Genomic DNA, 56,205 nt, shown 5'->3' with positions numbered 1-56,205 from the left:
TGCACGCGTGGGTGCGCGTGGATGGAGAACCCTCCGCCGACCGAGCGGTCTCAGACGACTCGCCGAGTTCACCCGGAGCACGATGAACCCGATCCTGGGAGGAATCTGCGGTTACTTGATCTGCGTCATGGTGACCCTGCCGGACCGTTCGTAGCGTCATGAGTACCAGCCCAACTCCGGGCGGAACCGTCATCGAAAGGGATGATGATCATGACGACGAACGCTTCTTCCACACGCACCGTCCTGCGGGCCGAGGGCTTCTCCTGCCCCTCGTGCGTGGCCAAGATCGAGAAGCAGGTGGGGCGCTTGGACGGCGTGTCGGCGGTGAAGGTGCACTTCGCCTCGGCTCGCATTGAGGTCGACCACGATCCGGCGCTGGCGAGCGTCGAGGACTTGGTGGCTGCGGTGGCCAAGGCCGGCTACGTGGCACGACCGGCCACCTTCTAGCCCAGCCCTGATCCCGAAGTCGGCGCCTACGGATACCCCTGGGCGCCGACACCCATCGATCCGAAGTGAACCGCCACCCAAGAACGCGAAGGAAACCACCATGAGAACACTGACCGCACTCCTGCACCGCCGCTGGGCGATCCCCGGCGTCTCGGGACTGCTAATCGTCGTCTCTATCCTGGCCCAGCGGCTGTTCGACCAGCAGCTCCTCGTGAATGCGCTGATGGTGGCTGCGGCAGCCGTTGCAGGCACCCCCATCGTCATCAAGGCCACCCGCGCCCTGCTCACTCGCGCGATCGGGATCGACCTGCTGGTCAGCGTAGCCGCGATCGGAGCGATCATCATCGGCGAGTACTGGGAGGCTGCGGCCGTCACCTTCCTGTTCGCCGTCGGCCACGCACTAGAAGCGGCCACGCTGAACAAGACACGTTCAGCATTGGCCGAGCTGGTGGCCGTTGCTCCCGATGCGGCGGTCGTGCTGCGGGACGGCCATCAGGTCGAAGTCCCTGCCAATGAGGTCGCGATGGGCGAGATCGTGCTGGTCAAGAACGGCGCCAAGGTCCCCGTCGACGGCGAGGTCGTGGCCGGCACCGGGAGCATCGACGAGGCCTCGATCACCGGCGAATCGATCCCGGTGGAGAAGTCCGAGGCCGATCACGTCTTCGCCGGCACCGTCTCCCGTAGCGGCTTCTTGCAGGTGCTTGCCACCGGCGTCGGTGCCGACACCACCCTGGCCAGGATCATCCACCGGGTCGAGGAGGCCCAGGACGCCAAGGCCCGCACCGCCCAATTCATGGACCGCTTCTCAGCCTGGTACACCCCCGCCATCATGGTCGGCGCACTCGCCGTCGGCCTGATCACCTCCGACGTCGTGCTGGCGCTGACCCTGCTGGTCATCGGTTGCCCCGGCGCCCTGGTGATCTCCATCCCGGTCTCGATCGTCGCCGGGATCGGCCGCGCCGCCCGGGACGGCATCCTCATCAAGGGCGGGGAGTTCCTGGAGACCTCAGCCAAGATCGACACCGTCGCGGTCGATAAGACCGGGACCCTTACCGAAGGCCGACCCCAGCTCACCGACGTCATCGTGCTCAATCCAGCCCTCGACCGCACCGGCGTCCTGCGATGGGCCGCGCTCGCCGAGGCCGGCTCCGAACACCCCCTCGCCCGCCCGATCCTGGACGCCGCGGCCGACGCCGGCGTCGCCCCGGTCGGGCTCGCCGACCACACCGAGCCCGTGCCCGGCAAGGGCATCGCCGCCACCGCCGGCCAGCACCGGGTCCTGATCGGCAACGCCGCGCTGCTGGAGCACTACGACCTTCCTGACACCCTCCAAGCAACCCGCGTCGCCGAAGAACTCGCCGCCGCCGGGCAGACACCGATGATCGTCGCCATCGACGACACCGTCGCAGGCGTCATTGCCGTCGCCGACGCTCTGCGGACCGATGCCGCAGCGATGGTCGACCGCCTGCACCACTCTGGCGTGCGCACCGTCGTCATGCTCACCGGCGACGCCCCCGAGGTCGCCCACGCCGTGGCCACCGCGACCGGCATCGACGAGGTCCACGCCGGTCTGCTGCCCGAGGACAAACTCGACGCCGTCGCCGCTCTGCAACGCCGCGGACACACCGTGGCTATGGTCGGCGACGGCGTCAACGATGCCCCCGCCCTGGCCACCGCCAACATCGGTGTAGCCATGGGCGCCGCCGGATCAGCCGTCGCCGTCGAGACCGCCGACATCGCCCTCATGGGCGACGACCTGCTCAAACTCCCCGAAGCGATATCGCTGGCCAAACGCACCGTCAACAACATGCGCCAGAACATCACCATCGCCATGATCACCGTCACCCTGTTGCTCGTCGGCGTCCTCTTCGGCGGCGTCACAATGGCTATCGGCATGCTCGTCCACGAAGCATCCGTCCTCATCGTCATCATCAACGCCATGCGCCTCCTACGCCGACGGGCCCGACAGCCAGCGCCGAGGTTCGCTACTTCCTGCGTTGCTACACGCCGAGCAACATCCTGCTCGATCTGATCCGCACGAGGAAGGGACTGAAGTGGGGCGTCCCCGCGATGCTCCTTGCCGGTCCCTACCTGGCCATCGCCCTCTGGTGCACCACCCTCATCGAGAACGGCGGCCCGGGATGGCTCCACCTTGTAGTCCTGCTCTGCATCTGGAACGCTCTCAAGATGCTGGGCACCGGCCCTGCGAGCGTCGTTCTCCTCACGAAGGCTCGCGCCCGTGAGCACCGCGCGCAGCGGCAGGAACCGTCCGATGTGCCACTGCGCGAGCTCACTCGGAGCTCTCGCTGAGTCCAGCGTCAGGCAGCCAGTGCCGGACCTGCGCGCTACAGCGTGCGTGTCGGACCAAGCGAAGGTGGGCGGACCTCCATGTCGAGTCGCTCTCGTGGCACCTGGCCTGGTTCAACCAGACTCGCGAGGTCCGATGTATCCGCCACCAGGGTTGCGATGCCATCGCGCAGCAAACGATGCGGCCCAACGCTCGCGGCACTCGTGACCGGGCCAGGGACGGCTCCGACACGTCGGCCGAGTTCGGCGGCTCGCTGGGCAACCACCAGTGAACCTGACCGACCGCCAGTGGGCACGCCTGGACGCCCTGTTCGACGACGACGCCCATGCTGAGGTCGAGGTCACCTGGACCGCCTACCAGCGCATCATCACCGCCTACCGTCACCCCGACCGCGCGACCGCGGAGCGCGACTTCACGGCACTCATCGAGTCGCTTCGCACCGGCGTGCCGGCCGCGCTGGTCGAGCTTCGCAGGCTCGGCCGGACCCTGAGCCATCGCGCCGCCGACGTCCTGGCGTACTTCGACCGGCCAGCGACCTCAAACGGGCCCACAGAGGCCATCAACGGCCGACTCGAGTACCTCCGCGGATCCGCCCTGGGGTTCCGAAACCTCACCCACTACATCGCGAGATCGCTACTCGAGACCGGAGGCTTCAGGCCACTCCTACAGCCCTAAATGCGAAGAGCCCTTATTCGCACCTGCTTACGGTCGACTCCGAGCGTGCGGGCGATCGCGCGCATCGAGATGCCACCGCTGTGCAGCTTCATTGCCTCTGCGGCTTCCTCGATTGTGAGGCCGTGCTGACGTCGCACGACGTTGGTTCGGGTGAGGTGCTTCGAAACGGTTGCGCGATGCACACCATACTTTTTAGCCAGGTATCCGACACTGAGACCAGCGAGGTAGTCGTCGATCAAGCGGTCTACTTCAGCGGGGGTGAGAATGGTTTGAGGTTTCCCAATCCTCCTGACACAGGGCCCTCGCACGTCTTGAATCGGGGCGCTACCGACCCGCTGAGACACCCGGTATGTCCCTCTTTTCCAGCGGGAAATCAACGATTCTAGCTTCGGGGTGGGGTTTGAGAACTGTCTACGCAGGCACCCCAGTCGAAGGCCCCCGGCGTCACTCACGCCGGGGGCCTTTCGCTTGCCGTGCGGACTATCCTTGCCAGGGTGCCGCATCGCGGCGAGACGCCACCGAGCCGCGACGCGGCGAATCCGAGGAGGTCACGTGTTCGCAGCCCTGACCGGAATGGGCCTGTCCGCGGCCGCCGGCCTCAATGCGTTCATCCCGTTGGTGATGGTGGGGCTCTTCGCTCGCTTCACCGACTTCATCGTGCTTCCCGAGCACCTGGACTGGCTCCAGTCGTGGCCCGCGATCATCATCGGGTTGGTGCTGCTCGCGGCGGAGCTCGTGCTCGACAAGATCCCTGGCGTCGACCACATCAACGACCTCATCCAGTCGCTCATCCGGCCCCTCGTGGGCGGCGTCATCTTCGCGGCGACCGCGGCCGCGCAGGTGATCGACCAGAGCAACTTCTGGCAGGACAACCCCCTGATCGCGGGAATCGTGGGCGCGGTCATTGCCGCCGGCGTCCACACGGCGAAGTCGGCGTCCCGGCCCGCGGTCAACGCCGCGACGGCTGGCACCGGCGCCCCCGTGGCCTCGTTCGCCGAGGACGCGACCGCGGTGGGGCTCAGCCTCATCGCGATCTTCGTGCCGATCCTGGTGATCGTGGTGCTCGTGGCGATGGGAGCGGTCTTCTACAGGATCGTCACTACCGGCCGCCGACGCCGCAGGCGTCGCGCGCAGCTCGAGGCGGAGGAGCGTGCCGAGCGGGAGGAACGCGCCGCCGCCGGCATCAAGACGCCATGGTGGCGGGGCCGCTGGCGGTAGCGTCGCCGGGGGGACTCGTCAGGCCGCGGTCTCCTCGCCGAAATCGGCAAGGAAGTCCGCCACGAAGGCGTTCGCCGGTGCCCCCTTGACCTCGTCGGGAGTGCCGAGCTGCTCGAGCACGCCCCCGGTCGACAGCACCGCGATGCGGTCCGCAAGGAGCATCGCCTCGCGCATGTCGTGGGTCACCATCACCACGGTGGTGCCGAGGTCGCGCTGGAGCGCCTGGAACTCTCGCTGAAGGCGCCGCCTGCCCTGGGGATCGACCGCACCAAAGGGCTCGTCCATGAGCAACACCGGGGGCCGCGTGGCGAGGGCGCGCGCCACGCCCACGCGCTGGCGCTCGCCTCCCGACAGCTCATGGGGGTAGCGATCGGCATACGTGTCGCCATGGAGCCCGACCAGCTCGAGGAGTTCCGCGACGCGAGCGCGCGTGCGCGCCTTGTCCCACTTGAGCAGCCGGGGCACCGTCGCGACGTTCTGCGCGACCGTCCGGTGCGGGAACAGTCCCACGTGCTGAATGACGTAGCCGATCCCTCGACGCAGCTCGACCGGGTCCTGCCCCATGACATCCACGCCGCCCACGGAGATCACTCCGCCGGACGGCTCGACCAGCCGATTGATCATGCGCAGCGTGGTCGACTTGCCGCAGCCGGACGGCCCCACGAGCGCGAGCACCTCGCCGCCGCGGATCTCGAGGTCGAGGCGATCGACCGCGACGGTGCCGTCGGGATAGGTCTTGCGCACGCCGTCGAGCCGGATCTCGGTGGTGTCCATCGAGCCACCGTAGCGCGCCTGTCACCCTGTACGGTCAAGGGGTGGACAATCCCTGGCTGTCGCTCGACTACCTGCGACGCAGCGGCGGCGAGGTCTGGGAGCACCTCGTGATCCACGCCTCGCTCACGCTGCAGGCCGTCGCGATCGCCGCACTCATCGCACTGCCCCTCGCGGTGCTCGCGCGGCGGATCCCGCGACTGGCGGCGCCCATCCTCGGCGTCACGGGAGTGCTCTACACGATCCCCTCGCTCGCGCTGTTCGGCCTGCTCGCTCCGTTCACCGGGATCGGCCGCACCACCGTCCTGATCGGTCTGGTCGCGTACGCCTTGCTCGTGCTCGTGCGGAACATCATCGTGGGTCTCGAGGGCGTCGACCCCGACGTCGTCGATGCCGCGCGGGGGCTCGGATACACGCGCGGCCGGCTGCTGCTCACCGTGGAGCTGCCCAACGCGCTGCCCAGCATCGTCGCCGGGCTGCGCCTCGCGACCGTCACCACAGTCGCGCTCGTCACGGTGGGCGTGGTGGTTGGCTACGGCGGGCTGGGCCAGCTCATGTTCCGTGGCATGCAGTCCGACTATCACGCGCAGATCGCGACCGCCACGCTGCTGTGCCTCGCCCTCGCGCTCGTGCTCGACCTCGCGATCCTGCTCGCGGCCAGGCTCGCGATGCCCTGGACGCGCTCGCGACGCGCCGGCGCCCGGCGTGCCCGCTCGCGTGCGCGGTCGCGGTCTCGCGACGAGGTGACCGCATGAGCACGCTCGGCGACGCCTGGGACTACCTCACCACAGCCACCAGCTGGGTCGGGGCGAACGGAATGTTCGGGGAGAACTTCGACGGCTCGCTGCGCTTCCAGCGAGACTCCATCCTCGCGCTGATTCTCGAGCACCTTCAGATGTCAGCCGCCGCCGTGGGGATCGCGGCCGCGCTCGCGCTGCCGCTCGGGCTGTGGCTCGGTCACCTCCGCAAGGGTGGCGGCGCGACCACGGTGATCGCGAACGTGTCGCGCGCGATGCCCACTCTCGCGCTCCTCACGCTCTTCGCGGCCTCGTCGATCGGGTTCGGCAACCGCGCCGTCATCATCGCGGCGGCGATCTTCGCGTTCCCTCCCATCCTCACCAACACGTACACCGGCATGGCCGGGGTCGACGCCGACGTCCGCGAGGCCGCGTTCGGCCAGGGCATGACCAAGCTCCAGGTCGCGCTGCGGGTCGAGCTGCCGCTCGCGGTGCCGCTCATCGCGGCCGGGCTGCGGACCTCGGTCACGCAGACCGTCGCGACGGTCCCCCTCGCCGCGCTCGTGGGCGGCGGCGGTCTCGGCGTCATCATCGTCACCGCGCTCGCGACGCAGCGGTATGGCCAGGCGCTCGCGGGTGCGCTGATCGTCGCGACGCTCGCGCTGTCCGTCGACTGGCTGCTCGGACGCCTCCAGCGGCGCGTGACGCCCGCGCCGCTGCGCGACCGGGCACGCGTCGCCGCCTAGTCCCGCCGGGGCATCGTCCCCACCCATCCGCCCGCGACACCTCCGCCCGCGCGCGCGGCGCGAATGGTGAATACCCTGGAAGGCGCGGCCGACGGGAACAACCGACGCGCGCGAGAGGTTGCGACCTGTGTCCGTCCCCCACTCGAGGAGAGAACATGCGTACCAGAACCGGACTCCTTGCGGCCGTCGCCGCGAGCGCACTGATCTTGGCCGGCTGTAGTTCGGGCACCTCGGAGGGCGAGGCCACGGTCGAGCCCACCGTGGGCGCCACCGGCGGCACGACCGCACAGGAGTGCCAGCCGGTCCCCGGCGACGCCCTCGTGGTGCTGTCGGACGACAAGATGCTGCAGAACTCCGACAACATGATTCCCGCGATCAACGCCGACGCCGCGACCCCCGCGCTCATCGCGGCCCTCGACGCGGTGTCCGCGGTGCTCACCACGGACGACCTGATCCAGCTCAACAAGGCCGTCGACATCGACCGTCAGACCTCGCAGGAGGCGGCGACCCAGTTCGTGGCCGACCGCGGCATCGAGGCGCCCGAGCAGGGCGAGGGATCGATCGTGATCGGTGCGGCGAACTTCTCCGAGAACATCACGGTCGCGGAGATCTACTCCGCGGTGCTGGCCTCGGCCGGCTTCGACACCGAGGTCCGCACGATCGGCAACCGCGAGACCTACCTGCCCGCCCTGCAGAACGGCGAGGTCCACGTGGTGCCCGAGTACGCGGCCACCGTGACGGAGTTCCTCAACCGCGCGCAGAACGGCGCGGAGGCCGATGCCGTGGCGTCGGGCGACATCAACGAGACGGTCGCGGCGCTCGCGCCGTTGGCGGCGGAGGCCAGCCTGGTGTTCGGCGCGCCGTCCGCGGCCCAGGACCAGAACGCGTTCGCGGTGACGCAGGCCTTCGCCGACGAGTACGGCGTGACCTCGCTGACCGAGCTCGCCGACACCTGCGGCACCATCTCGCTGGGCGGCCCCCCGGAGTGCCCCGAGCGCCCGTTCTGCCAGATCGGACTCGAGGAGGAGTACGGCCTCGAGGTCGCGCAGTTCGACTCGCTCGACGCGGGCGGCCCGCTCACCAAGACCGCGATCCAGCAGGGACAGGTCATGGTCGGACTCGTGTTCTCGTCGGACGGCTCGCTGGCGTAGCGCTGACGTCTGACGATGACTCTCTGGCCCGTCCCCTTCGCGGGGGCGGGCCAGAGTCGTGTCGGGAAAGGCCCGCGCATCGTTCGCCGCCCGCCTCCCCGTGCGCTCCCCGCCCACCGCTTCTAGATTGAGTCTCGACCGCCCTCAAGAGGAGACCCCCATGTCCGTGCCAGCCGCCCCCGCCGGGTACACGCGCTACCTCATGAAGAGCAAGCTGGGCATGGGACGCGACTTCCGCGTGCTCGACCCCGCCACCGAACAGGACCTGTTCCTCGTCGACGGCAAGGTGGGCGCGCGACCCAAGGCCCAGATCCTCGACGCCGCGGGCGCGGTGCTCTTCGAGGTCACGGGCAAGCTGCTCGGGATCCCCAAGCGCATGGACGTCACGACTCCCGACGGGACCCAGGTGGCGCATCTGCACTCCCCCGCGCTGAAGTTCGTGCGCGACCGCTACACGATCGATGTCGCCGAGGGCGTCGAGCCTGGCCTCGCGTTCTCTCTCGTCTGGGCGATCGACCGCTGGGTCGAACGGGACTAGCGGTCGGGCTCGGCCCGATCCGCCGCCGGCGCCAGCGCCAGCGGGCGATTCTCGTAGAAGGTCTGGAGCACCACCGTGGTGCGGGTGGTCGCGCGGACCGCCCGCCGGATGTCGCGGATGAGCTCCTCGAGGTCGGGAGGCGTCGCGACGCGCACGAACAGCATGTAGCTGGCATCGCCCGCGATCGAGTGGCATGCCTCGACGGCGGGCAGGTGCTCGAGGAGCTGAGGGACGTCGTCGGCCTGGTCCGAGTCCAGCGGCGTGATCTCGATGAACGCGGACAGCGGACGCCCCACGGCCTCGGGGCTGACCAGCGCCCGGTAGCCCGTGATGACCCCCGTGGACTCCAGGCGCCGCAGCCGCGCCTGCACCGCGGACGTCGACAGCCCCACGTGCACGGCGAGCTGGGCGAGGGTCGCGCGCGCGTCGCGCGAGACCTCCGCGACGAGGCGGGAATCGACCGGATCCTGCATGACACGGACGGTACCCCATCGCACGGGTGCGAGGCGCACCGCCGAGGCCGCGCGAACCGGCAGAATCCTTGACCGCGAGGCGTTCCAATGGAAGGCTTCCCGTCATAGGCGCTCCACACAGGAACAATCCCCGTCAAAGCCGAAAGGGGCCGCCCATGTCAGTCCCCCACACCGCCGCGCCCGCCGCCACGCCCGCAGTCGCGCCCGCCAGCGCTCACGACGTCCAGACGGTCGAGACGAGCCCCGCGTGGCATCGGCTGAAGGCCGCCGCCACCGCGCTGCAGCCGCTCCAGGTCAAGGACGGCTCGATCCCCGACCCCGAGGATCACCCGCGCGCCCGCGACCTGGTCTCGAGCATCGTCGCGTCGATCCGCGAGCTCGCGCCGCTGTTCCCCCACGACGCCGCCTACCTGGGCGCGCTGCCGGGAGACTTCGCGCGCTGGGTCGACGGCGGCTTCGCGGTGCCCGACTTCCTCGACTCGCTGGTCGAGTTCCAGCCCCAGCGGCATCGGGTCGACGGCGTGCGCCACCTCGTCGTGTTTCCCATGTACACGCAGAACGGCTCGCCCGATCGCCACGTCGAGGCGCTGATCGTCGAGGCGATCTGGCCCGACTTCGTGGCGGCCCTCGAGGCGGGCGACTACGGCAACGCGCTGTTCGTGTCGCTGCGCCTCATCGATTTCACCCCCGGCTACGACACCAACTCTGCGGTCCTGTTCCCCGAGACCGTCGCGATGCGCGAGATCCCTCCGTTCACGTGGGGGGCGATCTTCCAGGACCGCGAGGCCGCGCGCTACCGCCGCGTGGTCGCGGCCGCCGCCGACATCACGCGGCTCGCGCTGCCGGAGGATGCCGCGGAGTTGATCGCGGACCAGGACGTCGCGGAGCGCACGTTCGTGATGTGGGACATCATCCACGACCGCACCCACATGCGCGGCGACCTGCCCTTCGACCCGTTCATGATCAAGCAGCGCATGCCGTTCTTCCTCTACACGCTCGAGGAGCTGCGTTGCGACCTCACCGCGTTCCGCGAGTCGGTCGGGATCCAGCGCGCCCTCGACGCCCGCGTCGCGGCCGGCGAGGACCTCACGGCGATCGAGCGGGACACCCGGAGGCATGCGCGGCTGGTGCAGTACGCAGTGCTCTTCGACCGCATCTTCCGCTTCCCGATCACGGGCTCACGGGTCCGCAATTACGACGGCCTGGGCGGTCAGCTGCTGTTCGCGTGGCTGCACAAGAAGCATGTGCTCGAATGGCGAGACGTCGAGTTGAGCATCGACTGGGCGCGCCTCGCCGACGCCGTGATCGAGCTGAGCGACATGATCAACGAGCTGTACTGGGAGTCGATCGACCGCCCCAAGACTGCCCATTGGCTCGCGGCGTACGCGCTGGTCTCCGGCATCGTCACCCCCCACCCGGCATCCGTGTGGGCCCAGGGGCTGCCGCGCGACGTGCTCGCCGGCCCGCCCAAGGGCTACACGGACCTGGTGATGGACGACGAGTTCCCGCTCTCGATGTTCTACGAGGCGCTCGACAAGAAGATGCGGGACGTCATCGAGTCGACCGCGGGCATCCGGGCGAGGACGTCCTGACGATGCCCGCGGTGGCCGGGCGGAGCGTGCTCATCGCCGGCGCGACCAGCGCGGTGGGCCTTGCCGCCGCCCGGGCGTTGACCGATGCCGGCGCGCGAGTCGTGGCGGTCGGGCGGAGCGCGGAGCGGCTCGAGCCCCTAGCCGGGCTCGGGGCGCGGACCGAGGTGGCCGACCTCGCCGACGAGGCCCAGGTCGCGCGCCTCGCCGAGCGCCTGCGCGGCGACGGAATCGCCCTGGACGGCGTGCTGTGTCTCGTGGGCGGGTGGCGCGGCGGCGGCGGCCTGGCCGGCCAGACCGAGGCGGACTACCGAGTGCTCGAGGCCTCTTTCACGGCACTGCGCCACGTGTCGCGCGCCTTCGAGGAGGACCTGGTCCGCTCTCCCGCGGGCAGGCTCGCGATCATCTCCTCGACCGCGGTGGCACGACCGCTCGCGGGCGGCGCGAACTACGCGGCGATCAAGGCGGCCAGCGAGGCGTGGGCCCGCGCGATCGCCCAAGGCTTCGCCAAGCACGCGCGCGAGGCGCGCGAGCCGGAGCGCGCGGAGGCCGTCATCTTCCGGGTCGCGAGCCTGGCAGGCCTCGAGGAGGCCGTCGCGGAGGCGTTCGTGGGGCTATGGGAGGCCGATGCGCCCGTCAACGGTGAGATCGTCGAGGTCTCCGGGCGGGAGTGAGCGGCGCGGCCCGGAGATGCACGAAGGCCCGGTTCTCGACACTGTCGTGAACCGGGCCTTCGCCGTCCGTACGCCCCCAGGGACTCGAACCCTGAACCCGCTGATTAAGAGTCAGCTGCTCTGCCAGTTGAGCTAGAGGCGCATCTCGCGCGTCGCGGCGCGAGAGACAACATTAGCAGGACCCGCGGCCCGAAGTGAAATCGGCCCCAGCCGGAATCCGAAGGCGCGGCGCCGGCGTTACCGTCTGCACTATGAGCGACACTCGACTGAGCGTGGGCGACACCGCCCCTGACTTCACCGCCCCCACCGACACCGGCACCCTCAGCCTCGCGGACCTGCGCGGCTCGAAAGTGATCCTGTACTTCTACCCCGCGGCGATGACGCCGGGATGCACCACTCAGGCGTGCGACTTCCGCGACTCGCTGGACGCGCTCCAGGCCGCCGGCTACACCGTCGTGGGCGTATCCAAGGACTCCCCCGCAAAGCTCGCGCAGTTCCGCGAGCAGGAGGGCCTCACCTTCACGCTGGTCTCCGACGAGGACCGGGCGATCCAGGAGGCGTACGGCGCGTGGGGCCTCAAGAAGCTGTACGGCAAGGAAGTAGAGGGCTCGATCCGCTCGACGGTCGTGATCGACGAGTCAGGCAAGGTCGCCCTCGCGCAGTACAACGTCAAGGCCACCGGCCACGTCGCGAAGCTGCGCAGGGACCTCGGGATCGACTGACCTCCCGCCCCAGCCCGGCCGCACCCGCGCACCCGCCCAGCCCGACCGCACCCGCGCCCGCGCCCTATGGGACGCTCACGGTCGCTTTTCGCGAGTGCGCGCCTCCCATGGGACACCCATGGTCGCGACGCCGCCTATCCTTGTCTCGCGCGCGAGTGGCGGAATTGGCAGACGCGCTGGATTTAGGTTCCAGTGTCTTCGGGCGTGGGGGTTCAAGTCCCCCCTCGCGCACGTCCTCGGCCCCGCATCGGCCTTCCGCCGATGCGGGGCCTCTCGCGTCCCTGCGCCGGCCCAAAGCAGCCCCACGCAAGCACCACCCCAGACGCGACACAGGCCCGGCCCCCGCGACTGCGGGAACCGGGCCTGCCGACACCATGAGGCGTCGCGCGCGACGCCTCGGTCGTCGAACTTAGTGCTCGGCGGACTCGTGCTCCGCGATCTTCGCGCGGACCTCGTCCATGTCGAGGCCCTCGACGGCCTCGACCAGCTGCTGCAGTGCCGGGCCGGGCAGGGCGCCCGCCTGGTTGAAGACCATGATGCCGTCGCGGAAGGCCATCAGCGTCGGGATCGCGGTGACGCCGAACTTGACGCTCAACTCCTGGTGAGCCTCGGTGTCGACCTTGGCGTGAACGATCTCGGGCTTGGTCTCCGACGACTTCTCGAAGATGGGCGCGAAGCGCTTGCACGGGCGGCACCAGTCCGCCCAGAAGTCGACGAGGACGATTCCGTCCTTGGTGACGGTCTCGTCGAACGTCTCGGTGGTCAGATCGATCGTTGCCATTGCTTCCTCTCTTGCGGCGTATACCCCCAGGGGTATCCTACCACTGCCCTCTCGGCGGCTTCATTCTTGGTATCCAGGTTGGCACGCTCCGGCGCGGATGGACAGCCATTCGCGGCGAGGCGGTAGAAAAGAGTCATGACCGACATGGCCGAGCTTCCCGACGAACCCACCGGTTGGCTGTCCGATCGCGAGCTGCAGCATGTGCGCTCCGAACTCCCGCTGGTGTACGTCAACGTCCTCCCCGTCCGGATTAATTCCATGGGCGAGATCACCGAGGTCGGCCTGCTCCTGCGCGCCTTCGACGGCGTCATCTCGCGTGCGGTGGTCGCCGGCCGCGTGCTCTATCACGAGCGCATTCGCGACGCGATCGTGCGCAACCTCGAGAAGGACCTCGGGATCGGCGCGCTGCCGCAGGTGCCGCTGTCCCCGCTGCCCGTCGCCGTCGCCGAGTACTTCCCCACGCGCGGCGTCACGCCGTTCCACGACTCGCGCCAGCACGCCGTCGCGCTCGTCTACGTCGTACCCGTCGGTGGCCACTGCGAGCCCCAGCAGGATGCCCTCGACCTCACGTGGCTGTCCCCCGAGGAGGCCGCGAGCGACGACGTCGCGAGCGAGATGGCGGGCGGCCAGCACGTGCTGTTGCGCCAGGCGCTCGCACACTGCGGTGCTCTCAGCTAACGCCGTCGCGGACCACTGCGGCGAGCTCTCTCCACCACTCGAGACGGGTCGCACGCCCGTCGTAGGACGCGCGGCCCTGGTTGCGCCCGCTGGGGCTCGGCAGCACGAACACTCGCGCGCCGCCGAGCAGCCAGTCCTGGACGCCCAGTCCCGGGCGCGGCCGTCCCGCCCAGCGGGAGGCCGCCGCGCCGGCCTCCTTCGAGGTGAAGGCGACCCACGCGGGACGATGCTCCTCCACCTTGGCGACGAGCCCGGGGACGTCGTACGGCAACCCCCGGTCGTGGCTCTGCGCCAAGGTCTTGACAAGGTCAGTCAGACCGATCCCCCACTCGCCCACCCGCGCATCGTCCTCATGCGACAGGCGCTCGGTCACCAGCCCCGCCTCCCACAGCAACGACCAGAACCGGTTGCCCGGTCCCGCGTAGTAGTGACCGCGCGCCGCGGACACGAGTCCCGGCGCGGTGCCGCACAACACCACGCGCAGCCCCGGACGGAGGATGTCCGGGAGGACCTCGGGAGCGTCGGCGCCGCGAGCCACGCTATCCCCGCAGGACCGCCGCGATGTGCGGCGCGAGCGCGCGGAAGGCGCGCCCACGGTGGGAGATCTCGTTCTTGCGTGCCGGGTCGAGCTCCGCGGTGGTCACGGACTCGCCCTCCGGGATGAAGATTGGGTCGTAGCCGAACCCCCCACCGCCCGCGGGGGCGAGCGCGAGCGTGCCCCGCAGCACTCCCTCGCACACCTCCTCGCGTCCATCCGGCGTCACCAGCACCGCCGCACAGACGAATTGCGCGCCGCGGTGCTCGAGAGGGATGTCGGCCATCTGCGCGAGCAGCAGCTCGACGTTCTCGCGGTCCGCACCGTGGCGCCCCGACCACAGCGCGGAGAAGATCCCCGGCGCGCCGCCCATGACGTCGACCGCGATGCCGGAGTCGTCGGCGATCGCGGGCAGTCCCGAAGATGCGGCGAGGGCGCGCGCCTTGATGAGCGCGTTCTGCGCGAACGTCACGCCGTCCTCGACCGGCGACGGCGCCCCTAGTTCGCCCGCCGACGCGAGGTCACCGTCGACGAGCCCCGGCACCAGCGGCGCGAGGATCGCGGCGATCTCGCCCACCTTGTGGGCGTTGTGGGTCGCGATCGCGAGACGCGGCGCGCGTGCGCCGCTCGCTGCCATGGCAGCCCCGCTCACAGCGACAGCGCGGCGGCCTGCAGGCGGGCCAGCTCGGCGTTACCCGCGGTCGCCAGCTCGAGCAGCGCGGCGAGCTCCGTCGGGGAGAACGGTGCGCCCTCGGCGGTGCCCTGCACCTCGACAAAGCCGCCCGCGCCCGTCATCACCACGTTCATGTCCGTCTCCGCTCGCACGTCCTCGACGTACGGAAGGTCGAGCATCGGGGTGCCGTCGATGATGCCCACCGACACCGCGGACACCGAGCCCGTGAGCGGCGCGGCGGCGGCCTTGAGCACGCCGGCGCCCTTGGCCCACGTCACCGCGTCCGCGAGCGCCACATACGCGCCGGTCACGGCCGCTGTGCGCGTGCCGCCGTCCGCGTCGAGCACGTCGCAATCCAGGACGATCGTGTTCTCGCCCAGCGCCTTGACGTCGATGATCGCGCGCAGCGAGCGACCAATCAGCCGGCTGATCTCGTGCGTGCGCCCGCCGATCTTGCCGCGCACGGACTCGCGGTCGTTGCGGGTGTTGGTCGCGCGCGGCAGCATCGCGTACTCGGCCGTGACCCAGCCCTCGCCCGAGCCCTTCTTCCACCGCGGCACGCCCTCGGTGAACGAGGCCGAGCACAGCACCCGCGTGCCGCCGAACGTCACGAGGCACGAGCCCTCGGCATTGCGCTGGAAGCCGCGCTCGAAGGAGATGGGACGCAACTGGTCGAAGGCGCGGCCGTCCGCGCGGGTGATCGTCATGCGGACGAGCCTAACCGCCCCCGCCGACCACGCCCCGCGCGGGGCGGCCGCGACCGGCGAGAACACGTGGCTCTAGAACACGTGGGTGTCGCCCGGGGTCGCCAACACGACGGGCGCCCCGTACGCGACGGCCGCCAACTCGAGAGTCCCTCCCGGGTCGACCCACGACGCGACGTGCGTGACGATCAGCTCGCCCGCGCCCGCGTCCCTCGCGAGCGTGCCGGCCTGGGTGCCGTTCATGTGGATGCCCTCGGGATTGACGCGCGAGTGCGCCCAGCCGGCCTCCGCGAGCAGCACGTCGCAGCCGTCGGCGAGCGCGGCGACCTGATCGCATCGGTCCGTGTCACCGGTGAACACGAGGCTCGCGTCGCCGTCGACGGCGGAGGGCCCGGTGATGCGCACCGCGACCGCGGGGACCGGGTGCCAGGCGGTCGCAAACTCGAGCAGCAGCGGGCCGACCGTGACGGCGTCGCCGCCCGCGACCGCGGTGAAGGCGAAGGGCTCGAGGTCGTGATCGTCGTCGGCCCCCGCGATCTGGACGATGCGCCGGTCGAGCCCCGCGGGGCCGTACAGCGGGAGCGGGGCGAGGCCCTCGTCCTTGGTCGGCCCGTAGCGGCGCAGCACCGACAGCGCCGCGAGATCGGCGCAGTGGTCGGGGTGGCCGTGTGACACCACCACCGCGTCCACGCGCGCGGGGTCGCAGTACCGCTGCAGCGGTCCGATCGCCCCCGAGCCCAGGTCGAGCACCACGCGCCACGTGCCGCCCTCGCTCTCGGCCTCGAGCAGGTAGCACGAGGCGGCCGAGTCGGGGCTCGCGGTCGATCCGGCCGACCCCACCACGGTGAGCTTCACGAGGCCGCCCCCGCGGCGTTCGACGCGGCCGGCGCGGGCAAGGCCTCGACGCGCGTGACCACCGGGCCGAGGAATCGCTGAGCGAGCGCCTCGAAGCGATCGCGCGGCCCTGTCGCGGAGAAACGATGCGACGGCGGCGTCGCGCCCGAGTTTTCGAGGCCGTTCGCGGCGAGCACGCGGTACACGTCGCGAGCGGTCTCCGACGCCGAGTCCACCAGCGTGACGTCCGGGCCCATGACGTAGCCGATCGCCCCCGCGAGCAGCGGATAGTGGGTGCAGCCCAGGATGAGCGTGTCGACCCCGGCCTCCTGCACCGGGGCGAGGTACTCGCGCGCCACCTCGAGCACGCGCGGGCCCGCCGTCTCCCCGGCCTCGACCAGCTCGACAAAGCGCGGACACGCGCGCGACGTGACGGCGATGTCCGGCGCGGCGGCGAGCGCGTCCTCGTAGGCGCCCGAGGTGACGGTCGCGACCGTGCCGATCACGCCGACTCGCCGCGTCTTCGACAGGGCCGCCGCGCGTCGCGCGGCCGGCAGGATCACCTCGACCACGGGGATCCCACGCTCGGCGGAGAACCGCTCGCGCGCGTCCCTCAACACCGCGGCGGACGCCGTGTTGCACGCGATCACCAGCATCTTCACGCCGTCCGCGACCAGCGCGTCCATGATGTCGAGCGCATGCCTGCGGACCTCGGCGATCGGCAGCGGACCGTAGGGGCCGTGGGCCGTGTCGCCCACGTAGTGCACCGACTCGTGCGGCATCGTGTCCATGATGGCGCGCGCGACCGTGAGGCCGCCCACGCCCGAGTCGAACACGCCAATGGGCGCGTCGTTCATTCGGTGCCTCCTAGTGTGAGCGACACGAGCGACTCCTGGAGCCACGTCAGCGCGTCGTAGAGCATCCCCAGCCACAGCCGTTCCGCGTCCTCGAACTCCGACGGGTCGCCGCGCCTGGCCACCATCGCCGCGCGCGCGATCTCCTCGTGCAGCGCCTCGGCGTCCTCGTCGGTCTCGAGGCCCAGCCGCGACGCGACCACGAGCCGCACGTCGGTGAGCGCCGCGGCGACCGTCATGACCTCGTCGGCCGGAATGACCCACTCCGCACCCTCCGCACTGAGGTCCTCCCACAGCCCGCGCAGGCGCGCGAGCTTGGTCGCCCGCAGGTCCTCCTGAGTGAGCCTGCGGAACTCGTCCGCGACCTCACGATCAGTCGGTGCGGCGTTGGGCAGGAGACGCAGCAGCGCGGGGTCGTCCGGCTCGACGGGCGTCTCGCTCAGTCCGTCGAGAAAGCGCAGCGCCTCGGCCAGGTCCTCACGGTGCGGCACCCGCGCGTGCTCCTCGACACCAAACCGCTCGCCGCCCAGCAGCAGCCCGACATCCGCGACGATTCTCGCGATGACCAGCCGCTCGTCCTCGTCGAGGCCCGCGACCGCGACGCCATCCCGCGCGACAAAGCCCCTCACTCGCCACCCCGCTCGAGCGTCGCCCACAGCCCGTAGCCGTGCATTGCCTGCACGTCGACCTCCATCTGCTCGCGGGATCCCGCGCTCAGCACCGACCTCCCGCGCTCGTGGACCTCGCGCATGCGCGCCTCTGCCTCGTGGCGAGGGAGCCGGAAGTACTCCTCGAACACGCGCGTGACGTAGCTCATGAGGTTGACAGGGTCGTTCCACACCACCGTGACCCACGGGTCGCGCACGCGCGTCCCCGTGCCGACCTTGGCGTCGAGACTCTCCTGGGTACCCACGGCTTTAGCGTACGGCCGCGCACCTCGCGCGGCGCGCTACTCGTCGCCGTCGTCCGAGCCGAACACGCCGTCGAGGATCTCCTTGCACGCGGGGCACACCGGGAAGCGGTTGGGGTCGCGTCCGGGGACCCACACCTTGCCGCACAACGCGATCACGGGCTCGCCCGACAGCGCGGACTCGAGGATCTTGTCCTTCTTGACGTAGTGCGCGAAGCGCTCGGCATCGCCCGGCTCGACCAGCTCGCGCGTGTCGACGCGTTCGATCGTGGACGTGCCGCCCTGCGGCTGGGTCATCGGCTCGAGGGTCTCGCTCATGAGGGACATCGTACGCGCGGACGATGCGATGGCCGGGTTACGCCACCGCGCCCAGCAGGCGGCCGGCGCGGCGGTCGTAGAGCGCGCCCGCGGCGCGCAGCGCGCCCACGTAGGCGCCGACCCCCGCGCCGATGCCCGCGACACACGCGAGCCACCCCCACCTGGGGTCGACGGTGAGCGACAGCACGAAGGGCACGAGCACGAGCGGCAAGAGGGCGAGCGCCACGGCCGACGACGCGAGTTGTGCAAGCAGCCCCGCTCCCACGGAGCCGATCTCGGTGCCGAATGGGCTTTGCCCTGGGGCGGGAGCGCGGTACGGCATGATCACGGCGGCCAGGGCCGCGACGCCGAGACTCACGCCCAGCACGCCCACGCACGCGCCGAGCAGCCCGGGCGCGTCGGCCCAGCGCCCCGTCCACGCGAGCGTGGCCAGCGCGGCGGCGATCACCAGCGGGAAGGCCCACGCGGCGGCCGCCGAGAATCGGCCCACCATCACCGCACGCCCGAGGCGCCCGGACACCACGTCGAGCCAGAGTGCGCTCGAGTCGAACGCGACGTCGTTGTGACGGCCCCACCCGGTGGTCGCGGCCAGGATGAGCGGCACGGCGTAGGACCAGCGCCCGTCGAGGTCAAACACGGGCACCACGAGGATCACGAATGCGGCGGGCAACAGCAACACCCCGGCGAGCGATGACAGGTAGCGCGGATCCGTCAGCCATGCGCGGCGTAGCCGCGCGTGGACGGCCGCGGCGGGCCCATCCGACGGCATCGCGAGCCGCACACGGGGGTCGAGCACGGCATCGTCCCTCCTGCGGCCCCCTCCCCCGCGTCCCGAGGGGCGCACGAGCGCATGGGCGACGTTCGCGTGCCACGCTCCGATCAGCACCGCGACCCAGCCGGCCTGCATCGCGAGACGCCAGGCGGCACCCGTCCAGTCGCCGTGCGCCGCGGCGACGGGCGCGGCGGCGCCCGCACCCAGGGGCGTCACCGCGAGCTGATCGAGCAGCACCTCGACGTCCGTCTCGAGCACGGTGCTCAGCCCGTCAGAGAACAGCTGCACCGCGACCAGCGCTCCGGCGGCGAGCCCCAGCAGGACCACGACCGAGGTCGCGACCTTGGCCCGCCGCGACGCGAGCACTCGGGCGCCCCACATCGCCGCGACGCGCGCGCCGACGATCATCGACGCCAGGGTGAGGGCGAGCCCCACCAGGGCGACCGCGAGCACCCCGGCTCCCTCGCCTCGCCACGACAGTCCCAGGACCGTGAAGGCGAGCACGAAGAACACGACGGGCAACGTGAGCACCGCGGCGGCAAGCAACCCCGGCATGAGCCGGCGCGCCTCGACGCCGAACGAGCGGAAGCGCACGGGATCGAGCGTGTCGTCGAGGCCGGCCACGATCAGCGGGACCACGATCCACCCGAGGGTGGCGAGCAGCGCGATCGCGATCATCGCGTCGCCGCGCACGCCCGGGTCCTGTCGCGACAGCGCGATCTGCGACCAGCCGAGCGAGGGAAGGATCATCAGCATCCACAGGACGCCGAAGCCGGTGGCGAGCGCGCGCCACCACTCGTGTCGCAGCAGGTGCCCCGCGGTGCGGAAGCGAATCCCTAGGACTGTCGCAACCACGCGAGGTCCCGGTGTTCGCGCACGTCACCCACGAGTTCGACGAAGCGCTGCTCGAGATCCGCGCCACCGCGGACGTCGTCCAGCGTGCCCGCCGCGAGCACGCGACCGCCCCCCACCACCGCGACGCGGTCACACAGCCGCTCGACCAGGGCCATCACATGAGACGACATCACGACCGTGCCGCCCGACTCCACGAACGAGCCCAGGATGCGGCGGATCGCACCCGCCGACACGGGATCGACGGCCTCGAAGGGCTCGTCGAGCACGAGCACGCTGGGCGCGTGCACGAGAGCGCACGCGAGCCCCACCTTCTTCGTCATGCCAGCCGAGTAGTCCTTGACGAGCGTCTGGCTGTCGGCCGCGAGGTCGAGTGCTGCCAGCAGATCGTCCCTGCGCGCGCGGGCGGTCGCGCGGTCAAGGCCGCGCAGGCGTGCGGCATACGAGATGAGCTCCGCCCCCGTGAGCCGATCGAACGTGTGCAGTCCATCCGGCAGCACGCCCAGCAGCGGCTTCGCGCGAGCCGGCTCGCGCCACAGGTCGACGCCGAGCACCGCGACGGTCCCCGCATCGGGCTCAAGCAGGCCCGTCGCCATCGACAGCGTCGTGGTCTTGCCCGCGCCGTTGGGGCCCACCACTCCGTAGAAGGAGCCGGCGGGGATGTCGAGATCGATCCCATCCACCGCGAGCGTCGCGCCGAACCTCTTGGTCAGCCCGCGCATCGCAAGCGCGGGAGCGGAGGGGGTACTCACGCGCCTCAGCGTACTGGGACCGTGCGACACACCCTTCCCCATCCAACCTACGGTCGCGTAGGGTAGGGGGTATCCGCACCACGGGCGCTCGCGCTCATCACCGGCTGGGAAGTCACCACACCACGCCAGGAGAGGCATGTCCGCACCGCAAACGCCCGCATCGTTCCCGCTCAACCGCATGACGTCCACGTTCGCCTCGTTGCAGGCGACCGTGAAGGAGATGGGCCTCATGCGCCGCTCCTATGTCTTCTACGGCGTGTACGGGCTCGTGCTTGCGCTGGCGTTCGGCGGCGTCGTCACCGGATTCGTCCTGCTCGGCGACTCGTGGTTCCAGCTGCTCATCGCCGCGGCGCTCGGCATCGTGCTCACGCAGGTCGCCTTCCTCGCTCACGAGGCGTCGCACCGCACGGTGCTCGCGTCCGGTCCGGCCAATGATCGCCTGGGCCGCTTCCTCAGCACCCTCGTGGTCGGCATCAGCCACCAGTGGTGGATGCACAAGCACACGCGTCACCACGGCAACCCGAACAAGATCGGCAAGGACCCCGACATCGAGAAGGACACCATCTCCTTCATCGAGGAGGATGCCGTCAAGGCGCGCGGTCCCATCCGCTGGATCACGCAGCGCCAGGGCTGGCTCTTCTTCCCGCTGCTGACGATGGAGGGCCTCAACCTCCACTACCGCTCCGTGGCGTCGCTCCTCACGACCGGCACCCGCCTCGACAAATGGCGCGAGCTGCCCGCCATCGCGCTGCACTTCGGGCTGTACCTGGTCCCGCTGTTCTGGTTCCTCCCGCTGGGCATGGCGTTTGCGTTCCTCGGGATCCAGATGGCCGTCTTTGGCGTCTACATGGGTGCGTCGTTCGCGCCCAACCACAAGGGCATGATGATCGTGTCCGCCGACACCAAGATGGACTTCCTGTCGAAGCAGGTGCTCACGAGCCGCAACATCCGCGGCGGCTGGGCGATGTCGATCCTCATGGGCGGCCTCAACTTCCAGATCGAGCACCACCTCTTCCCGTCGATGGCGCGCCCTCACCTGGGCCGCGCCCGCGAGATCGTGCGCGAGCACTGCGCGACGCTCGGCGTGCCGTACACCGAGACCTCCCTGGTCGAGAGCTACGCGATCGTGATCGCGTACCTCAACCGCGTGGGCCTCGCGGCGCGCGACCCGTTCGACTGCCCCGAGCGCGTCGCGATGGGCCGTTAGGGACGATGCCTGGCCTCCCCGGGCGCCCCGGCCCGGATTCGATCGCGGCGGGCACCCGCATGGGACCCGTCGAGCTGCGGGTCGAGGATCTTGACCTCATGCTCGCGTACTACCGCGACGTGCTCGCGCTCGAGCAGATCACGGTCGACGGCGACCGCCACGTGCTGGGCCGCGGCGGCGTCGCAACCGTCACGCTCACCCCCTCGCGCGGGCTGCCCCGCTTCGACCGGCGCGGCGCGGGGCTGTTCCACACCGCCGTGGTGTTCGACACGCGCGAGGGCCTCGCGGCGGGCGTCGCGCGTGTGGCGCAGGCGGCGCCGGGCTCGTTCACGGGCGCCGCCGATCACCTGGTGAGCGAGGCGTTCTACTTCGACGATCCGGAGGGCAACGGCGTCGAGCTCTACGTCGACCGCCCTCGCGAGTCGTGGCGCCGCGACGGAGCGGGCCGGCCCCTCATGGGTACCGAGCACATCGACGTCAACGGCTTCCTGCGCACCCACCTGTCCGAGTCGGAGTTCGCGGCGCCCGCAAGCGCCGCCACGGTGGGCCACGTCCACCTGCAGGTGGGAGACATCCCCACGGCGAAGGACTTCTACGTGGGCACGCTCGGCTTCGACGAGGTGCTCGACATGGGCTCCGCGTTGTTCGTCTCGGCGGGCGGCTATCACCACCACGTGGGACTCAACACGTGGAACTCGCGCGGCGCGGGGCCGCGCGCCGCGTCCCTTGGCCTGGGCACCATGGACATCGTGCTGCCCTCCGCCGAGGACCTGGGGGCGGTGCGCGAGCGCCTCACGCACCGCGGCCTGACCATCGAGGACGACGGTCGCACGCTCACGGTGCGCGATCCATGGGGCTCACAGATCCGGCTCACCGTCGAGGCCTGACGCCATCCGCGGCCTACGCGGTCGCGACGAGCGCGACGGTGTACGCGGCCCAGGCCGTCACGAGCACCGCACCCTCGATGCGATTGATGCGGCCGTGCCCGCGCGGGCGATAGCCCATCGCCACGAGCGCGACCGTGAAGATCACCAGGATCGGCAGGTCGCGCGCGAGGGCGACCGGCTCGACCACGGTGGGGGCGATGAGGCCCGCGAGCCCCACGACGGCAAGCGTGTTGAAGATGTTGGAGCCGATCACATTGCCGAGCACCAGTTCTGTGGCGCCGCGCCTGGCCGCCGCGATAGCCGCGGCCAGCTCGGGTGCCGAGGTCCCGACGGCCACCACGGTCAGGCCGATCACGAGGTCCGACCAGCCCAGGCGCTGAGCGATGCCCACGGCTCCCCACACGAGGACGCGTGAGGCGACCACCAGCAGGACGATGCCGCCGAGCGTCCACGCCCACGCCCTGGCGCGGCTCATCGCCTCGATGCGTTCGCGCTCCTCCACCTCGATCGCGAGCTCGTCCGGCTCGGCCTCGCGCTGGCGGCGTCGCGCGTCCCAGATCGACCACGCGATCTGCGCGCCGAGCGCGGCCACGAGGATCAGCGCGTCGACGCGCGAGATCTCCCCGTCAAGCATGAGCACCGCGAGCAGCACGGTGAGGCCCAGCAGCAACGGCATTTCGCGCACGAGCACGCCACGATGCACCGCGATGGGCACCAGGATCGCCGTGGCGCCCAGGATGAGGCCGATGTTCGCGATGTTCGACCCGATCGCGTTGCCGAGAGCGATCCCTGGATCGCCTCCCGCCGCGGCGAACGCGGACACCACGAGCTCGGGCGCGGACGTCCCGAAGCCGACGATGAGCATGCCCACCAGCAGCGGCGACACGCCCATGTGAGTCGCGACCGCGGACGCACCGCCCACAAACCGGTCGGCGCTCCACCACAGCGCGAGGAGTCCGACCAGCGTGGCGAGGATCGCGAGCGTCATGGACAGAGCGTAACGATGCGGGCGGGCGTGCGAACGGCCGCCCACCCGAACCGGGTGCGGCGGCCGCTCGTGAACCACAGGGATGAGTGGAGATGCCGGGAATCGAACCCGGGTCCGCATGTCCAAACCGAAGTCTTCTCCGGGCGCAGCCTGAGGAGTATTTCTCGGCCCCCGGCACGCATCAGGCGAGCACGTCGGATAGGCCCAGTCATCTAAGAGTCCCGCAGCCCCCGATGACGAGGAGCTGAAGCAAGTTCCCTAGTCGACGCCAGGATCCGGGTCGGGAACACCCCCGGGCTGACGGACTTCATGGCGCTCGCTTAGGCAGCGAGGGCGAAGTCGGTGCGCTTGGAATCGGCACCTATTGGTTTGCAGGGGTCGTTAACGAGATAACCCTGCGTTCTCGGCCCGCTTCCCTTCGGAAGTAAACACACGTCGAAACCGATCATCCCCTGTGTAGTTGTAGGACCATTCTACCGGCACGACCGACACCGCCCAAGCCCCCACTGCCCTACCCCCGTGCGGCGCTACAACTCGAGCCGCACCGCGGTCTCGAGCGCGACCTCGATCGAGGCCATCCACCCATCCTTGAGTGCCGCGTTCTTCTCCGAGTACAGGCTCGCGCCGTCGACCAGGTTCGACGAGCACGCGCAGATCATCCCCGCACGCAGCCCGCGCAGACGCGCGACCACATACATCGCGGAGCTCTCCATCTCGACGTTGAGGATGCCCAACCGCGACAGCTCCGCGATCCACTCGGGCCCCTCGGCGTAGAACGCGTCGTCCGTGGCGTTGATGCCGGCGAAGACGCGCCGCGCGGTGCCCGCGGTGAGTTCGCGCGCCACCTGCGTGAGAGACGATGCCACGGCGAGGTCGGGCACGGCGGGATACCCGGGATGGACATAGGCGGCCGTAGTGCCGTCGTTGCGTAGTGAGCCCTCGGACACGAGCAGGTCACCCGGCTCGATGCCCGGCTGCAGCGCGGCGGACGACCCCACACGGATGAACGAGGTCACGCCCACGCGCGCGAGCTCCTCGACGGCGATCGCGGTCGAGGGGCAGCCCATGCCGGTCGAGGTCGCGGTGATGAGGCGCCCCTTGTAGTAGCCGGTCATGGTGCGGTGTTCGCGCCGGTGCGCGACCTCCGTGACGTCCGTGAGGAACTCGGCAATCATGGGCACGCGGAACGGGTCGCCGGGCAGGAGCGCAACCGTCCCCACCTCACCCGGCGCGAGGCCCACGTGATACTGGCGGGCGTTCAGACCCGCGGCGGACTTGTCGACAATGGTGGGCTCAGACACGAGCGACCCTCCGGCGCAGGACCCGAGCGGCGGGGCCCGCCGCTAGCGAAGGGCCTGCGTGGCGCCGAGGCTAGCAAGCGCAGGTTTCGCCCGTGTTGCCTGGCTCCACTCCGGGCAGCCCCATCACGATCCGCCAGATCCAGGTGGCGGCCTCGCGAGCCGAGGGGCGCGGATCGAGGGCGAGCCACTCGCCGATCACTCCCAGCACCAGCCCGGTGATGCCCGCGGCGACGGCGTCGACCGGGACCTCGCGCGGGATGACGTCGCCCGCCTCCGGGGCGAGCCCGCGGATCGCCTCGCGCGTCTTGAGTCGCAGCCGCGCGAGCACCGCCCCGTAGCCGGGCTCCGTGAAGACGCGCACGTAGAGCTCGGCATGGGTGTCGATGTGGTCGAGGAACAGCACGAGCGCCTCGGGGGGGTCGGGCGAGTCGAGCTCGATGCGCTCGAGCTGCGCGCCCGCCTCCTCCGCGATGAGATCGAGGGCGTCGGCGAGCAGCGTCTCCTTGTCGGAGTAGTGCTGGTAGAACGTGCTGCGGTTGACGCCTGCGCGCGCCGCGATGTCACTCACCGAGACCTCGTCCACGCCGCGCTCGCGCGCGAGAGCGAAGAGCGCCTCCTGGAGGCGGCGTCGGGTCTTGACGATGCGGGCGTCCACACGGAGATTGTGGCACCTTTGGGGACACGTTCACCACCCGATAACCAACAGTTGTTGCACAACTCCCGCGCGTCACTTACGCTGATCCGAGGCCAGGAGCCCCGCCGCGACACTCGCACCGGGAGCCCGGCCGTCCCCGGCATCGTCGCCACCGCCCCCTTCCCTCACCGCAGAAAGGTGCCCCCGTGGCCAACCTCCTGTACCGCATCGGCCGCTCCGCGGCGATGCGGCCGCTCGTCGTGATCCTCGCGTGGATCCTCGCGCTCGCCGTCGCGGGCGGATCGTTCGTCGCATTCGGCGGCACGCTCACCGACAGCTTCTCGATCCCCGGCCTCGAGACCGAGCGGGTCACGGACCAGCTCTCCGAGGAGATTCCCGGGCTCGACGGCGGCTCCGCGCGCGCCGTCTTCCACACCGAGGACGGCACCGAGCTCACCACAGAGCAGCGCGAAGGCATCTCGGAGGCGCTCGCCGCGGCCGAGGACGTGAGCGCGGTCTCCGGCGTGGTCGACCCCTTCATCACGCAGGCGCAGCTCGCCGAGCAGCGCGCTCAGCTCGACGCCGCCCCCCAGCAGATCGCCGATGCGCGCGCCGAGATCGAGGCCGGCCAGGCTCAGCTCGACGCGGGTCAGGAGCAGCTCGACGCCGCCCGCGCGGAGCTCGAGGCGGGCCAGGCTCAGCTCGACGCCGCGATCGCGCAGGCCCGCGAGGCGGGCATGTACGAGGCCGCGCAGGCCGAGTTCGACGCGCAGCAGGCCCAGCTCGACGCTGGCCTCGCTCAGCTCGAGGAGCAGCAGTCCGAGATCTCGACGCAGCAGGAGCAGATCGACGCTGGCCTCGCGGAACTCACCGCGCAGGAGGCGCAGCTCGCGCTCGGGACGCAGCTGGCCGACGCCGCCGCCGGCATCCGCTCCGTCTCGGAGGACGGCACCACCGCGCTGGGCCTCATCCAGTTCGACACGCCCGTCTACGGCGTGGTGCAGACGGACAAGGAGGCCGTCATCGAGGCGATCTCCACCGCGGTCCCCGAGGGCGTCTCCGTCGACTTCTCGGCCGACCTCGCGTCCGACGTCTCCGGCATCCTGGGCGTGGGTGAGGTCGTGGGCGTCGCGCTCGCGTTCGTCGTACTGATGGTCATGATGCGGGCGATCTGGCCCGCGGTGCAGCCCATCCTCACCTCCGTCCTTGGCGTGGGCGTGGGCGTCGCGACCGCCCTGGCGTTCTCCGGCACGGTCGAGATGTCCTCCGTCACGCCGGTGCTGGGCGTGATGCTCGCGCTCGCGGTCGGCATCGACTACTCGCTTTTCATCGTCAACCGTCATCGCCAGCAGGTGAAGCGTGGCATGGACGTCCACGAGTCCGTGGGTCTCGCCAACGGCACCTCCGGCAACGCGGTCGTGTTCGCCGGCACCACGGTGATGGTCGCGCTGCTCGCCCTCAACGTCACGGGCGTGCCGTTCCTCGGGATCATGGGCACCGTCGCGGCCTTCTGCGTCGCGGTCGCGGTGCTCACCGCGGTGACCCTCACCCCCGCCCTGCTGGGCCTCATGGGGACCCGCGTGCTCGGGGCCAAGGCCCGCGCGAGCATCGGCGCTCCCGAGCACGCCGAGGCTCCCGTCGCCGCGATGCGCACCGGCCGCGCCGTGCTCGCGTTCCTCGCGGCGTCCGCCGCGCTGCTGGTCATCGCGCTCCCCGCGATGTCGATGCGACTGGGCCTTCCGGACGGCACCCAGGAGCCGCAGGACTCGACGCAGTACATCGCGTACACGACCATCGGCTCCGCATTCGGCGAGGGCGTCAACGGCACGCTGCTCGTGACCGCCGCGCTCCCCGAGGTGGTCACCGAGGATGGCGTGATCGCGACCCAGGCTGCCATCGCCACCGCGCTCATGGAGCACGAGGACGTCACGGCGGTCGCGCCAGCGGGCGTGTCCGACGATCGCGACTTCTTCGCCTTCCAGGTCATCCCGGCCGAGGGCCCGTCGAGCGAGTCCACCGCGGCACTCGTGCACGACCTCCGCGCGCTATCGCCGCTCGACGCCTCGGGCACGGCCGCGCGGGACGATGCGTCGCTGTCCGAGGTGGAGATCGGCGTCGCGGGAGAGGCCAGCGGCAACATCGACGTGTCCGAGAAGCTCGACTCTGTCCTGCCGCTCTACCTCGCGATCGTCGTGGGGCTGTCGATCATCATCCTGGTGATCGTGTTCCGCTCGCTGATCGTGCCGCTCATCGCCACGCTCGGGTTCGTCCTGTCGCTGTTCGCGGCGTTCGGCGCCGTGACCGCGGTGTTCCAGTGGGGATGGCTGAGCGACCTGTTCGGCGTCCACGACCCGGGGCCGATCCTGAGCTTCCTGCCCATCCTGCTGACCGGCATCCTGTTCGGCCTCGCGATGGACTACCAGCTCTTCCTCACCACCGGCATGCGCGAGGCCTACGTGCACGGCATGAACGCGCGCGAGTCCGTAGTCGCGGGCCTGCGCCACGGCCGGGCGGTGGTCACCGCCGCCGCGATCATCATGATCTCGGTGTTCGGCGGCTTCGTGTTCTCGCACATCGCGATGATCCGGCCGATGGGCTTCGGGCTCGCGATGGGCGTGCTGTTCGACGCCTTCGTGGTCCGCATGGTGATCGTGCCGTCGCTCATGCACCTCGTGGGCGACAAGGCGTGGTGGCTTCCGGGCTGGCTCGACCGGATCCTGCCGAACGTGGACGTCGAGGGCGCGGCGCTCGAGCGCGCCCACCCCGTGCCGCACGCGAGCGCGTAGGTCACCGCGCGACGATGCCCGCCCTCCCCGCGTGGGACGGCGGGCATCGTTGCTTGCGGGCTACGGTCGTGCCATGACGGTCCTCGATGTCGCCCAGCGACTGCTTCCGCGCCGCCACCGCACCGTATTGATCGCCGTCCACCGGGGCGGCGAGACGCTGCACCGGACCGTGGGCGCCGCCGAGGGCTCGGACGGCGAGATCGGCTCGGTGTCCAAGGGGATGACGGGACTGCTCCTGCACGACTCGATCGCACGCGGCGAGGTGACCACCGAGTCCACCCTGGGTGACACGCTCGGGCTGACCGGCGCGCTGGCTCCGGTGACGTTGGGCGCTCTCGCCACGCACCACGGGGGCGTGCCTCCGCAGCCCGCGATGGGCCCCGAGCGACCGCTCTTGCGCCGCACGTGGCGGATGTGGGCGCGCGGCGAGAACCCGTACGGAGACACGCTCGCGCAGCTCATCGAGCAGGCGGAGTCAACCGCTCTCGGGCGACCCGGCTTCGTGTACTCGAATCTGGGTTTCGAGCTGCTGGGCGCGGCGCTCGCGCGCGCGGCAGGCACCACCTTCGCGGCGCTCCTGCGGGACCGGCTCACCGTGCCGCTGGGCATGACCGACACGTATGCGCCCGCGACTCGCGACGAGTTGCGCCCCGCGGCGCTGACCGGGACCAGCAGGAGGGGCCGGCCTCACGCCGCGTGGACCGGCGAGGCGATCGCACCGGCGGGCGGGGTCCGCACCACCGCGGCCGACCTCGGGGCGTTCGTGGGCGCGCTCGCGGAGGGCAGCGCGCCGGGGATCGGCGCCCTCGACCCTGTCGCGGAGGCGGGTCGCGGCGCACGCATCGGCGCCGCGTGGATCACGCTCGAGGCGCGCGGACGCGTCGTGACGTGGCACAACGGCCGCACGGGCGGATTCGCGTCGTTCGTGGGGGTGGACCGCGAGGCGCGTGCGGCGGTGGGCGTCGTGAGCGCCACCGCGGCGGGCTTCGACGCGGCGGGCCTCAGGATGCTCGACGCGGTCGCGCGCGCGTAGCGGCGCGGGTCAGGGGACCGGCCTCACCAGCCGCCGCCGCCCCCTCCGCCGCCACCACCACCGGAGAAGCCGCCGCCGGAGAAGCCCGACCCGCCAGAACTGGACGGGGTGGGGGCGCTCATCGCGGCATCGGCCATGCTGGTGAACTCGCTCATGCGGTGGCCGAAGCCGCCCGCGTGCAGCCAGAACGCACCGTAGGCCGCTCCGTGATACCAGGTGGGCTCGGCGAGCTGCACGCCCTGCGCGGCGAGTGCCTCGAACTTCCTGGTCCACTGCTCCGTGACGCCAAACGCGATCGCGTAGGGCAGGTAGCGCCCGAAGATGTCCTGGCCCTCCTCGAAGCGCAGCTGCTCTCCCTCCGCGGTGCGCAGGTACAGCTCGAAGCCGCGCGTCTCGGCCAGCACACGCGTGCCCTCGGGGGTGCGTGCCGGCGCGATCTTGGTGGTGACGAGCATCGCGAGGCCCAGGATGATGACCGGGATGCCCAGCAGCGCCCACGAGCTCACGTTGGCGAGGCCGATCGTCGCGAGCACGCCGCCGATCAGGATGCCGATGCCCACGCCGGCCCACGCCTGACGCGCGTGCGAGGGGTTGCGGTTGAACCAGCCGAGCTCGGTCACCTCCGCATAGAGCTCGGACTGGACCTTCGCCATGTCGGCGTGGAACGTGGTCTTGAGGTCCGTGAGCGTCACGCGGTCGCGGCCGTCGAAGACAGCGTCGAAGAGCGTGCGCGCGTAGGGGCGGAGGTTGTCATCCGCCTCGCGCGTCTTCACGAACGCGTAGTCCTTCTCCCCCACCTCCTCGATCACCAGGTAGCCGCGCACCGCGAGATCGACCATCGTCGCGGTGACGTCGCGCGTGTCCGCGACCTCGTCGATCAGCGTGCCCAGCTGTCCTGGCCGCAGGTTCGCCGGCGGAGCGAACGCGACCGCGACGGGCTCGTTGCGGTTGCGGCGCGTGACCTGCGCCTCGGCGCCGAAGGCGGGCGCCACGCCGGGCGTCAGCCCCGCATACGCCTGGTCCGTCCCCGTCGCGAGCAGTCGGCGCACGATCAACCACCCGCCGCCCAGCAGGATGAGCAGCGCGGCTCCCACCGTCCACGGCGTGAGGCGGAAGGCGCGCGCGAAGTCGTTGCTCTCGACCAGCACGGGCGTGGTCTCGTGGGTGCCGGAGGGGAAGAGCACCGCGACCGTGAGCGGCTCGCCGGGGGCGAGCGCGTCCTGGGTGAAGGTCGCCGATGCCCCGGTCGAGTCCGCCGCGCCGCACGCGGCGTCTCCGCCCGCCTCTCCCGCCCAGCACTGCACCGCGGTGACGTCGGCGGCGCCCGTCACGGTGACCGCGATGTCGCTGATCGGCGTCTCCCAGCCGTCGCCGATGACGTTCCAGTAGAACTCGTCGCCCGCGACGCCCGTCTCGGTCTCGTCGGCCGTGGTCGCGTTCATCACGGCGTCGATCGTGTACTCGAGGACGTAGGTCTGCACTCCGGAGACATCGTCCACGTCCTCGTCACCCACGCGCACCGCCAGCCAGTCCGACCCCTCCTCGAGGTAGACCTCAGCGGGCGCGCCCGAGGGAGAGGAGGCCGTGACGTCGGTGATGTCGTACACGCGCGCATACGTGTCGTCGTAGCCCTGGCGGATCGGGAGGGTCCAGAACGGCCCGTGGCCCGGCTCATCGCCGAAGTTGAAGTCGATCTCCACGCGCACGCGAGCGGACCCGTCCTCGGAGAGCACGTAGGTCGCGTCCCACCTGTCGACGCTGCGGCCGCCGTCGGTCGCGGCCTGCGCGGCGGTGGGGAAAACGGCTGCGACCAGGGCGATCGCGAGGGCGGCGAAGGTGCGCGTCATGCCCCCCATCATGCCGAAGCCGCGGCGCACGCGGTGACACACGCGCGGTGGTCACCCCACACCGGGGTGCGGCGCATCGTCCCCGCGCGCATCCTCAGGTGTTGAGGCGGCGCTGGACGCCCAGCGAGCGCTCCGACTCGCGCTTGTCCTGCTTCTCGCGCAGGGCCTGGCGCTTGTCGTGCATCTTCTTACCGCGGCCGAGGCCAATCTCGAGCTTCGCGCGGCCGTCGAGGAAGTACAGGCGCAGCGGGACGATCGTGAAGCCCTTCTCGCGCGTGCGCTGCTGGAGGTCCTCGATCTCATGGCCGTGCAGCAGGAGCTTGCGCTTGCGACGCGGGGCGTGATTGGTCCACGTGCCCTGCGAGTACTCCGGGATGTGGATGTTCTCCGCCCAGGCCTCGCCGCCGTCGATGTACACGTAGCCGTCGCCGATCACGGCGCGCCCCTGGCGCAGCGACTTCACCTCGGTGCCGGTGAGCACGATTCCCGCCTCGAAGACATCGTCGATGAAGAAGTCGTGGCGCGCGGCGCGGTTGGTCGCAACCACCTTGATGCCGTCACCCATGACTCACCTCCTCGATGTCCTCGCCCGGGCGGGCGACGCACCAGTCTACCGGGACGATGCCCTGGTTCAGGAGCCGATGACCGACATGGGGTCGACGGTCTCGCCGTTGACGTAGACCTCGAAGTGCAGGTGGCATGCCGTCGACGTGCCGGTGGTGCCGGAGTAGCCCACAAGCTGGCCGCGCGTGACGTACTGGCCCGAGCCGACCGCGGCCCGGGTCAGGTGGTTGTAGCTCGACATGAGCGACTTGCCGCCCACGATGCCGTGGTCGATCATCACCTGGTTGCCGAAGCCGCCCTGATACGACGCCCACTGGACCTGACCCTCGCGGGCGGCGTAGATGGGCGTTCCGCAATAGGCGCGGAAGTCGGTGCCGGCGTGAAGTCGCCAGTAGTTCAGCACGGGGTGGTAGCGCATCCCGTAGCTCGAGGTGATGTACGGCACCTCGGTCGGATAGCCGAGCGTGCCCTTCGACGGACCCGCGCCGCTCGATCCGCCGCTCGATCCGCCGCCTGCGGCCGCCTCTTCCTGACGGCGCTTCTCTTCCTCGGCAAGCTTCTTCGCCACGAGGCTCTTGAGCTTGTCGCGCGTCGCCTGCTGCTTCGCCGCGATCTCGTTCTGCTTGGCCAGCTCCTCGGCCTTGCGCTCCTCGAGCTGCGCCTTGATCGCCCGCTGCTCCTCGACGATCGCGTCGAGCGCGGCCTTCTTCTCCGCCGCGGCCTCCTGGAGCACCTTGGTCTCCGCGACCAGGCGGTCGGCCTCGACCTTGAGCTCCGCGATGTACTCGCGCACGGCCTCCTGGCGGGCACCGCGGTTGCGGTTGACGGCGGCGATCTCCTCCATGTCAGCCAGGGAGTTGGACTGCACGCGCGACGCGTTGTGGTCCGCGGCAAACTCGTCGACAAACTCCTGCGAGGTGGTCGCGCCAAACACCAGGCTCAGCGCCTCGTCGTCGCCCACGCCCTGATACTGGGCCCGCGCGAGCGCCGCGACGATCTGCTGGAGGTCGGCGATGCGGTCCTCGTCCGCCGCGATCTGGTCGGAGATCGCCTGGTCCTGAGCCTCGGCGGCCGCGAGCTTGTCGGCGACGAGCTGCTGCTGCACGAGTGCCTCGTCGACCTTCTCGTTCGCCGCGTCGAGCTCGGCCTGCGCCGCGGGCAGCTTGGCCTCGGTCTCGCGCAGTGCGCGCGCGGCCTCGACGATCTCCGCGCTGGTGTCCTCGAGGGCGGCCTCGAGGTCCGCCATCTCCTGCTCGTAGCGCTCCTGCTCGTCGCGCGTGCGGTCGATGTCGTCGTCGTAGCTGGACGCGGCCTGGAAGCCGCCCACGGCATCGGCGCCGGACACGACCGCGCCGGTGACCAGGGCGATCATGAACATTGCGGCGGCCACGACGGCCGCGGACCTTAGCCGAATCATGCGCGCGTGTACCTCCCGAGCGTGACGAGCGACGCGATGGCGGCGAGCCCCACGGCGATGACCATGAGCCACGGCGCGACCGCCCACACGTCCTGCGCCCCAATGTACTGAACCCACGTGACGGAGCCGCGCAGCCAGTCCTCGACGAGGTAGCGCACCCCGAAGTACAGGCCGCCGACGGCGAGCAGCGCGCCCGCCGTCGCGGCCACCGCGCCCTCGAGCATGAACGGCATCTGGATGAGCGAGCGGGACGAGCCCACCATGCGCATGATCTGCGTCTCGCGACGCCGGCTCAGCGCGCTCAGGCGGATCGTGGTGGTGATGAGCAGCATCGCGGCGAGCAGCATGACACCCGCGAGCGCGGCCGCGATGAGCGTCGCGGCGTTGAGGAAGCGGAACAGTTCGGAGAAGATCTCGCGCTGGTCCTGGACCACGTCGACCCCCGGCAGGCCCTCGGTCGCGTCGGCCACCACCTGGAACTGCTCGGGATCGGAGAGCTTGACGCGGAAGCTGGGCTGCATCTGGTCCGGCGTGAGCGAGGACCAGATGCCGTCCTCGTCGTTCGCGACGAACTTCTCGTAGGCCTCTTCGCGCGACTCGTAGAAGACCTCCTGGACCAGGTCCTGCAGCGCGCCGTCCTCGAGCACGCCGCGGATCGACTCCTCCTGGTCCGCGGTCACCGCGCCCTCGGCACAGCGCTCGTTGCGGGAGTTCTCGGGGCACAGGAAGATCGAGATCTCGACCTTGCCGTACCAGTCGTCCTTGAGCTGGTCGATCTGCATCTGGATCAGCGCGGCCGCGCCCACGAAGGTGAGCGACACGAAGGTCACGAGCACCACGGACAGCGCCATGGTCGAATTGCGGCGCAGGCCGTTGACCACCTCGCCCAGGATGAACTGGAGCCTCACACGCGCTCCAATCCGTAGACGCCGCGGTCCTGGTCACGGACCAGCTGGCCGCCCTTGAGCTCGATGACACGCTTGCGCATCTGGTCCACGATCTCGTCGTCGTGGGTGGCCATGAGCACCGTGGTGCCCGTCCGGTTGATGCGGTCGAGCAGTCGCATGATGCCCACCGAGGTCCCGGGGTCGAGGTTTCCCGTGGGCTCGTCGCACAGCAGGATCGGCGGGTGGTTGACGAATGCGCGCGCGATCGCCACGCGCTGCTGCTCGCCGCCCGAGAGCTCGTGCGGCATGCGCCGCTCCTTGCCCGACAGGCCCACGAGCTCGAGCATCTCGGGAACCGTGGACTGAATGTGGTGACGGTTCTTGCCGATCACCTGGAGCGCGAACGCGACGTTCTGATAGACGGTCTTGTTGGGCAGCAGGCGGAAGTCCTGGAACACGGCGCCGATCTCGCGGCGCAGGTGCGGCACGCGCCACGCGGACAGCTTGTTGAGGTGGCGCCCCGCCACGTAGACGTCGCCGCCCGTGGGTCGCTCCTCGCGCAGCACGAGCTTGAGGAACGTGGACTTGCCCGATCCCGAGGATCCGACGAGGAAGACGAAGTCGCCGCGCTCGATCTCGACGGACACGCCGTCGAGCGCGGGGCGGGCGCCCCGCTTGTAGACCTTGGTGACGTTATCGAGTCGAATCATGAGTATCGGGGCGCGAGGGGTTGGGCACACGCCACCTCAGCATCGTAGGAATACCGCTCGGGAGGAGCAGGGAGGCGCGCCGCGAGGCCTACTCGGCGTTCTGGGCCGAGCGACGCCAGCGGATGCCCGCGTCGATGAAGCCGTCGAGGTCACCGTCGAACACGATCTGCGGGTTGCCGACCTCGTAGCCCGTGCGCAGGTCCTTGACGAGCTGCTGGCCGTAGAGGAAGTACGAGCGCATCTGGTCGCCCCAACTCGCCTTGATGTCCCCGGCGAGCTCCTTCTTCTGCGCGGCCTCCTCCTCCTTCTTGAGCAGGAGCAGTCGCGACTGCAGCACGCGCATCGCGGCGGCGCGGTTCTGAATCTGCGACTTCTCATCCTGCATCGACACCACGAGGCCGGTGGGCAGGTGGGTGAGGCGCACCGCGGAGTCCGTCGTGTTGACGGACTGGCCGCCGGGGCCCGACGAGCGGAACACGTCGACCTTGATGTCGGACTCGGGCACCTCGATGTGGTCCGTCGACTCGATGAGCGGGATCACCTCGACGGCCGCGAAGCTGGTCTGGCGCTTGTCGGCCGAGCCGAACGGGCTGATGCGCGCGAGGCGGTGCGTGCCCGCCTCGACGGACAGCGTGCCGTACGCGTAGGGGGCGTTGAGCTCGAAGGTCGCGGACTTGATGCCGGCGCCCTCCGCGTAGGAGGTGTCGAGCACCTTGGTGGCGTAGCCGTGACGCTCGGCCCAGCGCAGGTACATGCGCAGCAGCATCTCGGCGAAGTCCGTGGCGTCGTCGCCGCCCGCGCCCGAGCGGATCGTCACGACGGCGTTGCGCTCGTCCCACTCCCCCGTCATGAGCGTGCGGATCTCAAGGGCGGAGAGGTCCTTCTTGAGCTTCGCGAGCTCGACCTCCGCCTCGGCGAGCGTGTCCTCGTCCTCGCCCTCGGTGCCCATCTCGACCAGCACCTCGAGGTCGTCGATGCGCCCACCCATGCGGGTCACGCGGTCGAGCTCGGCGTTGGCCTGGCTGAGCTGGCTGGTCACGGCCTGGGCGTTGTCCTGGTCGTCCCAGAGGTCGGGGGCGGCCGCCTGGCTCTCGAGCTCGGCGATGCGCGCCTTGAGCTTCGCCGGGTCGGTCACCGCCTCGATCTGAGAAAAGGTCGAGCGCAGTTCTTGAATCTCGGTCGCGAAGTCGGTGGCCACGAGGATTCAGTCTAGTGCGGCGCGCGCGGGGCACGCCGCTGGCGGCGCATCGTCCCGGCGCTCGCGCCCCGCACACGGCACAGGACCCCGACGCTCGGATGGAGCGTCGGGGCCCTGCGGGAGCGACTCAGGGGACGGTCGAGTCCCCGGAGCCAGACTGTGGTCAGGCCTTCTTGCGAGCGACCTTCTTGGGGGCGGCGGCGGGGCCCGACTCGGTCTTGCGGCCGGCCTTCACCTCGTCCCACGTGATGCCGTAGTACGCGGCCTCCATCATCACCTTCATGTCCTCGAGCATCGGCAGACGCGGGTTCGCCGGGGCGCACTGGTCCGCGTAGGCGTTCATCGCGAGGGTGTCGAGTCCGGACATGAAGTCCGTCTCGTCGACGCCGACGTCCTTGAACGACCGCTCGATGCCCACCTTGTCGCGCAGCTCCTCGACCGCCTTGGCGTAGGACTCGACGCCCTCGTCGGGGGTCGAGGCCGGCAGACCGAGCATCTTCGCGATCTGCTGGTAGCGCTCGGGAGCCACGTAGGACTCCGCCTTGGGCCACGAGGTCGGCTTGGTGGGAACCTTGCCGTTGTAGCGGATCACGTGCGGCAGGTAGATCGCGTTGGTGCGGCCGTGTGCGACGTGGTGCGTCGAACCGGTCACGTGCGACATGGCGTGTACGAGGCCCAGGAAGGCGTTCGCGAAGGCCATGCCCGCGATCGTCGCGGCGTTGTGCATCTTCTCGCGCGCCTTGACCGCGCTGCCGCCGACCGTGACGGACTCCTCGATGTACTCGAAGACCATCTTGATGGCCTGCAGGGCGAGGCCGTCGGTGTAGTCGTTGGCGTACACCGAGACGTAGGCCTCGGTCGCGTGGGTGAGGGCGTCGAAGCCCGAGTCCGCGGCCACGCGAGCCGGGAGGTTCGCGGTGAGCACCGGGTCGACGATCGCGACGGTCGGGGTCAGCGCGTAGTCCGCGAGCGGGTACTTGCGGCCGGTCTCGGGGTCGGTGATGACCGCGAACGGCGTCACCTCGGAGCCGGTGCCCGACGTGGTCGGGATGCAGACCAGCTTCGCGAGCTCGCCCAGCTTGGGGAACTGGAACGCGCGCTTGCGGACGTCGAAGAACTTCTCCTTGAGGTCGGCGAAGTCGATGTCGGGGTGCTCGTAGAGCAGCCACATGACCTTGGCCGCGTCCATGGGCGAGCCGCCGCCGACCGCGATGATCGTGTCGGGCTTGAAGGCGCGCAGCACCTCGGCGCCCTTGCGGACCGTCGCGACGCTCGGCTCGGGCTCGACGTTGTCCATGATCTGCACGGACACCGGGTTCGCACGGCGGTTGAGGACGTCGAGGACCTTGTCGACCACGCCGATGCGGGTCATGGTCGCGTCCGTGATGATCGTGACGCGCTCGACGCCGTTCATGTCGTGCAGGTACTGGATCGCGTTGGGCTCGAAGTACGTCTTCGCCGGCACCTTGAACCACTGCATGTTGTTGTTCCTCCGGCCGATCCGCTTGACGTTGATCAGGTTCACCGCGGTGACGTTGTTCGACACCGAGTTGCGCCCGTACGAGCCGCAGCCCAGCGTGAGCGAGGGAAGGAAGGCGTTGTAGATGTCGCCGATTCCACCGTGCGAGGACGGCGAGTTCACGATCACGCGGATCGCCTTGACGCGCTTGCCGAACTCCTTGATGAGAGCGTCGTCGGTCGCGTGGATCGCGGCCGAGTGGCCCAGGCCGTGGAACTCGACCATGCGCTCGGCGTAGTCGAGGCCCTGCTCCGTGGTCTCGGCGCGCAGCACCGCGAGCACCGGCGCGAGCTTCTCGCGGGTGAGGGGCTCGCTCTCGCCCACGGTCGACACCTCGGCGAGGATGATCGAGGTCTCCTCGGGCACCGAGAAGCCCGCCTGCTCGGCGATCCACTGCGGCGACTTACCCACGACGTTCGGGTTGAGCTTGGCACCGGCGCAGTTCTCGCCGTTCGCCTGAACGCCGAAGATGAACTCCTCGAGCTTCGCCTTCTCGTCCGCCGTGACGCGGTACGCGTGGAGGCGGTCGAACAGCGCGAGCGCCTCGTCGTAGATCTCGGTGTCGAGGATGACGGCCTGCTCGGACGCGCACACCATGCCGTTGTCGAACGCCTTCGAGATCACCAGGTCGTTGATCGAGCGCTTGAGGACAGCGGACTTGTGCACGTAGGCGGGCACGTTGCCCGCGCCGACGCCCAGCGCCGGCTTGCCGCAGCTGTAGGCCGCCTTGACCATGGCGTTGCCGCCGGTCGCGAGGATCAGCGCGATGCCGTCGTGGTTCATGAGCAGGTTGGTCGCCTCGAGCGAGGGGGTCTCGACCCACTGGATGCAGTGCTCGGGCGCACCCGCGGCGATCGCGGCGTCGCGCACGATCTTGGCGGCCGCGACGGACGACTTCTGCGCGCTCGGGTGGAACGCGAAGATGATCGGGTTGCGGGTCTTCAGCGCGATGAGCGACTTGAAGATCGCGGTCGAGGTGGGGTTGGTCACGGGGGTGACACCCGCGACCACGCCGACGGGCTCCGCGATCTCGGTGATGCCCGTGATCGGGTCCTCGCTGATGATGCCCACGGTCTTCATGGGGGCCATCGAGTGGGTCACGTGCTCGCACGCGAAGATGTTCTTGACGGCCTTGTCCTCGAACACGCCGCGGCCGGTCTCCTCGACCGCGAGGACGGCGAGCTCGCCGTGCTGGTTGAGGGCGGCGACCGAAGCCTTCTTCACGAGAAGGTTGACGTCGTCCTGAGTGAAGGTGGAGTAGGCGTCCAGCGCGCGCTGCGCGTTGGCGACGAGCGCGTCGATCGACTCCGCGACGGTGGTTTCCGCCGGCGTCTCCGGTGCGGTGGTAGTCATGGTGATTCGGCTCCTCTGGCGCGGGTTCCGGCCCCCTCCGGGCCTCGATCCCATGACTTCACGGTAGGACGCGTGCCGCCGGGATTCGACAGTCCTAGGTCCCAGGGACCATAGGCCCACTACCAGGCCCTTCATACCCCGGGGGGCATCTTCACCAGGGGTTTTCGTGGCTTCCGGAGGGGGACGATGCCCCGCCCACCCGGGCATCGGCCCCCCGACTTCCGGGGTGGACGGCGCGTCGCGCACGCCTGCCCAGACGCCGACGGGGACCGGCGCCGTGCGGCGCCGGTCCCCGTCGGTCGAGGCGGGACTATCCCGTGAAGAGCGCGAACGCCTTGATGGCCGTCTGGCTCACGCCGTACAGCAGCGCGGCTCCCACGAGCACCCACAGGACATACGCGAGGGGCTGCGAGGCGCCCTTGTTCTGCGGCTCCTGTGCCATGGCTCAGGCCTCCTTTCCAGCGGCGGCCAGTTCGTGCGCCGCATTGTGCTTGCCGTGGTCGGGGATCGCGTCGGCGTGCTCGTGCCACTTCACGGCGACGGGACGCACCAGCAGGTTCGCGACGAATCCGATCGCGAGCACGCCCACCATGACGAGCAGCGACGGGCGGTACAGATCCGCTCCGCTGAGCCCGCGGGACTCGAGCAGGTCGAGCAGCCCGTTGATGATCAGCGGACCGGCCACGCCCGCGGCGGACCAGGCGGTCAGCAGGCGCCCGTGGATCGCGCCCACCTCGAACTCGCCGAACACGTCCTTGAGGTACGCGGGAATGGTCGCGAATCCGCCTCCGTAGAAGGAGATGATGACGACCACGAGCACGACGAATAGCACGAGGTTGGACGGGCCGAACAGCGCCACGGCCGTGTAGGCGAGAGCGCCGGCCCCCAGGTACATGACGTAGGTCGCCTTGCGTCCGAGCTTGTCCGACAGGCTCGACCAGCCGATGCGCCCGCCCATGTTGGCGAGCGACAGCAACCCGACGAAGCCGGCCGCCGCCGCGGCGGACACCGCGGGGAAGTAGTCCTCGATCATGGGCTTGGCGTTTTCGAGGATGCCGATTCCCGCCGTGACGTTCGTGAACAGCACCAGCCACAACATCCAGAACGGGAAGGTCTTGATCGCGTTCTTCGCGTTGACCTGGCCGCCGCTGCTGACCTTGGCGACGTGAGCCGTGGGCTCCCAGCCCTCGGGCTTGTAGCCCTGGGGAGGCACGCGGATCACCGCGGCTCCCAGCAGCATGAGGACGGCATAGCTGCCGCCGAGCGTGAGGTACGTCGGCACGAGCGCGTCGACCTCGTTCTCCGCGTACGCGCCCAGCAGGAACTGCGTGAGGGGCGCCGCGAGCATCGCGCCGCCACCGAATCCCATGATCGCGAGCCCGGTCGCGACGCCCGGGCGGTCGGGGAACCACTTGATGAGCGTCGACACGGGCGAGATGTAACCCAGGCCCAGGCCGATTCCGCCGATCACGCCGTAGCCGATGTAGACGAGCCACAGCTGGCCGATCGACACGGCAAAGCCGGCGACCAGGAAGCCCGTGACCCATGCCGCGGCCGCGAGCACCATGGTCTTGCGGGGGCCGTGACGCTCCATCCAGCGGCCCCCGAACGCGGCCGACAGGCCGAGCATGACGATCGAGATGGAGAAGATCACGCCGATCTGGGTGTGCGACGCGTCGAAGCGGTCGCGCAGCGCGTCCTTGAGGACGGAGTAGGCGTACACCTGGCCGATGCTCAGGTGGACGGCAAGAGCGGCAGGGGGCACCAGCCACCTGTTGTATCCGGGGGGTGCGACGGTACGTTCTCGGTCAAGGATGGACATCGTTGTTCTCCCTTCGGGGGCTCACGACGTTGGGGGCAAGGGGGTTTTCGAAAAACGTTGTTACCTGACCTGAATGGTGGACTCCGTCGGGCACGGAATCGAAGGACCTAGGTCACGAGGAATGCGCGCGTCTCGATACACCCCCCGGTATACGCTCGGAGGCGAGGGTCGGCGCTCGCCCGACCCGGCATCGTCCCGCCAGGAGGAGCCATGACCGCCGCACCCCGCTCTCTCGCTCACCTGCCCGTCGGCATCTTCGCGATCGCGATGGGCACGGGCGGTACGGCCGTCGCGTGGCATCGCGCCGCCGCGGCGATCGACGCGCCGGAGGGGGTCGGAATCGCGCTCGCCTGGCTCGGCCTCGCGGCGTTTGCCGCGGCGGCGGTCGCCTATGGCGCCAAGGTCGCCCTCCACGGCGCCGATGCCAGGGCCGAGTGGTCGCACCCCGTCACGTCGGCCTTTGTTGCGACGGTGTCCGTGTCGATGCTGGTGCTAGCGGTCGCCTTCCTCCCGGTCTCGCACGGGCTCTCCGCGGTGCTGTGGTGGGCGGGAGCGGCGCTGCAGGCGGCGCTGACAGTGCTCGTGATGCGCACGTGGATCGCGGACGCGCGCATCCAGGCCATGCACATTCATCCGGCGTGGTTCATCCCCGTGGTGGGCAACCTGGTCGCGCCGCTCGCGGGCGTTGACCACGCGCCGGCCGAGGTGACCTGGTACTTCCTCGGCGTGGGCGCGCTCTACTGGCTGGGCCTGCTGCCCGTGGTGCTCGGCAGGCTCTTCGTCGAGGGGGTCATCCCGCCGCGACTCGCTCCCACGCTCGCGATCCTCATCGCGCCGCCCGCGGTGGCGGCTCTCGCGTGGGTGCGGCTTGGCGGCGCATGGACCGATCCCCTCACGCTCATGCTGCTCGGCGTCACGCTGTTCCAGCTTGCGCTCCTCGCGGCGCAGGCCACGTCCCTGTTCCGCACGCCGTTTGCGGTGAGCGCGTGGGCGTATACGTTCCCCCTCGCCGCGGCGGCCTCGGCGATGTTCGCCGCCTTCGAGGGAGGGCTCTCCGCGGCCTCCGCATGGATCGGAGGCTTCGCGCTCGCCGCCGCCTCCGCGCTCGTGGTGGCGCTGGGTGCGCGCACCGTCATCGCGGTGCGCCGCGGCGAGCTCGTCACGGCGCACGGCTGACGCGGAACGCTCCGCGTCCCGCCTTAGTCGGTCACGACCTCGCCGGCCCACGCCCCGATGCCGCCGGTCAGGCCCACCGTCTGCTCGACGCCGTCGGCCGCCATCTCCTCGATCGCGACCTGCGAGCGGTTGCCCGAACGGCAGTACACCGCGTACTCGCCCTCGGGATCGAGCTCGGCCACCTCGGCATCGAAGGTCGCGCCCGAGACGTCGATGTTGACGGCACCGGGCAGGTGCCCCTCGGCAAACTCGGCGGGGGTGCGCACGTCGATGACCACCACGCCCTCGGTTGCCACGGCTTCCGCGAAGGTCTCCGCGGACACGTGAGCGCCGTCGAAGGCGAGCGCCTCCGGCTCGCCGCCGGAGCACGCGGACAGGGATAGGGCGGCGCCCAGGGCGGCCGCGAGCACGGCGAACTTCGCCGCGCGGGCGCGACGCGAGGGAAGAGTGAGAGTCATGCGGACACTATACCCCAGGGGGTATCGAGCACGAAAGCGCCCGGCCCCCTACGCCACCCGGATGAGCTTCTTGTTGACGAACTCGTCGGCGGCGAGCAGCCCCATCTCGCGCGAGGTGCCGGACCGCTTCACGCCGCCGAACGGCAGCTCCGGGCTGTCCGCGAGCACGCAGTTGACGTAGACCATGCCCGCCTCGATCGCGTCCGCGACGCGCTGGGCCTGCTCGGGGTCGGTCGTGTAGACGTACGAGCCCAGTCCGTAGGTCGTGTCGTTCGCGAGGGCCACCGCCTCCTCCTCGCTCGCGACGCGGTAGACCGCCGCGGCGGGACCGAACAGCTCCTCGCGGTACACGTCCATGTCGGAGGTGACGTCCGCGAGCACCGTGGGCGAGTAGTACGCGCCGTCGCGCGTGCCGCCCGCGACCAGCGTCGCGCCCTGCTCGACCGCGCGATCGACCTGCGCCTCGAGGCGCTCGGCAGCGGCGAGCGACGACAGCGGCCCCAGGACGGTGTCCTCGGCGAAGGGGTCGCCCATGGTGCACGCCGTCATGGCCGCGGTGAACTTCTCGAGGAACTCGTCGTAGAGCGAGTCGATCACGATGAACCGCTTGGGCGCATTGCAGGACTGGCCGTTGTTGTCCATGCGCGCCTCGACGGCGCCCTCCACGACCGCGTCGAGGTCGTCGGTCGACAGCACGATGAACGGGTCCGAGCCGCCCAGCTCGAGCGCGACCTTCTTGAGGTGCTGTCCGGCGAGGGCAGCCACGGCGGATCCTGCACGCTCGGAGCCGGTCACGGACACGCCCGCGATGCGGCGGTCGGCGATCATGGTCGCCGCCTGCTCATTCGACGCGTACACGTTGACGTAGGCGCCCTCGGGGAAGCCGGCGTCGCGGTACATCGCGGCGATTGCAGCGGCCGACTCGGGGCACTGCGGCGCGTGCTTGAGGATGATCGTGTTGCCCACCACGAGGTTCGGCGCGGCGAAGCGCGCCACCTGGTAGTAGGGGAAGTTCCACGGCATGATGCCCAGCAGCGCCCCCAGCGGAGAACGGCGGATCACGGCGGTGCCCTCGCCCAGGATCTCGAGCGGGGTGTCCGCCGTGATCGCGTCCGCGTTGTCCGCGTAGTACTCGGTGATGTCGGCGGCGAAGTCGACCTCGCCCAGCGCGGCCTCGAGCGGCTTGCCCATTTCGCGCACCACGATCGCGGCGAGCTCCTCGCGGCGCTCACGGTGGAGCTCGGCCACGCGGCGCACGAGCGCGGCGCGCTCGTCGACCGTCGACGTGCGGGACCAGCCCCTGAACGCGCCGTCCGCCGCCGCGAGCGCGGACTCGACGTCCGCCTCGGTCATCGTCGGGTATTCGGCCAGGCGCTCGCCGGTCGCGGGGTTCACCACTGCGTAGGTCATGTCTCTCCTCGGGTGCTCGGCGGCTACTCGGCCGGGATCAGGGTGTACTTGGTGGACAGGTATTCGTGAATGCCCTCGGCGCCGCCCTCGCGGCCCAGGCCCGACTGCTTGACGCCGCCGAACGGAGCGGCGGCATTTGAGACCACACCGGCGTTGAGGCCCATCATCCCCGTGTCGAGGAGATCGACCATGCGGTGCCCGCGCGCCAGGTCTCGCGTGTAGACGTAGGAGACCAGGCCAAACTCGGTCGAGTTGGCGAGCTCCACCGCCTGCGCCTCGGTCGCGAACGTCGCGATCGCGAGCACGGGGCCAAAGATCTCCTCGGTGAGGATCTCGCTGCCTGGCCGGACGCCCGTGACGACGGTCGGCGCGAAGAAGTGTCCCGGGCCGTCGAGGGCCGCGCCGCCGGTCGCGACCGCGGCGCCCCTGGCCACGGCATCGTCCACGAGCGAGGCCGACTTCTCGACCGCGGCCGCGTCGATCAGCGGCCCGATCTGCACCCCGTCCTCGGTGCCGCGACCTACCTTCATGACCCCGACGCGCGCGGTGACGCGACGCGCGAACTCCTCGGCGACGGACTCGTGCACGATGAACCGGTTGGCCGCGGTGCAGGCCTGGCCGATGTTGCGGAACTTCGCCGCGAGCGCGCCCTCGACGGCCGCGTCGAGGTCCGCGTCCTCGAACACCACGAACGGCGCGTTGCCGCCGAGCTCCATCGACACCCGCAGCACGCCGTCGGCGGCCTGCTTGAGGAGCGCGCGGCCCACCTCGGTCGAGCCGGTGAAGGACAGCTTGCGCAGCCGCGGGTCGGCGATGACGGGCGTCGAGACGCCGCGCGAGTCGGTCGTGGTGACCACGTTGACCACGCCGGCCGGCACGCCCGCCTCCTCGAGGATGCGCGCGAGCAGCAGCGTCGTGAGCGGCGTGAGCGCGGCGGGCTTGACCACCACGGTGCAGCCGGCCGCGAGCGCGGGCGCGATCTTGCGCGTCGCCATCGCGAGGGGGAAGTTCCACGGCGTGATGAGGTACGACGGCCCCACGGGCCGCTGCGACACCACCATCCGGCCGGTGCCCTCGGGATTGAGCCCGTAGCGACCGGTGATGCGCACGGCTTCCTCCGAGAACCACCGCAGGAACTCCGCGCCATACGCGACCTCACCGCGCGCCTCGGCGAGCGGCTTGCCCATCTCGAGCGTCATGAGCAGCGCGAGGTCCTCCTTGCGCTGCTGCGCCAGGTCAAACGCGCGGCGCAGGATCTCAGCACGCGCTCGAGGCGCGGTGGCGGCCCACGCGTCCTTCGCCTCGACCGCCGCGTCGAGGGCGCGCATTCCGTCCGCGGGAGACGCGTCGGCGATCGACAGGAGGGTCGCGCCGGTCGACGGGTCCGTGACGTCGAAGGTCGCGCCGGAGGACGATGCCTGCCACCGGCCCCCGATGAACAGACCGGTCGGCAGAGAGTCGAGAAGGGCGCGTTCGGCATCGCTCATGAGTTCACCTCCTGGCGGTTCGCGGCGAGCGCCGCGGCGACCACGTCGAGGCCCTCGTGAAGGAGAGCATCGCCGATGCTCAGGGGTGGCAGGAAGCGGATGACGTTGCCGTGCGTGCCGCACGTGAGCACGATCACGCCGTTCGCGATCGACGCGCGCGCGACCGCCCCGGCGAGGGCCGCGTCCGGGCGCCCCTCCGCGTCGACGAACTCGATCGCCATCATGGCGCCGCGCCCGCGCACCTCGGCGATGCGGGGATCGCCCGCGCGCATCGCCTCGAGGCGCGACGCGAGCACCTCGCCGATCTCCCGCGCTCGCTCGACCAGGCCGTCGTTCTCGAAGGCCTCGAACGACGCGAGCGCGGCGGCGCACGCGATCGGGTTGCCGCCGTACGTGCCGCCCAGCCCGCCCACGTGGGACGCGTCCATGATGTCGGCGCGACCGGTCACCGCGGCGAGCGGCAGTCCCGCAGCGATCCCCTTGGCGGTGGTGACGAGGTCGGGCTCGACGCCAAACAGCTCCGACGCGAACATCGCGCCCGTGCGGGCGAAGCCCGTCTGCACCTCGTCCGCGATGAAGACCACGCCGTTGTCGCGACACCACGCGGCGATCGCGGGCAGGAAACCCTCGGCGGGAACGATGAACCCGCCCTCGCCCTGGATCGGCTCGATGATGACGGCCGCGAGGTTGGCCGCGCCCACCTGCTTCTCGATCACGTCGATCGCGCGTGCAGCGGCGGCCTCTCCGGACAACCCATCGCGCAACGGATACGAGGCCGGGGCGCGATACACCTCGGCCGCGAAGGGGCCGAACCCGCTCTTGTAGGGCATGGACTTCGCGGTGAGCGCCATCGTGAGGTTCGTGCGGCCGTGATACGCGTGGTCGAAGGCCACGACGGCCTGGCGGCCCGTGAACTTGCGCGCGATCTTCACGGCGTTCTCGACGGCCTCCGCGCCGGAGTTGAAGAGCGCCGACTTCTTCTCGAAGGCGCCGGGGGTGACCCGGTTGAGCGCCTCCGCGACCTCCACGTAGCCCTCGTAGGGCGAGATCATGAAGCACGTGTGGGTGAACTGCGCGGCCTGGCGTTGCACGGCCTCGACCACGCGCGGGTGGGCGTTGCCCACCGAGGTCACGGCGATTCCCGAGCCCAGATCGATGAGCGAGTTGCCGTCGGCATCGACCACGACTCCCCCGCCGGCGGCGACGGCCGCGATGGGAACCGTGTGCCCCACGCCCGCGGCCACGGCGGCGGCCTTGCGCGCGAGCAGGTCGCGCGACCGCGGTCCAGGGATCGCGGTGACGAGCCGGCGCTCCTGCGCCAGGCCCGGGCCTCCCAGCGGGATGGCCTGAGTCTCGACGGCGCTCATGACTGCGAGCCTAGGGCGAGTCCGTCGGTGACTTCTAGGGCGGCGTCGATGACGTCGAGCCCGCGGCGCAGCTCGTCCTCCGTGATGACGAGCGGTGGCGCGAGGTGTGTGCGGTTGAAGTGCAGGAACGGCCACACCCCCGCCTTCTTGCACGCCGAGGCAAACGCGGCCATGGGGGCGGCGTCCGCCCCGGACGCGTTGAAGGGCACCAGCGGCTCGCGCGTCTCGCGGTCCCTCACCAACTCGACGGCCCAGAACAACCCCGCGCCGCGCACGTCACCCACCGAGGGGTGCGTCTCGAGCCAGCGCGTCACGGTCGGTTCGACCACGCGCGTCCCGAGGTCGCGCACGCGCTCGAGGATTCCGTCCCGCGCGAAGACCTCGAAGGTCGCGACACCCGCGGCGCACGCGAGCGGATGGCCGGAGTACGTGAGCCCGCCGGGGAAGGCACGCTGATCGAAGGCGCGCGCGATGTCTCCCGAGATCACCACGCCACCCAGCGGCACATAGCCCGAGTTGACCCCCTTGGCGAACGTGATGAGGTCGGGCACGACGCCGTGCGCCTGGAAAGCGAACCACTCGCCCACGCGCCCGAATCCCACCATGACCTCGTCCGCAATGAGCACGATCCCGTGGCGGTCGCACAGCGCGCGCACGCCCTGCAGATACCCGGGCGGCGGCACCAGCACGCCGTTGGTGCCCACGATGGTCTCGAGGACGATCGCCGCGATGGTCGACGCGCCCTCGAGCATGATCACCTGCTCGAGGTGCGCGAGAGCGCGCTCGGCCTCCTCCTCGGGGGTGGTCGCGCCCCACGCGGAGCGGTAGAGGTAGGGACCGAAGAAGTGGACGATGCCCGGGTCGGCGGGCTCGTTGGGCCACCGCCGGGGGTCTCCCGTGAGCGCGATCGCGGTCGAGGTGTTGCCGTGATAGCTGCGGTACATCGCGAGCACCTTGCGCCTGCCGGTCGAGAGGCGTGCCATGCGCACGGCGTTCTCGTTGGCGTCGGCGCCGCCGTTGGTGAAGAACACCTTCTCGAACGGCTCTCCAGCGACCTCGACGATCCGCCGCGCGAGCTCCCCGCGGACGTCGTTCGCGAACGAGGGCTGCACGGTCGCGAGGCGGCGCGCCTGGCGCTCGATCGCCGCGACCAGGTCGGGATGCTGGTGACCCAGGTTGAGGTTCACCAGCTGAGACGAGAAGTCGAGGTAGCGGTTGCCCTCGTAGTCCCAGAACTCGGATCCCGCGCCGCCCTCGACGGGCAGCGGGTCGATCGTCGCCTGGGCGCTCCACGAGTGAAACACGTGACCGCGGTCGTCGGCGCGCACGCGCGCCTCCTGCCCGGTCATCGCCTGCTGCGCTGTCATGGCGCTCCTTGATGAGTGGTGCTCGGTGGTGGCGGGAACTCAGTGGTTGCTGGGGAAGCCCAGGTCGATCTGCGACTCGCTGGGCTGGGGCCACCGCGTGGTGACCACCTTGCTGCGCGTATAGAAGTGGATCGACTCGGGACCGTAGATGTGCGAGTCGCCGAACAGCGACTGCTTCCAGCCGCCGAACGAGTACGCCCCGATCGGCACGGGCAGCGGCACGTTGATGCCCACCATGCCCACCTGGATGTCGAGCTCGAAGCGGCGCGCGGTGCCGCCGTCGCGGGTGAAGAGCGCCGTGCCGTTGGCGAACGGGTTCGCGTTGACCAGCTCGACGGCCTCCTCGTAGGACGCCGCGCGCACGACGGACAGCACGGGGCCGAAGATCTCGTCGTCGTAGACCCGCATGCCCGGGCGGACGTGGTCCACGAGCGACGTGCCCACGAAGAAGCCATCACCCGCGAACTCCGCGAGCGTGCCGTCGACCACCACGGTCGCGCCCTCGGCGGCCGCGCCGGCGACGTAGCCGGCGACGCGGTCGCGGTGCTCGCGCGTGATGAGCGGGCCCATCTCGGACGCGGGGTCAGTGCCGGGGCCGATGCGCAGGCGCGCCATGCGCTCGGCGACCTTGGCGACCAGGGCATCGGCCGTCGTGTCTCCCACCGCGACCAACACGGAGATCGCCATGCACCGCTCTCCGGCCGAGCCATACGCGGCCGACACGGCGGCGTCTGCCGCCCCGTCGAGGTCGGCATCGGGCATCACGATCATGTGGTTCTTCGCACCGCCGAGCGCCTGAACGCGCTTGCCGTGACCGGCCGCGCGCTCGTAGATCGACCGCGCGATGGGCGTCGACCCCACGAAGCTCACGGCCCCCACGGCGGGAGAGTCGAGGATCGCGTCGACGGCCTCCTTGTCGCCGTGAACGACGTTGAGGACGCCGGGCGGCAGTCCCGCCTCCTCCCACAGCCTGGCGAGCAGGACCGATGCGCTCGGGTCCTTCTCCGACGGCTTGAGGATCACGGCGTTGCCCGCCGCGAGCGCCGAGGCACTCATCCACAGCGGGACCATGACGGGGAAGTTGAACGGGGTAATCGCGCCCACGACGCCGACCGGCTGCTTGAGCGTGTGAACGTCGACGCCGCCCGCGACCTGGGTCGAGTGCTCTCCCTTGAGGAGGTGCACCAGCCCGGCCGCGAACTCGACGTTCTCGATGCCGCGGCTGATCTCACCCTTGGCGTCCGCGAGCACCTTGCCGTGCTCGCGCGTGATGACCGCGGCGATCTGGTCCTGACGCTCGATGAGCAGTTGACGCATGCGGAAGAACACGTCGGCGCGTCGCACCAGGCCCATCGCGGCCCACGTGCGCTGCGCCTCGACGGCCACCGCGATCGCCGCGTCAACCTCGGCGGTCGACGCGAAGGCCACCTGCGCGACCTGGGCACCCGTGGCCGGGTCGAACACGGGTCCCGTGCGCTCTGCCGCGCCGGCCTCGGTTCCACCGATGTGGTGACGGATGACGTCCACTGGTCTCCCTCCATGCGCGGCTCGGACACTCTGAGTGACGCGCCATCACTTGCTCGTGAGCCAAGATTCACACATAGGATGCACAGATGGAGATCGCCGAACGTCGCGATATCGACACCCGCCGAACGAATCGTCCGAAGCGCTCGGCGCTGGCGGCGCTGCCCACCGTGGGCGAGCTTCTCGAGGACGATGCCTTCCGGGCCGGTGTGCCCGAGGTGGTGGTCGGAGGCGCCGCCCTCGAGGCCCCCGTGAGGTGGGTGCACACCTCCGAACGGGGCGACATCGCGCGCATGCTCGAGGGCCGCGAGCTGTTGCTGTCGATGGGCACCGCGTGGCCCGACACGGACGCCGAGCTGCGCCGCTTCATCGAAAGCCTGGTCGAGGCCGGCGTCTCCGCGCTGGTGCTCGAGCTCGGCACGCGCTACTCCGAGACCCCGCCGGTCGTGCGCGACGCGGCGCAGCGCGCGGGGCTCGCGTTGATCGTCCTTCACCGCGAGGTGAGGTTCATCGCGCTCACCGAGGCGGGCCACAGCCGCATCATCGCGGGCCAGATGGCGGCCCTCAAGGCGCGCGACGAGGTCCGAGAGCTGTTCACGAGCCTCACGCTGCGCGGCGCCCCGGCGGACCACGTGGTGCGCGAGCTCGCGCGCACGCTCGGCTCGCCCGTGGTGCTCGAGAGCCTCGCGCACGAGGCCCTCATCTCGGAGGTGCCGTCCGGCTCCGAGGCCGCGGTGCTCGCCGATTGGGAACGCCGCTCGCGCGCCGCACACCGCGAGGCGTCCGATGAGGACGGCTGGCTCGTGGTTCCCGTCGACGCGCGCGGCAAGCGGTGGGGATCGCTCGTCGCGCTGCCCGGACCGCCGCATGCCGCGGGGCGACGCAACGTGCTCATCCAGGGAGCGATCGCTCTCGCGCTCGGGCGCCTGGCCGACGGCGGCGCGGACGAGTGGGCAACCCTCGCGCGCCGTCACCTCCTCGATCCGCTCCTCGCCGGCCGCTTCGCGACCTCCGAGGCGGTCACCGCACGCCTCGAGGCCGCCGGGGTGCCCGTCGCCGGACGCCTCCTGTACGGCCTCGCGCTGCGCGGGGCCGCGCACTCGGCGACCGCGGTCGAGGCCTGGGCGCTCACCCTCGGCGGGCGCGCCCGCGCGCTCGCCCTGCCCGACCGGACCGGCGGGCCGCTGACGGTCGTGCTGCTGTCGCAGCCCGCGCATCGTCCCCTCGACGACTCCTCGCTGGCCGCGCTGCTGCGCACGCTTGGGGAGGGAAGCCGCGTGTCCGCGACCGTGGGCCGCGCGGCCTCGGGAGTCGACGCCGCGGTGCTGTCGCTGCACGAGGCGATCGACAACGCGGCCGAGGCCCCCACGGGCGCCGTGCTGTGGGTCGAGCGGCGTCCCCTCGCGCGGCTGCTGTCGAGCCTGCGCGACGATCACCGGCTGATCGACCACGGCGAGCGCATGCTCGCGCCGATCATCGAGCACGATCAGCGCGTGGGCGGCGACCTCCAGCGGGTGCTGCGCGCGGCGCTCGCGCACCCGGGCAACAGGACCGCCGCCGCGCGGGCGGCTCACCTCTCGCGATCGGTGTTCTACCAGCGCCTCGAGCTCATCTCGACGCTGCTCGACGTGGACCTGGAGGACGGGGAGACGCAGACCGCGCTGCACATCGCGCTGTTGTCGCGGCCGGGCACGCGCGGGTAGGCGACTCGCCGCGGGCCGTCAGCGCGCCGCGGGCCGTCAGCGCGCGAGGTAGACCTTGCGCAGGGTCTCGGTCACGGTCCACGTGGTGGCCATGCCCGCGCCGAGCCGCACGAGCGAGCCGGGGCCCACCTCGAGCGACACGGGCCCGCCTGCGGCTGCCGCGATGTCGATGCGCGCGCGGCCCGACAGCACCACGAAGGCCTCGTCCACCTCAATGTCCGTCGCGACCCCCGGCGTCATCACCCACACGCCGAGCTCGGCGTCCCCTAGTTCGCCCAGCGCCACGTCGCCCGTGGCCGGCGTCCCGTCGACCACCTGAGCGGCCGGGAGGGGTGCGGTGGCCACGTCGATCGCGGCGGCATCCACGGCGGTGCCCGGGCGCAGCATCTCTGTCACGAGTCGAAGCCCATGCCCACGGCGTCGAGGCCGCGCAGGAGGAGGTTGCGCCTGCCCTCGCGGTGATCCGCGCGGTCGAGCGACCAACGGGTCGCGTTGATGCCGAGGCTCGCGAGCGGCTCGGGAGGGAAGGGCAGCGGCTTCTCCCTGACCATGCGCAGCCCGGTGCGCTCGGTCTCCTCTCCCGCGAGCAGGTCGAGCATGACGTTCGCGCCGAACCTCGTTGCGCCCACGCCCAGCCCGGTGAAGCCGAGCGCATACGCGACCGCGCCGTCGCGCGCGGTCCCGAAGAACGCGCAGAACCGCGAGCTCGTGTCGATCGCTCCGGCCCAGCGGTGCGTGATCGTCACCCCCTCGAGCTGAGGGAACGTGGTCAGCAGGTGACTCACGAGCCGCTCGTAGGACGCGGGCCGGTCCTGATAGGACGCCTTGAGACGGCCTCCCGCGTGATAGATCGCGTCGTAGCCACCGAAGAGGATGCGGTTGTCGCGCGTGAGCCGGTAGTAGTGGAACTGGTTGCCCACGTCCGCGACGCCCTGGCGCCCCTCCCACCCGATGCTCGCGAGCTGCGCCGCAGTGAGCGGCTCCGTCATCACCACGTAGTCGTACACGGGCACGGTCATGAGCCGGTTGCGCCTCAGCAGCGGACGGAACGCGTTGGTCGCGAGGGCCACGCGCGACGCGCGCAGCTCGCCGTCCCGCGTGAGGAGCACGGGCCCGTCCTCGAGCGCCATCACGGGAGAGTCCTCGAAGATCTCGACCCCCAGGTCCGCGGCGACCCTCGCGAGCTCGGCGGCGAGGCGGCCAGGATGGACCATCGCGGTGTCGTGGGGACTCACGCTGCCCGCCAGGTACGTCGGCGAGTTCACGAGCGTGCGGGTCGATGCGGCGTCGAGGAAGCCGGGGTCGTCGCGCAGCCAGTCGACCTGGTGCGGCTCGACCGCGACCGCCAGAGTGCCGTTGCGCTCCCAGTGGACGTCCATGCCGTAGCGCGCGACAGTCGCCTCGATCTCGTCGAGATTCTCGAGACCGAGCCGCTCGAGCGTGTCGATCTCGTCGGGCCAGCGGCTCGCGCCGTTCTCGTACCCATGGGTGAGGCTCGCCTCGCAGAAGCCGCCGTTGCGTCCCGAGGCCGCCCAGCCGACTCGCCGCGCCTCGACCACCACCACGCGCAGGCCGGGATCGCGCTCCTTCGCGAGCACCGCGGTCCACAGCCCGCTGTAGCCGCCGCCCACGATCGCGAGGTCGGCCTCGTGCCGCCCCGCGAGCGTGGGGAAGCGCCGCGCGGGCGCGTCGTCGATCCAGAACGGCGACAGCCGCGACGGCGCGAGCGCCGCCTCGATGGCCGCGCCCGCTGGGCGGTGACGCTCGAACACCGTGGTGCCCACGCCTCTCACATCCTCACGCTGAGGGCCGCGCAAGCTGCCGCGGCCGGTACCCGCATCCAAACCCACCCCGCCGCCCGCGCGCAATGCCCCACCCCGGCATCGTCCCCGCGCACGACGCTCTGTCCGGACAGGGCCCTGCGCAGGGACGATGCGCCGGTACCCCTGGATTTCCTGGCGCACCATCCGCTACCGTCGAGAGCGCGCACCCGCCCACGGCGGGCGGCGCACGACCGGCCAGCGCCAGGCCGGCGACCGGTCGTCATCTCCTCACAACACATGCCCGTCGCCAGGCCGGTCGGGTGGAGGAAACATGGCTATCGAGCTCGACCGGGCCCGCATCGCTCAGCTCATCGAGGAGCAGACCGCTCTTCTCAACTCGCGCACCGTGAAGTCCAAGGCGATGTACGTGCACGCCTCCGAGCACCTCTCGGGCGGCGTCGCCTCCAGCTATCAGGGCCGCGACCCGTGGCCCATCTACATCGACTCCGGCAGCGGCGACCGCATCACCGACGTCGATGGCAACGAGTACTACGACTTCCACAACGGCTTCGGCTCGATGGTGCAGGGTCACGCGCACCCCGCGATCGGGGAGGCGCTCGCGAAGCGGTACCCGCTCGGGACGCACTTCGCGGCGGCCACCGAGGACGTGATCGACGTCGCCGACGAGCTGGCGAGGCGCTGGGGACTGCCCAAGTGGCGCTTCACCAACTCGGGCTCCGAGTCCACGATGGACGCGATCCGCATCGCGCGCGCCTACACGGGCCGCGACACCGTGATGAAGATCTTCGGTTCGTACCACGGCCACCACGACACCGTCATGGTGTCGATCGGCGTCGAGTACGACAAGATCGGCGACCGCGACAATCTCGCGTCGCTGCCCTACGGCGGCGGCATCCCGCAGTCCACCGTGGACATGACCATCGCGGTGCCGTTCAACGACGCGGAGGCGATGGAGCGGCGGATCGTGCGACTCGACGCCGAGGGCCGCAAGCCCGCGTGCGTCATCATGGAGGCCGCCATGATGAACCTGGGCGTGGTCCTGCCCGAGCCGGGCTACCTCGAGGCCGTGCGCGACATCACCACGCGCCACGGCATCGTGCTGATCTTCGACGAGGTCAAGACGGGGCTCGCGATCGCGGCGGGCGGCGCGACGGAGAAGTTCGGCGTGACCCCGGACATGGTGACGCTCGCCAAGGTGCTGGGCGGCGGTCTGCCGTCGGGCGCGATCGGCGGCTCGGCAGAGGTCATGAGCGTGGTCGAGGACCACACGGTTTACCAGGTGGGAACCTACAACGGAAACCCGCTGTCGATGGCCGCGGCCAAGGCGTCTCTGCTCGAGGTGCTGACGCCCGCAGCGTACGAGCGGCTGGGCGAGCTCAACGACCGGATCGTGGCCGGCTGCCAGGCGGTCATCGAGAAGTACGACCTCCCCGGCTATGCCGTGGGCATCGGGTCGAAGGGCTGCGTGACGTTCTCGACCGAGAAGATCGTGGACTACGAGACCTTCAAGAACGCGCAGGATGTCGAGCTGTGCGACCTCGCGTGGCTGTGGAACATGAACCACGGGATCTTCATGACGCCGGGCCGCGAGGAGGAGTGGACGCTGTCGGTGGTGCACTCGGACGAGGCGATCGACGCCTACGTGCGCGTGTTCGACGAGCTTGCGGCTGCGCTGACCGCGTAGGCGCAGGAGGCCGGTCCGGTGGGGTCCCGTTGAGGGGCGGGACCCCGTCGGCGCCGGCTTGGCGCATACGATCTTGCGATTCTCGGGCGGTGTGAGGGCTTCGCGCAGAGGATCTTGTGATTGTTCTGCCGTGGGGCTTGGCGCGGTGAGGCGTGGGGTGTGTCGTGGGGTGTGTCGTGGGGTGTATCGCGCGCAGTACGTCGCGCGGGGCGCGCCGGGGTCGCGCCGGGGTCGCGTCGGGGCAGGTCTGTGGGATGCGTCGAGGGGCAGATCGCACCACGCGATGCGCGAGGCCGAATTCGCGCCCCGAAACCGCAAGATCCTATGCGCGAAGCGCCAGGCCCGTCCCGCCACGCTTCACCTCGCGGACCCGCCACACCTCGCGGTACCGCCACCCTCACATGACGGTGATGCCGCGGCGCGCGAACTGCTGCTTGACGCGCTCGATGAGCTCCTTGTCCGGCGGCTGCGTGTTCTCGAGAAGGTACGGCTCGCCCGTCGCCGCCCACTTGTCGCGTCCAAGCTGGTGGAACGGCAGCACCTCGAGGCGCTGCACCCCGTCGAGTGTCGCGACGAAGTCGGCGATCGCGTCGACGTTCTCGACCGCGTCCGTGAGGCCGGGTACGAGCACAAACCGGATCCACATGGTCTTGCCCAGGTCGGAAAGGCGCCGTGCGAAGTCCAGCGTGGGCTGCAGCTCGCGACCGGTCACCCGCTTGTAGGTCTCCGGCAGCCCCGACTTGATGTCGAGAAGCACCAGGTCCACGTAGTTGAGGTCGTCGTCGCTGAGGCGCGCTCCCAGCAGCCCGGCGGTGTCGAGAGCGGTCTGCACGTTGAGGTCGTGGCAGCGGCGGAAGATGTTCATGACGAACTTCGACTGCAGCAGCGGCTCCCCGCCCGAGATGGTGAGCCCGCCGCCCGTGACCTTCATGATGGTCGCGTAGCGGGTGACCTTCTCCATGACCTCGTCGACGGTGTGGCGCTTGCCGTCACGCATGCGCCAGGTGTCGGGGTTCTGGCAGAACTGGCAGCGCATGCCGCAGCCCGCGAGGAAGAGTGTCATGCGCGTGCCGGGACCGTCCGCGCCGGTGACCAGGTCCCACGAGTGGACCGATCCGGTCTGGTGGTCGCGAATCAGGTCGGCGGCGGCGATCTCCTGGTCGGCGATCTCCATAGGCGGCGCGTCGAGCACGGGAGCAGCCACAGGAGCAGCCACCGGGGCGGCAACGGCCGCAGCCGCGCCCGCCTCCACGGGAAGGGTGTCATCGGTCATGGGGGGACCTCCTAGAGCCGAGCATAGAGAGCGGCGGGCCCGCCCCCCCGGGGGGGGGGGGGGGGGGGGGGGGGGGGTGTGTTGGGGCGCCGCTAAAAAATAAAATA

The 56,205-nt window shown here is 70.5% G+C and carries 53 protein-coding genes, 2 tRNA genes, 1 other RNA gene and 2 pseudogenes; 20 read left to right on the top strand and 38 right to left on the bottom strand.

The genetic code is table 11. The annotated features are described in order from the left end of the window. The first annotated feature begins 210 nt into the window (after positions 1–210). Together ABEA62_RS09250 and ABEA62_RS09245 are read left to right on the top strand one after the other, a co-directional pair. A complete protein-coding gene (locus ABEA62_RS09250) occupies positions 211–447 on the top strand; it encodes a heavy-metal-associated domain-containing protein (RefSeq protein WP_146836307.1) in 237 nt (78 codons plus the stop codon). A 100-nt stretch (positions 448–547) separates the two neighbouring features. After that, positions 548–2,479, top strand: a complete 1,932-nt coding sequence (locus tag ABEA62_RS09245) for a heavy metal translocating P-type ATPase (protein ID WP_286213818.1) — start codon at positions 548–550, stop codon at positions 2,477–2,479. 313 nt (positions 2,480–2,792) lie between these two features. Here the strand turns inward: ABEA62_RS09245 and ABEA62_RS09240 are convergent, their stop codons facing one another. Then, positions 2,793–3,020: a DNA-processing protein DprA gene (locus ABEA62_RS09240; protein WP_345379754.1), complete on the bottom strand. Its 228-nt coding sequence runs from the start codon at positions 3,018–3,020 to the stop codon at positions 2,793–2,795. A gap of 8 nt (positions 3,021–3,028) precedes the next feature. On the opposite strand from ABEA62_RS09240, the pseudogene ABEA62_RS09235 reads away from it, so the two are divergent. Then, positions 3,029–3,430 (top strand): annotated as a pseudogene (locus tag ABEA62_RS09235) (ISL3 family transposase); the annotation flags it as partial. On the opposite strand, the gene ABEA62_RS09230 reads toward ABEA62_RS09235, so the two are convergent. After that, positions 3,427–3,669: a helix-turn-helix domain-containing protein gene (locus tag ABEA62_RS09230; RefSeq protein WP_286213819.1), complete on the bottom strand. Its 243-nt coding sequence runs from the start codon at positions 3,667–3,669 to the stop codon at positions 3,427–3,429. The pseudogene ABEA62_RS09235 and the gene ABEA62_RS09230 overlap by 4 nt on opposite strands. 313 nt (positions 3,670–3,982) lie before the next feature. On the opposite strand from ABEA62_RS09230, the gene ABEA62_RS09225 reads away from it, so the two are divergent. Continuing rightward, entirely contained in the window at positions 3,983–4,648 is a 666-nt protein-coding gene (locus ABEA62_RS09225; protein ID WP_286213820.1) for a DUF4126 domain-containing protein, read from the top strand. A gap of 48 nt (positions 4,649–4,696) precedes the next feature. Here ABEA62_RS09225 and ABEA62_RS09220 read toward each other — a convergent pair. Continuing rightward, positions 4,697–5,422 (bottom strand): annotated as a pseudogene (locus ABEA62_RS09220) (ABC transporter ATP-binding protein); the annotation flags it as partial. Positions 5,423–5,463: 41 nt separating this feature from the next. Between ABEA62_RS09220 and ABEA62_RS09215 the strand changes: the two are divergent. The 4 genes from ABEA62_RS09215 to ABEA62_RS09200 all read left to right on the top strand — a co-directional run bounded on the left by ABEA62_RS09215 (position 5,464) and on the right by ABEA62_RS09200 (position 8,591). Beyond that, complete coding sequence (locus ABEA62_RS09215; RefSeq protein WP_286213821.1) at positions 5,464–6,174, top strand: ABC transporter permease; 711 nt, start codon at positions 5,464–5,466, stop codon at positions 6,172–6,174. Continuing rightward, the gene (locus ABEA62_RS09210) at positions 6,171–6,902 is read left to right on the top strand and encodes an ABC transporter permease (RefSeq protein WP_345379751.1); all 732 of its coding nucleotides are present in this window, start codon (positions 6,171–6,173) and stop codon (positions 6,900–6,902) included. Before ABEA62_RS09215 ends, ABEA62_RS09210 begins: the two co-directional genes overlap by 4 nt. A gap of 155 nt (positions 6,903–7,057) precedes the next feature. Further along, on the top strand, positions 7,058–8,053 hold the full coding sequence (locus ABEA62_RS09205) for a glycine betaine ABC transporter substrate-binding protein (protein WP_345379749.1): 996 nt from the start codon (positions 7,058–7,060) through the stop codon (positions 8,051–8,053). A 160-nt stretch (positions 8,054–8,213) separates the two neighbouring features. Beyond that, complete coding sequence (locus ABEA62_RS09200) at positions 8,214–8,591, top strand: LURP-one-related/scramblase family protein (protein WP_286213823.1); 378 nt, start codon at positions 8,214–8,216, stop codon at positions 8,589–8,591. Here ABEA62_RS09200 and ABEA62_RS09195 read toward each other — a convergent pair. Further along, the gene (locus tag ABEA62_RS09195) at positions 8,588–9,064 is read right to left on the bottom strand and encodes an Lrp/AsnC family transcriptional regulator (protein WP_286213824.1); all 477 of its coding nucleotides are present in this window, start codon (positions 9,062–9,064) and stop codon (positions 8,588–8,590) included. The genes ABEA62_RS09200 and ABEA62_RS09195 overlap by 4 nt on opposite strands. A gap of 155 nt (positions 9,065–9,219) precedes the next feature. On the opposite strand from ABEA62_RS09195, the gene ABEA62_RS09190 reads away from it, so the two are divergent. Continuing rightward, positions 9,220–10,656: a DUF6421 family protein gene (locus ABEA62_RS09190; RefSeq protein WP_345379746.1), complete on the top strand. Its 1,437-nt coding sequence runs from the start codon at positions 9,220–9,222 to the stop codon at positions 10,654–10,656. Between the two features lie 2 nt (positions 10,657–10,658). Continuing rightward, positions 10,659–11,327, top strand: a complete 669-nt coding sequence (locus tag ABEA62_RS09185) for an SDR family NAD(P)-dependent oxidoreductase (protein ID WP_286213825.1) — start codon at positions 10,659–10,661, stop codon at positions 11,325–11,327. 69 nt (positions 11,328–11,396) lie between these two features. On the opposite strand, the gene ABEA62_RS09180 is transcribed toward ABEA62_RS09185, so the two are convergent. Beyond that, positions 11,397–11,469: transfer RNA gene (locus ABEA62_RS09180), tRNA-Lys, on the bottom strand. 109 nt (positions 11,470–11,578) lie between these two features. Here ABEA62_RS09180 and bcp point away from each other — a divergent pair. Both bcp and ABEA62_RS09170 read left to right on the top strand, forming a co-directional pair. After that, entirely contained in the window at positions 11,579–12,049 is a 471-nt protein-coding gene (gene bcp, locus ABEA62_RS09175; protein WP_345379743.1) for a thioredoxin-dependent thiol peroxidase, read from the top strand. 149 nt (positions 12,050–12,198) lie between these two features. Continuing rightward, positions 12,199–12,280 (top strand) — tRNA-Leu (locus tag ABEA62_RS09170). A 178-nt stretch (positions 12,281–12,458) separates the two neighbouring features. On the opposite strand, the gene trxA is transcribed toward ABEA62_RS09170, so the two are convergent. Then, positions 12,459–12,830 (bottom strand): thioredoxin, encoded by a 372-nt coding sequence (trxA, locus tag ABEA62_RS09165; RefSeq protein WP_286213826.1) that lies wholly within the window; start codon positions 12,828–12,830, stop codon positions 12,459–12,461. Positions 12,831–12,965: 135 nt separating this feature from the next. Here trxA and ABEA62_RS09160 point away from each other — a divergent pair, with 135 nt between their 5' ends. Continuing rightward, on the top strand, positions 12,966–13,508 hold the full coding sequence (locus tag ABEA62_RS09160) for a DUF4916 domain-containing protein (RefSeq protein ID WP_286213827.1): 543 nt from the start codon (positions 12,966–12,968) through the stop codon (positions 13,506–13,508). On the opposite strand, the gene ABEA62_RS09155 is transcribed toward ABEA62_RS09160, so the two are convergent. From ABEA62_RS09155 to ABEA62_RS09110, 10 genes are all read right to left on the bottom strand, one after another. After that, positions 13,501–14,046, bottom strand: a complete 546-nt coding sequence (locus ABEA62_RS09155) for a mismatch-specific DNA-glycosylase (RefSeq protein WP_286213828.1) — start codon at positions 14,044–14,046, stop codon at positions 13,501–13,503. The genes ABEA62_RS09160 and ABEA62_RS09155 overlap by 8 nt on opposite strands. A gap of 1 nt (position 14,047) precedes the next feature. After that, positions 14,048–14,680, bottom strand: a complete 633-nt coding sequence (gene rdgB, locus ABEA62_RS09150) for an RdgB/HAM1 family non-canonical purine NTP pyrophosphatase (protein WP_286213829.1) — start codon at positions 14,678–14,680, stop codon at positions 14,048–14,050. 11 nt (positions 14,681–14,691) lie between these two features. Then, on the bottom strand, positions 14,692–15,423 hold the full coding sequence (rph, locus tag ABEA62_RS09145) for a ribonuclease PH (protein WP_286213830.1): 732 nt from the start codon (positions 15,421–15,423) through the stop codon (positions 14,692–14,694). A 72-nt stretch (positions 15,424–15,495) separates the two neighbouring features. Beyond that, positions 15,496–16,275 carry an MBL fold metallo-hydrolase gene (locus tag ABEA62_RS09140; RefSeq protein WP_286213832.1) on the bottom strand — a complete coding sequence of 260 codons (780 nt, stop codon included), beginning with the start codon at positions 16,273–16,275 and terminating at the stop codon, positions 15,496–15,498. Next, positions 16,272–17,111 carry a glutamate racemase gene (murI, locus tag ABEA62_RS09135; RefSeq protein ID WP_345379737.1) on the bottom strand — a complete coding sequence of 280 codons (840 nt, stop codon included), beginning with the start codon at positions 17,109–17,111 and terminating at the stop codon, positions 16,272–16,274. Before murI ends, ABEA62_RS09140 begins: the two co-directional genes overlap by 4 nt. Further along, a complete protein-coding gene (locus tag ABEA62_RS09130) occupies positions 17,108–17,737 on the bottom strand; it encodes a DUF2017 family protein (protein ID WP_286213833.1) in 630 nt (209 codons plus the stop codon). The genes murI and ABEA62_RS09130 overlap by 4 nt, the downstream gene beginning before the upstream one ends. Further along, complete coding sequence (clpS, locus tag ABEA62_RS09125) at positions 17,734–18,021, bottom strand: ATP-dependent Clp protease adapter ClpS (protein ID WP_286213834.1); 288 nt, start codon at positions 18,019–18,021, stop codon at positions 17,734–17,736. Before clpS ends, ABEA62_RS09130 begins: the two co-directional genes overlap by 4 nt. 36 nt (positions 18,022–18,057) lie before the next feature. Beyond that, entirely contained in the window at positions 18,058–18,336 is a 279-nt protein-coding gene (locus tag ABEA62_RS09120; protein ID WP_425558017.1) for a DUF3039 domain-containing protein, read from the bottom strand. Positions 18,337–18,373: 37 nt separating this feature from the next. After that, entirely contained in the window at positions 18,374–19,963 is a 1,590-nt protein-coding gene (locus ABEA62_RS09115) for a hypothetical protein (RefSeq protein WP_286213836.1), read from the bottom strand. Next, the gene (locus tag ABEA62_RS09110) at positions 19,945–20,754 is read right to left on the bottom strand and encodes an ABC transporter ATP-binding protein (protein WP_425558015.1); all 810 of its coding nucleotides are present in this window, start codon (positions 20,752–20,754) and stop codon (positions 19,945–19,947) included. The genes ABEA62_RS09115 and ABEA62_RS09110 overlap by 19 nt, the downstream gene beginning before the upstream one ends. A gap of 94 nt (positions 20,755–20,848) precedes the next feature. On the opposite strand from ABEA62_RS09110, the gene ABEA62_RS09105 reads away from it, so the two are divergent. Together ABEA62_RS09105 and ABEA62_RS09100 are read left to right on the top strand one after the other, a co-directional pair. Beyond that, positions 20,849–21,919: a fatty acid desaturase family protein gene (locus tag ABEA62_RS09105; RefSeq protein ID WP_425558014.1), complete on the top strand. Its 1,071-nt coding sequence runs from the start codon at positions 20,849–20,851 to the stop codon at positions 21,917–21,919. A 5-nt stretch (positions 21,920–21,924) separates the two neighbouring features. Next, positions 21,925–22,806, top strand: coding sequence for a VOC family protein (locus ABEA62_RS09100; RefSeq protein ID WP_286213837.1), 882 nt, complete (start codon positions 21,925–21,927; stop codon positions 22,804–22,806). Between the two features lie 13 nt (positions 22,807–22,819). Here the strand turns inward: ABEA62_RS09100 and ABEA62_RS09095 are convergent, their stop codons facing one another. The 4 genes from ABEA62_RS09095 to ABEA62_RS09080 form a co-directional block, all read right to left on the bottom strand. Then, positions 22,820–23,794: a calcium/sodium antiporter gene (locus ABEA62_RS09095; protein ID WP_286213838.1), complete on the bottom strand. Its 975-nt coding sequence runs from the start codon at positions 23,792–23,794 to the stop codon at positions 22,820–22,822. A gap of 84 nt (positions 23,795–23,878) precedes the next feature. After that, positions 23,879–24,247, bottom strand: a transfer-messenger RNA (tmRNA) gene (gene ssrA, locus ABEA62_RS09090). Between the two features lie 74 nt (positions 24,248–24,321). Continuing rightward, the gene (locus tag ABEA62_RS09085; protein ID WP_286213839.1) at positions 24,322–25,095 is read right to left on the bottom strand and encodes a nucleoside phosphorylase; all 774 of its coding nucleotides are present in this window, start codon (positions 25,093–25,095) and stop codon (positions 24,322–24,324) included. A 70-nt stretch (positions 25,096–25,165) separates the two neighbouring features. Next, positions 25,166–25,750 (bottom strand): TetR/AcrR family transcriptional regulator, encoded by a 585-nt coding sequence (locus ABEA62_RS09080; protein WP_345379730.1) that lies wholly within the window; start codon positions 25,748–25,750, stop codon positions 25,166–25,168. A gap of 185 nt (positions 25,751–25,935) precedes the next feature. Here ABEA62_RS09080 and ABEA62_RS09075 point away from each other — a divergent pair, with 185 nt between their 5' ends. Continuing rightward, positions 25,936–28,515 (top strand): MMPL family transporter, encoded by a 2,580-nt coding sequence (locus ABEA62_RS09075; protein ID WP_286213841.1) that lies wholly within the window; start codon positions 25,936–25,938, stop codon positions 28,513–28,515. A gap of 73 nt (positions 28,516–28,588) precedes the next feature. Next, positions 28,589–29,548, top strand: coding sequence for a serine hydrolase domain-containing protein (locus ABEA62_RS09070; RefSeq protein ID WP_286213842.1), 960 nt, complete (start codon positions 28,589–28,591; stop codon positions 29,546–29,548). A 23-nt stretch (positions 29,549–29,571) separates the two neighbouring features. Here the strand turns inward: ABEA62_RS09070 and ABEA62_RS09065 are convergent, their stop codons facing one another. The 9 genes from ABEA62_RS09065 to ABEA62_RS09025 form a co-directional block, all read right to left on the bottom strand. Beyond that, positions 29,572–31,395 carry a DUF2207 domain-containing protein gene (locus tag ABEA62_RS09065; RefSeq protein ID WP_345379728.1) on the bottom strand — a complete coding sequence of 608 codons (1,824 nt, stop codon included), beginning with the start codon at positions 31,393–31,395 and terminating at the stop codon, positions 29,572–29,574. A 94-nt stretch (positions 31,396–31,489) separates the two neighbouring features. Continuing rightward, the gene (smpB, locus tag ABEA62_RS09060) at positions 31,490–31,960 is read right to left on the bottom strand and encodes an SsrA-binding protein SmpB (protein ID WP_286213845.1); all 471 of its coding nucleotides are present in this window, start codon (positions 31,958–31,960) and stop codon (positions 31,490–31,492) included. 66 nt (positions 31,961–32,026) lie between these two features. Then, on the bottom strand, positions 32,027–33,376 hold the full coding sequence (locus ABEA62_RS09055; protein ID WP_286213846.1) for a peptidoglycan DD-metalloendopeptidase family protein: 1,350 nt from the start codon (positions 33,374–33,376) through the stop codon (positions 32,027–32,029). Continuing rightward, complete coding sequence (ftsX, locus tag ABEA62_RS09050) at positions 33,373–34,284, bottom strand: permease-like cell division protein FtsX (RefSeq protein ID WP_286213847.1); 912 nt, start codon at positions 34,282–34,284, stop codon at positions 33,373–33,375. The genes ABEA62_RS09055 and ftsX overlap by 4 nt, the downstream gene beginning before the upstream one ends. After that, positions 34,281–34,973 (bottom strand): cell division ATP-binding protein FtsE, encoded by a 693-nt coding sequence (gene ftsE / locus ABEA62_RS09045; RefSeq protein ID WP_286213848.1) that lies wholly within the window; start codon positions 34,971–34,973, stop codon positions 34,281–34,283. Before ftsE ends, ftsX begins: the two co-directional genes overlap by 4 nt. 88 nt (positions 34,974–35,061) lie before the next feature. Then, entirely contained in the window at positions 35,062–36,171 is a 1,110-nt protein-coding gene (prfB, locus tag ABEA62_RS09040; RefSeq protein ID WP_286213850.1) for a peptide chain release factor 2, read from the bottom strand. Positions 36,172–36,334: 163 nt separating this feature from the next. Beyond that, a complete protein-coding gene (gene adhE, locus ABEA62_RS09035) occupies positions 36,335–39,043 on the bottom strand; it encodes a bifunctional acetaldehyde-CoA/alcohol dehydrogenase (RefSeq protein ID WP_345379723.1) in 2,709 nt (902 codons plus the stop codon). A gap of 310 nt (positions 39,044–39,353) precedes the next feature. Continuing rightward, positions 39,354–39,485, bottom strand: coding sequence for an MFS transporter small subunit (locus ABEA62_RS09030; protein ID WP_286213851.1), 132 nt, complete (start codon positions 39,483–39,485; stop codon positions 39,354–39,356). Positions 39,486–39,488: 3 nt separating this feature from the next. Then, a complete protein-coding gene (locus ABEA62_RS09025; RefSeq protein WP_345379721.1) occupies positions 39,489–40,865 on the bottom strand; it encodes an L-lactate MFS transporter in 1,377 nt (458 codons plus the stop codon). Between the two features lie 210 nt (positions 40,866–41,075). Here ABEA62_RS09025 and ABEA62_RS09020 point away from each other — a divergent pair, with 210 nt between their 5' ends. Then, positions 41,076–42,041: an SLAC1 anion channel family protein gene (locus ABEA62_RS09020; protein ID WP_286213852.1), complete on the top strand. Its 966-nt coding sequence runs from the start codon at positions 41,076–41,078 to the stop codon at positions 42,039–42,041. A gap of 23 nt (positions 42,042–42,064) precedes the next feature. Here ABEA62_RS09020 and ABEA62_RS09015 read toward each other — a convergent pair whose 3' ends face one another. Genes ABEA62_RS09015 through ABEA62_RS08990 form a run of 6 tightly spaced genes read right to left on the bottom strand, consistent with a single transcriptional unit; the run spans position 42,065 to position 49,657 of the window. After that, the gene (locus ABEA62_RS09015; RefSeq protein ID WP_286213854.1) at positions 42,065–42,499 is read right to left on the bottom strand and encodes a rhodanese-like domain-containing protein; all 435 of its coding nucleotides are present in this window, start codon (positions 42,497–42,499) and stop codon (positions 42,065–42,067) included. A gap of 48 nt (positions 42,500–42,547) precedes the next feature. Then, positions 42,548–43,909 carry an NAD-dependent succinate-semialdehyde dehydrogenase gene (locus ABEA62_RS09010; RefSeq protein WP_286213856.1) on the bottom strand — a complete coding sequence of 454 codons (1,362 nt, stop codon included), beginning with the start codon at positions 43,907–43,909 and terminating at the stop codon, positions 42,548–42,550. Between the two features lie 23 nt (positions 43,910–43,932). Beyond that, positions 43,933–45,396, bottom strand: coding sequence for an NAD-dependent succinate-semialdehyde dehydrogenase (locus ABEA62_RS09005; RefSeq protein ID WP_286213858.1), 1,464 nt, complete (start codon positions 45,394–45,396; stop codon positions 43,933–43,935). Beyond that, the gene (gene gabT, locus ABEA62_RS09000) at positions 45,393–46,763 is read right to left on the bottom strand and encodes a 4-aminobutyrate--2-oxoglutarate transaminase (protein ID WP_286213859.1); all 1,371 of its coding nucleotides are present in this window, start codon (positions 46,761–46,763) and stop codon (positions 45,393–45,395) included. The genes ABEA62_RS09005 and gabT overlap by 4 nt, the downstream gene beginning before the upstream one ends. Next, positions 46,760–48,130 (bottom strand): aspartate aminotransferase family protein, encoded by a 1,371-nt coding sequence (locus tag ABEA62_RS08995; RefSeq protein ID WP_286213860.1) that lies wholly within the window; start codon positions 48,128–48,130, stop codon positions 46,760–46,762. Before ABEA62_RS08995 ends, gabT begins: the two co-directional genes overlap by 4 nt. Positions 48,131–48,169: 39 nt before the next feature. Continuing rightward, positions 48,170–49,657: a CoA-acylating methylmalonate-semialdehyde dehydrogenase gene (locus ABEA62_RS08990; RefSeq protein ID WP_286213861.1), complete on the bottom strand. Its 1,488-nt coding sequence runs from the start codon at positions 49,655–49,657 to the stop codon at positions 48,170–48,172. 86 nt (positions 49,658–49,743) lie between these two features. Between ABEA62_RS08990 and ABEA62_RS08985 the strand changes: the two genes are divergently transcribed. Continuing rightward, a complete protein-coding gene (locus tag ABEA62_RS08985) occupies positions 49,744–51,357 on the top strand; it encodes a PucR family transcriptional regulator (RefSeq protein WP_286213862.1) in 1,614 nt (537 codons plus the stop codon). Positions 51,358–51,393: 36 nt separating this feature from the next. On the opposite strand, the gene ABEA62_RS08980 is transcribed toward ABEA62_RS08985, so the two are convergent. Next, positions 51,394–51,744 (bottom strand): cupin domain-containing protein, encoded by a 351-nt coding sequence (locus tag ABEA62_RS08980; protein ID WP_286216713.1) that lies wholly within the window; start codon positions 51,742–51,744, stop codon positions 51,394–51,396. Positions 51,745–51,749: 5 nt separating this feature from the next. Next, positions 51,750–53,141 (bottom strand): NAD(P)/FAD-dependent oxidoreductase, encoded by a 1,392-nt coding sequence (locus ABEA62_RS08975; RefSeq protein WP_286213863.1) that lies wholly within the window; start codon positions 53,139–53,141, stop codon positions 51,750–51,752. A gap of 310 nt (positions 53,142–53,451) precedes the next feature. Between ABEA62_RS08975 and ABEA62_RS08970 the strand changes: the two genes are divergently transcribed. Next, positions 53,452–54,825 (top strand): aspartate aminotransferase family protein, encoded by a 1,374-nt coding sequence (locus ABEA62_RS08970; protein WP_286213865.1) that lies wholly within the window; start codon positions 53,452–53,454, stop codon positions 54,823–54,825. A gap of 397 nt (positions 54,826–55,222) precedes the next feature. Here ABEA62_RS08970 and pflA read toward each other — a convergent pair whose 3' ends face one another. Further along, positions 55,223–56,098 (bottom strand): pyruvate formate-lyase-activating protein, encoded by an 876-nt coding sequence (gene pflA / locus ABEA62_RS08965; RefSeq protein WP_286213867.1) that lies wholly within the window; start codon positions 56,096–56,098, stop codon positions 55,223–55,225. Between the last annotated feature and the right edge of the window lie 107 nt (positions 56,099–56,205).

The sequence above is a fragment of the Demequina sediminis genome (assembly GCF_039545075.1).
Taxonomy (GTDB): Bacteria; Actinomycetota; Actinomycetes; order Actinomycetales; family Demequinaceae; genus Demequina; species Demequina sediminis.
This window is presented reverse-complemented; position numbering and strand designations above follow the sequence as displayed.

Coding starts and splice junctions, on each gene's coding strand:
- ABEA62_RS09245 (WP_286213818.1), top strand. CDS start 548: ATGAGAACACTGACCGCACTCCTGCACCGCCGCTGGGCGATCCCCGGC.
- ABEA62_RS09095 (WP_286213838.1), bottom strand. CDS start 23,794: ATGACGCTCGCGATCCTCGCCACGCTGGTCGGACTCCTCGCGCTGTGG.
- rph (WP_286213830.1), bottom strand. CDS start 15,423: ATGACGATCACCCGCGCGGACGGCCGCGCCTTCGACCAGTTGCGTCCC.
- ABEA62_RS09120 (WP_425558017.1), bottom strand. CDS start 18,336: ATGAGCGAGACCCTCGAGCCGATGACCCAGCCGCAGGGCGGCACGTCC.
- ABEA62_RS09190 (WP_345379746.1), top strand. CDS start 9,220: ATGTCAGTCCCCCACACCGCCGCGCCCGCCGCCACGCCCGCAGTCGCG.
- ABEA62_RS09205 (WP_345379749.1), top strand. CDS start 7,058: ATGCGTACCAGAACCGGACTCCTTGCGGCCGTCGCCGCGAGCGCACTG.
- ABEA62_RS08970 (WP_286213865.1), top strand. CDS start 53,452: ATGGCTATCGAGCTCGACCGGGCCCGCATCGCTCAGCTCATCGAGGAG.
- ABEA62_RS09195 (WP_286213824.1), bottom strand. CDS start 9,064: ATGCAGGATCCGGTCGATTCCCGCCTCGTCGCGGAGGTCTCGCGCGAC.
- trxA (WP_286213826.1), bottom strand. CDS start 12,830: ATGGCAACGATCGATCTGACCACCGAGACGTTCGACGAGACCGTCACC.
- ABEA62_RS09020 (WP_286213852.1), top strand. CDS start 41,076: ATGACCGCCGCACCCCGCTCTCTCGCTCACCTGCCCGTCGGCATCTTC.
- ABEA62_RS09200 (WP_286213823.1), top strand. CDS start 8,214: ATGTCCGTGCCAGCCGCCCCCGCCGGGTACACGCGCTACCTCATGAAG.
- ABEA62_RS09025 (WP_345379721.1), bottom strand. CDS start 40,865: ATGTCCATCCTTGACCGAGAACGTACCGTCGCACCCCCCGGATACAAC.
- smpB (WP_286213845.1), bottom strand. CDS start 31,960: ATGGGTGACGGCATCAAGGTGGTTGCGACCAACCGCGCCGCGCGCCAC.
- rdgB (WP_286213829.1), bottom strand. CDS start 14,680: ATGGCAGCGAGCGGCGCACGCGCGCCGCGTCTCGCGATCGCGACCCAC.
- ABEA62_RS09065 (WP_345379728.1), bottom strand. CDS start 31,395: ATGACGCGCACCTTCGCCGCCCTCGCGATCGCCCTGGTCGCAGCCGTT.
- ABEA62_RS09185 (WP_286213825.1), top strand. CDS start 10,659: ATGCCCGCGGTGGCCGGGCGGAGCGTGCTCATCGCCGGCGCGACCAGC.
- pflA (WP_286213867.1), bottom strand. CDS start 56,098: ATGACCGATGACACCCTTCCCGTGGAGGCGGGCGCGGCTGCGGCCGTT.
- ABEA62_RS09160 (WP_286213827.1), top strand. CDS start 12,966: ATGACCGACATGGCCGAGCTTCCCGACGAACCCACCGGTTGGCTGTCC.
- ABEA62_RS08995 (WP_286213860.1), bottom strand. CDS start 48,130: ATGACAGCGCAGCAGGCGATGACCGGGCAGGAGGCGCGCGTGCGCGCC.
- ABEA62_RS09015 (WP_286213854.1), bottom strand. CDS start 42,499: ATGACTCTCACTCTTCCCTCGCGTCGCGCCCGCGCGGCGAAGTTCGCC.
- ABEA62_RS09250 (WP_146836307.1), top strand. CDS start 211: ATGACGACGAACGCTTCTTCCACACGCACCGTCCTGCGGGCCGAGGGC.
- ABEA62_RS09070 (WP_286213842.1), top strand. CDS start 28,589: ATGACGGTCCTCGATGTCGCCCAGCGACTGCTTCCGCGCCGCCACCGC.
- ABEA62_RS09100 (WP_286213837.1), top strand. CDS start 21,925: ATGCCTGGCCTCCCCGGGCGCCCCGGCCCGGATTCGATCGCGGCGGGC.
- gabT (WP_286213859.1), bottom strand. CDS start 46,763: ATGAGCGCCGTCGAGACTCAGGCCATCCCGCTGGGAGGCCCGGGCCTG.
- ftsE (WP_286213848.1), bottom strand. CDS start 34,973: ATGATTCGACTCGATAACGTCACCAAGGTCTACAAGCGGGGCGCCCGC.
- ABEA62_RS09105 (WP_425558014.1), top strand. CDS start 20,849: ATGTCCGCACCGCAAACGCCCGCATCGTTCCCGCTCAACCGCATGACG.
- ABEA62_RS09005 (WP_286213858.1), bottom strand. CDS start 45,396: ATGAGCGATGCCGAACGCGCCCTTCTCGACTCTCTGCCGACCGGTCTG.
- murI (WP_345379737.1), bottom strand. CDS start 17,111: ATGAACGACGCGCCCATTGGCGTGTTCGACTCGGGCGTGGGCGGCCTC.
- ABEA62_RS09030 (WP_286213851.1), bottom strand. CDS start 39,485: ATGGCACAGGAGCCGCAGAACAAGGGCGCCTCGCAGCCCCTCGCGTAT.
- ABEA62_RS09210 (WP_345379751.1), top strand. CDS start 6,171: ATGAGCACGCTCGGCGACGCCTGGGACTACCTCACCACAGCCACCAGC.
- adhE (WP_345379723.1), bottom strand. CDS start 39,043: ATGACTACCACCGCACCGGAGACGCCGGCGGAAACCACCGTCGCGGAG.
- ABEA62_RS08985 (WP_286213862.1), top strand. CDS start 49,744: ATGGAGATCGCCGAACGTCGCGATATCGACACCCGCCGAACGAATCGT.
- bcp (WP_345379743.1), top strand. CDS start 11,579: ATGAGCGACACTCGACTGAGCGTGGGCGACACCGCCCCTGACTTCACC.
- ABEA62_RS09055 (WP_286213846.1), bottom strand. CDS start 33,376: ATGATTCGGCTAAGGTCCGCGGCCGTCGTGGCCGCCGCAATGTTCATG.
- ABEA62_RS09110 (WP_425558015.1), bottom strand. CDS start 20,754: ATGGGGAAGGGTGTGTCGCACGGTCCCAGTACGCTGAGGCGCGTGAGT.
- ABEA62_RS09010 (WP_286213856.1), bottom strand. CDS start 43,909: ATGACCTACGCAGTGGTGAACCCCGCGACCGGCGAGCGCCTGGCCGAA.
- ABEA62_RS08980 (WP_286216713.1), bottom strand. CDS start 51,744: ATGCTGCGCCCGGGCACCGCCGTGGATGCCGCCGCGATCGACGTGGCC.